The 55762-nt window shown below is 71.0% G+C and carries 55 protein-coding genes (1 of these 55 cut by a window edge); 31 read left to right on the top strand and 24 right to left on the bottom strand.

Features of this window, described 5'->3' with window-relative positions:
- The 5 genes from LXN57_RS05135 to rsrA form a co-directional block, all read left to right on the top strand.
- Nucleotides 1-416, top strand: partial view of an SOS response-associated peptidase gene (locus tag LXN57_RS05135; protein ID WP_251796814.1) — the 3' portion only. Its footprint begins 283 nt before the window's first position; the window shows 416 of its 699 coding nt (coding positions 284-699); its start codon lies off the left edge, out of view; the stop codon is at nucleotides 414-416.
- Between the two features lie 383 nt (nucleotides 417-799).
- Entirely contained in the window at nucleotides 800-1195 is a 396-nt protein-coding gene (locus tag LXN57_RS05130; protein WP_251796813.1) for a WhiB family transcriptional regulator, read from the top strand.
- Between the two features lie 174 nt (nucleotides 1196-1369).
- Complete coding sequence (locus LXN57_RS05125; protein ID WP_251796811.1) at nucleotides 1370-1957, top strand: alpha/beta hydrolase family protein; 588 nt, start codon at nucleotides 1370-1372, stop codon at nucleotides 1955-1957.
- A gap of 91 nt (nucleotides 1958-2048) precedes the next feature.
- A complete protein-coding gene (locus tag LXN57_RS05120; protein ID WP_285904592.1) occupies nucleotides 2049-2846 on the top strand; it encodes a sigma-70 family RNA polymerase sigma factor in 798 nt (265 codons plus the stop codon).
- Nucleotides 2847-2852: 6 nt separating this feature from the next.
- Complete coding sequence (gene rsrA, locus LXN57_RS05115) at nucleotides 2853-3140, top strand: mycothiol system anti-sigma-R factor (RefSeq protein WP_251796809.1); 288 nt, start codon at nucleotides 2853-2855, stop codon at nucleotides 3138-3140.
- 47 nt (nucleotides 3141-3187) lie between these two features.
- Here rsrA and LXN57_RS48560 read toward each other — a convergent pair whose 3' ends face one another.
- Entirely contained in the window at nucleotides 3188-3262 is a 75-nt protein-coding gene (locus LXN57_RS48560) for a 50S ribosomal protein bL37 (protein WP_369752275.1), read from the bottom strand.
- 131 nt (nucleotides 3263-3393) lie between these two features.
- Here LXN57_RS48560 and LXN57_RS05110 point away from each other — a divergent pair, with 131 nt between their 5' ends.
- A complete protein-coding gene (locus LXN57_RS05110) occupies nucleotides 3394-3612 on the top strand; it encodes a biotin/lipoyl-binding carrier protein (protein ID WP_221375742.1) in 219 nt (72 codons plus the stop codon).
- Between the two features lie 4 nt (nucleotides 3613-3616).
- On the opposite strand, the gene LXN57_RS05105 is transcribed toward LXN57_RS05110, so the two are convergent.
- Nucleotides 3617-5137, bottom strand: a complete 1521-nt coding sequence (locus LXN57_RS05105) for a tetratricopeptide repeat protein (protein ID WP_438872832.1) — start codon at nucleotides 5135-5137, stop codon at nucleotides 3617-3619.
- Between the two features lie 165 nt (nucleotides 5138-5302).
- On the opposite strand from LXN57_RS05105, the gene LXN57_RS05100 reads away from it, so the two are divergent.
- The 5 genes from LXN57_RS05100 to LXN57_RS05080 all read left to right on the top strand — a co-directional run bounded on the left by LXN57_RS05100 (nucleotide 5303) and on the right by LXN57_RS05080 (nucleotide 11629).
- Nucleotides 5303-6340, top strand: coding sequence for an SIS domain-containing protein (locus tag LXN57_RS05100; RefSeq protein ID WP_251796956.1), 1038 nt, complete (start codon nucleotides 5303-5305; stop codon nucleotides 6338-6340).
- A gap of 65 nt (nucleotides 6341-6405) precedes the next feature.
- Nucleotides 6406-7956 carry a PAS domain-containing sensor histidine kinase gene (locus tag LXN57_RS05095; RefSeq protein ID WP_251796808.1) on the top strand — a complete coding sequence of 517 codons (1551 nt, stop codon included), beginning with the start codon at nucleotides 6406-6408 and terminating at the stop codon, nucleotides 7954-7956.
- 319 nt (nucleotides 7957-8275) lie between these two features.
- The gene (locus tag LXN57_RS05090) at nucleotides 8276-9970 is read left to right on the top strand and encodes a nitrite/sulfite reductase (RefSeq protein WP_251796807.1); all 1695 of its coding nucleotides are present in this window, start codon (nucleotides 8276-8278) and stop codon (nucleotides 9968-9970) included.
- Between the two features lie 151 nt (nucleotides 9971-10121).
- Nucleotides 10122-10889 carry a phosphoadenylyl-sulfate reductase gene (locus tag LXN57_RS05085; RefSeq protein ID WP_251796806.1) on the top strand — a complete coding sequence of 256 codons (768 nt, stop codon included), beginning with the start codon at nucleotides 10122-10124 and terminating at the stop codon, nucleotides 10887-10889.
- Complete coding sequence (locus LXN57_RS05080; RefSeq protein WP_251796805.1) at nucleotides 10871-11629, top strand: sirohydrochlorin chelatase; 759 nt, start codon at nucleotides 10871-10873, stop codon at nucleotides 11627-11629. The genes LXN57_RS05085 and LXN57_RS05080 overlap by 19 nt, the downstream gene beginning before the upstream one ends.
- Nucleotides 11630-11946: 317 nt before the next feature.
- Here the strand turns inward: LXN57_RS05080 and LXN57_RS05075 are convergent, their stop codons facing one another.
- Nucleotides 11947-12201, bottom strand: a complete 255-nt coding sequence (locus LXN57_RS05075; protein ID WP_221375748.1) for a WhiB family transcriptional regulator — start codon at nucleotides 12199-12201, stop codon at nucleotides 11947-11949.
- 402 nt (nucleotides 12202-12603) lie between these two features.
- A complete protein-coding gene (locus LXN57_RS05070; protein ID WP_251796804.1) occupies nucleotides 12604-13554 on the bottom strand; it encodes a diacylglycerol/lipid kinase family protein in 951 nt (316 codons plus the stop codon).
- Nucleotides 13555-13606: 52 nt separating this feature from the next.
- Between LXN57_RS05070 and LXN57_RS05065 the strand changes: the two genes are divergently transcribed.
- Entirely contained in the window at nucleotides 13607-14002 is a 396-nt protein-coding gene (locus tag LXN57_RS05065) for a hypothetical protein (RefSeq protein ID WP_251796803.1), read from the top strand.
- 38 nt (nucleotides 14003-14040) lie between these two features.
- Nucleotides 14041-14733 (top strand): FadR/GntR family transcriptional regulator, encoded by a 693-nt coding sequence (locus tag LXN57_RS05060; protein ID WP_251796802.1) that lies wholly within the window; start codon nucleotides 14041-14043, stop codon nucleotides 14731-14733.
- A 7-nt stretch (nucleotides 14734-14740) separates the two neighbouring features.
- Here the strand turns inward: LXN57_RS05060 and LXN57_RS05055 are convergent, their stop codons facing one another.
- Both LXN57_RS05055 and sodN read right to left on the bottom strand, forming a co-directional pair.
- Nucleotides 14741-15100: a trypco2 family protein gene (locus LXN57_RS05055; protein ID WP_221376011.1), complete on the bottom strand. Its 360-nt coding sequence runs from the start codon at nucleotides 15098-15100 to the stop codon at nucleotides 14741-14743.
- A gap of 143 nt (nucleotides 15101-15243) precedes the next feature.
- Complete coding sequence (sodN, locus tag LXN57_RS05050) at nucleotides 15244-15648, bottom strand: superoxide dismutase, Ni (RefSeq protein ID WP_251796801.1); 405 nt, start codon at nucleotides 15646-15648, stop codon at nucleotides 15244-15246.
- A gap of 86 nt (nucleotides 15649-15734) precedes the next feature.
- Between sodN and LXN57_RS05045 the strand changes: the two genes are divergently transcribed.
- The 3 genes from LXN57_RS05045 (at nucleotide 15735) to LXN57_RS05035 (ending at nucleotide 18580) form a co-directional block, all read left to right on the top strand.
- Nucleotides 15735-16043, top strand: a complete 309-nt coding sequence (locus LXN57_RS05045; RefSeq protein WP_285904591.1) for a S26 family signal peptidase — start codon at nucleotides 15735-15737, stop codon at nucleotides 16041-16043.
- A gap of 142 nt (nucleotides 16044-16185) precedes the next feature.
- The gene (locus tag LXN57_RS05040) at nucleotides 16186-17424 is read left to right on the top strand and encodes an NAD(P)-dependent malic enzyme (RefSeq protein ID WP_251796799.1); all 1239 of its coding nucleotides are present in this window, start codon (nucleotides 16186-16188) and stop codon (nucleotides 17422-17424) included.
- A gap of 205 nt (nucleotides 17425-17629) precedes the next feature.
- On the top strand, nucleotides 17630-18580 hold the full coding sequence (locus LXN57_RS05035; protein ID WP_251796798.1) for a zinc-binding dehydrogenase: 951 nt from the start codon (nucleotides 17630-17632) through the stop codon (nucleotides 18578-18580).
- 43 nt (nucleotides 18581-18623) lie between these two features.
- On the opposite strand, the gene LXN57_RS05030 is transcribed toward LXN57_RS05035, so the two are convergent.
- On the bottom strand, nucleotides 18624-19322 hold the full coding sequence (locus LXN57_RS05030) for an alpha/beta hydrolase family protein (protein WP_251796797.1): 699 nt from the start codon (nucleotides 19320-19322) through the stop codon (nucleotides 18624-18626).
- A gap of 504 nt (nucleotides 19323-19826) precedes the next feature.
- On the opposite strand from LXN57_RS05030, the gene LXN57_RS05025 reads away from it, so the two are divergent.
- The gene (locus LXN57_RS05025) at nucleotides 19827-19991 is read left to right on the top strand and encodes a hypothetical protein (protein ID WP_221375757.1); all 165 of its coding nucleotides are present in this window, start codon (nucleotides 19827-19829) and stop codon (nucleotides 19989-19991) included.
- 1 nt (nucleotide 19992) lies between these two features.
- Here the strand turns inward: LXN57_RS05025 and LXN57_RS05020 are convergent, their stop codons facing one another.
- The 8 genes from LXN57_RS05020 to LXN57_RS04985 form a co-directional block, all read right to left on the bottom strand.
- Complete coding sequence (locus LXN57_RS05020; protein WP_251796796.1) at nucleotides 19993-21108, bottom strand: acetate/propionate family kinase; 1116 nt, start codon at nucleotides 21106-21108, stop codon at nucleotides 19993-19995.
- Nucleotides 21105-23177 carry a phosphate acetyltransferase gene (pta, locus tag LXN57_RS05015; protein WP_251796795.1) on the bottom strand — a complete coding sequence of 691 codons (2073 nt, stop codon included), beginning with the start codon at nucleotides 23175-23177 and terminating at the stop codon, nucleotides 21105-21107. Before pta ends, LXN57_RS05020 begins: the two co-directional genes overlap by 4 nt.
- 238 nt (nucleotides 23178-23415) lie before the next feature.
- The gene (locus LXN57_RS05010) at nucleotides 23416-24150 is read right to left on the bottom strand and encodes an AAA family ATPase (protein WP_251796794.1); all 735 of its coding nucleotides are present in this window, start codon (nucleotides 24148-24150) and stop codon (nucleotides 23416-23418) included.
- The gene (locus LXN57_RS05005) at nucleotides 24140-24316 is read right to left on the bottom strand and encodes a DUF6104 family protein (protein WP_251796793.1); all 177 of its coding nucleotides are present in this window, start codon (nucleotides 24314-24316) and stop codon (nucleotides 24140-24142) included. Before LXN57_RS05005 ends, LXN57_RS05010 begins: the two co-directional genes overlap by 11 nt.
- A 56-nt stretch (nucleotides 24317-24372) precedes the next feature.
- A complete protein-coding gene (locus LXN57_RS05000) occupies nucleotides 24373-28110 on the bottom strand; it encodes a multifunctional oxoglutarate decarboxylase/oxoglutarate dehydrogenase thiamine pyrophosphate-binding subunit/dihydrolipoyllysine-residue succinyltransferase subunit (protein ID WP_251796792.1) in 3738 nt (1245 codons plus the stop codon).
- 99 nt (nucleotides 28111-28209) lie between these two features.
- Entirely contained in the window at nucleotides 28210-29034 is an 825-nt protein-coding gene (locus tag LXN57_RS04995; protein WP_251796791.1) for an ABC transporter permease subunit, read from the bottom strand.
- Nucleotides 29031-29951 carry an ABC transporter ATP-binding protein gene (locus tag LXN57_RS04990; protein ID WP_251796790.1) on the bottom strand — a complete coding sequence of 307 codons (921 nt, stop codon included), beginning with the start codon at nucleotides 29949-29951 and terminating at the stop codon, nucleotides 29031-29033. Before LXN57_RS04990 ends, LXN57_RS04995 begins: the two co-directional genes overlap by 4 nt.
- Before the next feature lie 41 nt (nucleotides 29952-29992).
- Nucleotides 29993-30649, bottom strand: a complete 657-nt coding sequence (locus LXN57_RS04985; protein ID WP_251796789.1) for a hypothetical protein — start codon at nucleotides 30647-30649, stop codon at nucleotides 29993-29995.
- A 139-nt stretch (nucleotides 30650-30788) separates the two neighbouring features.
- Between LXN57_RS04985 and LXN57_RS04980 the strand changes: the two genes are divergently transcribed.
- The 8 genes from LXN57_RS04980 to LXN57_RS04945 all read left to right on the top strand — a co-directional run bounded on the left by LXN57_RS04980 (nucleotide 30789) and on the right by LXN57_RS04945 (nucleotide 40505).
- Nucleotides 30789-31553: a GNAT family N-acetyltransferase gene (locus LXN57_RS04980; RefSeq protein WP_251796788.1), complete on the top strand. Its 765-nt coding sequence runs from the start codon at nucleotides 30789-30791 to the stop codon at nucleotides 31551-31553.
- A complete protein-coding gene (locus LXN57_RS04975; RefSeq protein WP_251796787.1) occupies nucleotides 31550-32320 on the top strand; it encodes a lysophospholipid acyltransferase family protein in 771 nt (256 codons plus the stop codon). The genes LXN57_RS04980 and LXN57_RS04975 overlap by 4 nt, the downstream gene beginning before the upstream one ends.
- Before the next feature lie 121 nt (nucleotides 32321-32441).
- Entirely contained in the window at nucleotides 32442-33155 is a 714-nt protein-coding gene (locus LXN57_RS04970) for a response regulator transcription factor (protein ID WP_250001996.1), read from the top strand.
- Between the two features lie 7 nt (nucleotides 33156-33162).
- Nucleotides 33163-34749: a sensor histidine kinase gene (locus LXN57_RS04965; protein ID WP_251796786.1), complete on the top strand. Its 1587-nt coding sequence runs from the start codon at nucleotides 33163-33165 to the stop codon at nucleotides 34747-34749.
- A 39-nt stretch (nucleotides 34750-34788) separates the two neighbouring features.
- A complete protein-coding gene (locus LXN57_RS04960) occupies nucleotides 34789-36366 on the top strand; it encodes a S1C family serine protease (protein WP_251796785.1) in 1578 nt (525 codons plus the stop codon).
- 192 nt (nucleotides 36367-36558) lie between these two features.
- On the top strand, nucleotides 36559-39741 hold the full coding sequence (locus LXN57_RS04955; RefSeq protein WP_251796784.1) for a cyclic nucleotide-binding protein: 3183 nt from the start codon (nucleotides 36559-36561) through the stop codon (nucleotides 39739-39741).
- A gap of 47 nt (nucleotides 39742-39788) precedes the next feature.
- Nucleotides 39789-40004 carry a hypothetical protein gene (locus LXN57_RS04950; RefSeq protein WP_184955172.1) on the top strand — a complete coding sequence of 72 codons (216 nt, stop codon included), beginning with the start codon at nucleotides 39789-39791 and terminating at the stop codon, nucleotides 40002-40004.
- An 18-nt stretch (nucleotides 40005-40022) separates the two neighbouring features.
- Complete coding sequence (locus LXN57_RS04945) at nucleotides 40023-40505, top strand: hypothetical protein (protein ID WP_251796783.1); 483 nt, start codon at nucleotides 40023-40025, stop codon at nucleotides 40503-40505.
- Nucleotides 40506-40507: 2 nt separating this feature from the next.
- On the opposite strand, the gene LXN57_RS04940 is transcribed toward LXN57_RS04945, so the two are convergent.
- Nucleotides 40508-40657, bottom strand: a complete 150-nt coding sequence (locus LXN57_RS04940) for a hypothetical protein (RefSeq protein WP_251796782.1) — start codon at nucleotides 40655-40657, stop codon at nucleotides 40508-40510.
- A gap of 351 nt (nucleotides 40658-41008) precedes the next feature.
- On the opposite strand from LXN57_RS04940, the gene LXN57_RS04935 reads away from it, so the two are divergent.
- The 4 genes from LXN57_RS04935 (at nucleotide 41009) to rocD (ending at nucleotide 44752) form a co-directional block, all read left to right on the top strand.
- Complete coding sequence (locus LXN57_RS04935) at nucleotides 41009-41617, top strand: ATP-dependent Clp protease proteolytic subunit (protein WP_221375774.1); 609 nt, start codon at nucleotides 41009-41011, stop codon at nucleotides 41615-41617.
- 162 nt (nucleotides 41618-41779) lie between these two features.
- Nucleotides 41780-42460 carry a hypothetical protein gene (locus LXN57_RS04930; protein ID WP_251796781.1) on the top strand — a complete coding sequence of 227 codons (681 nt, stop codon included), beginning with the start codon at nucleotides 41780-41782 and terminating at the stop codon, nucleotides 42458-42460.
- A 256-nt stretch (nucleotides 42461-42716) separates the two neighbouring features.
- Nucleotides 42717-43523 carry a dimethylargininase gene (gene ddaH / locus LXN57_RS04925; protein ID WP_251796780.1) on the top strand — a complete coding sequence of 269 codons (807 nt, stop codon included), beginning with the start codon at nucleotides 42717-42719 and terminating at the stop codon, nucleotides 43521-43523.
- On the top strand, nucleotides 43520-44752 hold the full coding sequence (gene rocD, locus LXN57_RS04920; protein ID WP_251796779.1) for an ornithine--oxo-acid transaminase: 1233 nt from the start codon (nucleotides 43520-43522) through the stop codon (nucleotides 44750-44752). Before ddaH ends, rocD begins: the two co-directional genes overlap by 4 nt.
- Nucleotides 44753-44795: 43 nt before the next feature.
- On the opposite strand, the gene LXN57_RS04915 is transcribed toward rocD, so the two are convergent.
- Nucleotides 44796-45947: an FHA domain-containing protein gene (locus tag LXN57_RS04915; RefSeq protein ID WP_251796778.1), complete on the bottom strand. Its 1152-nt coding sequence runs from the start codon at nucleotides 45945-45947 to the stop codon at nucleotides 44796-44798.
- 191 nt (nucleotides 45948-46138) lie between these two features.
- Here LXN57_RS04915 and LXN57_RS04910 point away from each other — a divergent pair, with 191 nt between their 5' ends.
- Complete coding sequence (locus tag LXN57_RS04910) at nucleotides 46139-46951, top strand: hypothetical protein (RefSeq protein ID WP_251796777.1); 813 nt, start codon at nucleotides 46139-46141, stop codon at nucleotides 46949-46951.
- Nucleotides 46952-46987: 36 nt separating this feature from the next.
- On the opposite strand, the gene LXN57_RS04905 is transcribed toward LXN57_RS04910, so the two are convergent.
- The 4 genes from LXN57_RS04905 to LXN57_RS04890 all read right to left on the bottom strand — a co-directional run bounded on the left by LXN57_RS04905 (nucleotide 46988) and on the right by LXN57_RS04890 (nucleotide 50736).
- Nucleotides 46988-48049, bottom strand: a complete 1062-nt coding sequence (locus LXN57_RS04905; protein WP_251796776.1) for a 1-acyl-sn-glycerol-3-phosphate acyltransferase — start codon at nucleotides 48047-48049, stop codon at nucleotides 46988-46990.
- On the bottom strand, nucleotides 48049-48903 hold the full coding sequence (locus tag LXN57_RS04900) for a patatin-like phospholipase family protein (protein ID WP_251796775.1): 855 nt from the start codon (nucleotides 48901-48903) through the stop codon (nucleotides 48049-48051). The genes LXN57_RS04905 and LXN57_RS04900 overlap by 1 nt, the downstream gene beginning before the upstream one ends.
- A 33-nt stretch (nucleotides 48904-48936) precedes the next feature.
- Nucleotides 48937-49191: a TetR/AcrR family transcriptional regulator C-terminal ligand-binding domain-containing protein gene (locus LXN57_RS04895; RefSeq protein ID WP_251796774.1), complete on the bottom strand. Its 255-nt coding sequence runs from the start codon at nucleotides 49189-49191 to the stop codon at nucleotides 48937-48939.
- A gap of 168 nt (nucleotides 49192-49359) precedes the next feature.
- The gene (locus LXN57_RS04890) at nucleotides 49360-50736 is read right to left on the bottom strand and encodes a glycosyl hydrolase family 18 protein (RefSeq protein ID WP_251796954.1); all 1377 of its coding nucleotides are present in this window, start codon (nucleotides 50734-50736) and stop codon (nucleotides 49360-49362) included.
- A 152-nt stretch (nucleotides 50737-50888) separates the two neighbouring features.
- On the opposite strand from LXN57_RS04890, the gene LXN57_RS04885 reads away from it, so the two are divergent.
- Nucleotides 50889-51698, top strand: coding sequence for an Fpg/Nei family DNA glycosylase (locus LXN57_RS04885; protein ID WP_251796773.1), 810 nt, complete (start codon nucleotides 50889-50891; stop codon nucleotides 51696-51698).
- On the opposite strand, the gene LXN57_RS04880 is transcribed toward LXN57_RS04885, so the two are convergent.
- The 3 genes from LXN57_RS04880 to LXN57_RS04870 form a co-directional block, all read right to left on the bottom strand.
- Nucleotides 51679-52833, bottom strand: a complete 1155-nt coding sequence (locus LXN57_RS04880) for a polysaccharide deacetylase family protein (RefSeq protein WP_251796772.1) — start codon at nucleotides 52831-52833, stop codon at nucleotides 51679-51681. The genes LXN57_RS04885 and LXN57_RS04880 overlap by 20 nt on opposite strands.
- 254 nt (nucleotides 52834-53087) lie before the next feature.
- Nucleotides 53088-54458 (bottom strand): FAD-dependent oxidoreductase, encoded by a 1371-nt coding sequence (locus LXN57_RS04875; RefSeq protein WP_285904590.1) that lies wholly within the window; start codon nucleotides 54456-54458, stop codon nucleotides 53088-53090.
- Between the two features lie 9 nt (nucleotides 54459-54467).
- Nucleotides 54468-55631 carry a carboxylate-amine ligase gene (locus tag LXN57_RS04870; protein ID WP_251796771.1) on the bottom strand — a complete coding sequence of 388 codons (1164 nt, stop codon included), beginning with the start codon at nucleotides 55629-55631 and terminating at the stop codon, nucleotides 54468-54470.
- Nucleotides 55632-55762: the final 131 nt, after the last annotated feature.

Here is a 55762-nt window from a genome sequence, read left to right as displayed (position 1 = left end):
GCCGCTGCCTGGTGCCGGCCGACGGCTGGTTCGAATGGGTCCGCGACGGCAAGCAGCGTCAGGCGTACTACATGACACCGGCCGACGGGGCGCCGCTGGCGTTCGCCGGCCTCTGGTCGTCGTGGGGGCCCGACGGCGTGCTGACCTGCAGCGTGTTGACGACGGCGGCGCTCGGCGGCCTGGCCCGGGTGCACGACCGCATGCCGCTGATCCTGCCCCGTGACCGCTGGCCCGAGTGGCTGGCCGGTGGCGGCGAGCCGGACGGCCTGCTGCAGCCGCTCACGCCGGCCGAGCTGGACGCCATCGAGGTGCGACCGGTTCGCCCCGACGTCGGCAACGTCCGCAACAACGGCCCGCACCTGCTCGAGCCGCCCCCGCCGCTCGACCCGGCGCCGGCCCCCGCAACCCTCTTCTGACCGTCCGGGTCCAGCCTTCCGGACGCCTGCCGACCGGGGCAGCGGGGCGATGTGGGCTCTGCTAGTTTCCACGCGCCTGCTGTGAGCGCGCCGGGTTGATTGCGGACCGGACGACGGCGCCGGCTCCGGCGGTTCGTGGCTTGCGGCTGGGGTGTCCGCGAGCGGCGGGCGTTTGCTGTCAATTCGCTGAACGACGCATGATCAACGTTTGCGTTTGCCCGAAGTTGTCCGCATTTCTCATTGGCAACTTTGTTTCAAGATAGATAAGCCCCTTGTTCTGATCTCCTACCCTGCGATACAAAACTGCGCCGGAGTGGTGCTGGTTCGTACGGTGCGAGCCGGTCCGCCACATGCAGTACCGGTCCCACGGGGGAGGTGGGCTGATGACACGGGCTCGTATGCCGCGTCCACATGAGGTAGCCATCGCGCGACGTGATCCACGGTTGCTCGAGGCCATCGAGGAGCGGCGCACGGACGAGGCTTGGCGGACCCGCGGCGCATGCCGCACGGTCGATCCGGAGACGTTCTTCCCGGCGCCGAACGAACCGTCCGAAAGTGCTGTCTCGCTCTGCGGCACCTGCACGGTGCAAGGGCCGTGCCTGGCCTGGGCGTTGCAGGTGGGTGACTGCCACGGCGTCTGGGGTGGCACGACGCCGCGCGAACGCCGGGCGATGCTCGTGGCCTGGCGCGAACGCGTCGGCCCGGGCGGCGAGACGGTCGACGACGACACCGACGAGGAAGACCGCCGGTTGCTCAGCCTCACGCCGGTCAGCCGCTGATCGGTCGACCGTCCTCCGCAGCGTCGCGGAGCGCATCGGTCGAGCTGATGAATCCGGCGTAGCCGGTCGTTGCCGGGCGCACACGTCGATCTTCGCTGTGCGCGCTCGGCGCAGCCGCGAAGTGCGCCGGGCGGCCGCGCGGGCTGGTTTCATGACCGTGTGGAAGAGCTTGAGATGGACACGCCGCGCGGGCCGGCCCGGGTCCGGATGACCCGGCCCTCGGGTGCGGTGGCGAGCGTCCTCGTGCTGGGGCACGGCGCCGGCGGTGGAGTCGACGCGCCCGACCTGACGGCTGTGCACGACGCGGCGGTGGCGAGCGGCGTCCAGGTGGTGCTGGTCACCCAGCCCTATCGGGTGGCCGGGCGGCGGGCGCCGGCGCCCGCGGGACATCTGGATGAGGCCTGGATCGCCGTGGTGCGGGCTCTCGGCGTACGCGAGGAGCCGTTGATCGTGGGTGGGCGGTCGAGTGGCGCGCGGGTGGCCTGCCGGACAGCATCCGGACTGGGGGCGGCCGGCGTTCTCGCACTGGCCTTTCCGCTGCACCCACCGGGCAAGCCCGAGCGCAGCCGCGCGAGCGAGTTGCCTTCGGACGTGCCCACGCTCGTGCTGAACGGGGACCGGGACGCCTTCGGGGTGCCCGTCGGTTCCGGGCCGGTCGAGGTGCTGGTGCGCCCGGGAGCCACCCATGACCTGCGAAAAGACGTCAAGGGCACCGCAGAGCTGGCAGTGGCCTGGATGCGTGCGCACGGGTGGGCCGGCTGAAGGAATGCAAGTTGCGCCTTCGTGGTTGTAGCCCCCGGGAGCTGGAACGGTTGCAGCCCCCGGAGCTGGAACGTCGGAAGGGGTTTGACAGGTGCGAGCCGGAACAGAGTTCCTGGAGCGCGGCGGCCGGGAGGTCGATCGGGTGCGGAATCTTTTGGGTTCCCCCGAGTGGCCCGCAGCCGAGCAGCCCGTCACGCCATCGGTGAGTGTCAGCACACCGGCGGTTTTCCAGGCCGCAGAAGGGGCACTACCCGTATCCTCGGCGGGGCGGTCGAGGGGAGAGCTCAGGGTGGCCCAGACAGAACGGACCGAGGAGCGCAGAGCGCGCTTCGAGCGGGACGCGTTGCCTTTTGTGGACCAGCTGTACGCGGCTGGCCTGCGAATGACGCGTAACCCGGCCGACGCCGAGGACCTGGTGCAGGAGACGTACTTGAAGGCGTTCTCCGCTTTCCATCAGTTCGAGGAAGGCACCAACCTCAAGGCGTGGCTGTACCGCATTCTCACGAACACCTATATCAACTCGTATCGGCGCAAGCAGCGTCAGCCGGTGCAGGCTCCCACCGAGGAGATCACCGACTGGCAGCTCGCCGCGTCCGAGTCGCACACGTCCGCCGGCCTGCGGTCGGCCGAGACCGAGGCGCTCGACCGGCTGCCCGACAGTGACATCAAGGAAGCCCTGCAGGCTCTGCCCGAGGACTTCCGCCTGGCCGTCTACCTCGCTGATGTCGAGGGTTTCTCGTACAAGGAGATCGCCGACATCATGAGCACGCCGATCGGCACCGTCATGTCCCGTCTGCACCGCGGTCGGCGCAACCTGCGCAAGACCCTGGAGCAGTACGCCGCCGACCGGGGCATCACCCGGACCGCTTCGGAACCGCAGGAGGCGTGACGCGTCATGAGCGGGCTGAACGGTGAGGATCACGAGACCGACTGCGGCATCGTGATCAGCGAGGTCTACCTCTATCTCGACCTGGAGTGCAGTGAGGACCGCCGGTCGCTGATCCAGAAGCATCTGGACGACTGCGACGGGTGCCTGCGCGAGTACGGCATCGAGCACGAGGTGAAGGCGCTGGTGTCCCGCTCCTGCGGTGACGAGAAGGCGCCGCGCGAGCTGCGCGAGCGGCTGCGCGTCAAGCTCGACCAGCTCGAGGTGCAGGTGGAAACCCGGGAGTTCCTCCTGTAAGTCGGCACAACAAGAAGGGCCCCGCACTGCGGGGCCCTTCTTGCATGTCAGCTGTTGGGACGCTTGCCGTGGTTCGCGCTGCTCTTCTTGCGAGCCTTCTTCTTACGGGCCTTCTTCGCCATCGGTGACTCCTTGTTCGTGCTGTATTCCCGCGCCGATGGTAGTCGGCGCTTCCGCGCGCGCCGGACTCACCCGAGGGGAATCCGTGGTTTGATGACGGCGACCGACAGCGACGTCAAAGGAGGTTTCATCGATGGCCGACGAGATCCGGGCCGAGATGGTGGCCAACGTGTGGAAGGTCGTCGCCTCCACCGGCGATACCGTCGCCGAGGGGGACACCCTGGTGATCCTCGAGTCGATGAAGATGGAGATCCCGGTCGTCGCCGAGAACGAGGGCACGGTGGCCGAGCTGGCCGTGCACGAGGGCGACGTCGTCCAGGAGGGCGACCTGATCGCCATCATCCAGGCCTGACGGCTCAGCCGCGGCGCCAGCGCAGCAGCAGCCGGCTGCGCCCGCGCTGGCGCGGCACGGCAGCCGGAGTCCGCGTCATCGCCGTCGCGAGCTGACGCGTGGACTCATCGAGGCTCGGGGCGGCCAGCGCCAGTTCGGCGAACGACCGCGCCCCGGGCCGGGACGCCACCTCGGTGAGCCGGGTGGTGACCACCCCGGCCACGTCGGCCCGTGCCGAGGGGTCGACCCAGGCCGCCACGATCAGGGCGAACAGCGCCGCCTCGGTCACCCGGTCGAGGCCGCCGTCGGCCAGTTCCAGCAGCATCCGCCGCCGTTCCGAGTCGAGCCAGGCCTCCTCGGAGCGGTGGTGCAGCAGACCCAGGCACGCCCAGATCTCGGGTGCGGCCACGTCGGCCGGCGGGTGGGCCAGCAGCGCCAGCAGCTCGGCCGGGGACACCAGGATCAGCGGGACGGCCGCGTCGTAGGCGGCCGGCGGGTGCGCCCACGACAGTGCGGCGACATGGCGCAGGCGGCGGACTGCCTCGGCCGAGGGCTCGTCGGGCACCGGCGCGACCCCGCGGGGCAGGGGCGCGGTTGCGGGGGCGCCGCTCAGCCAGGACAGGTCGCGGCAGCAGTCGGCCAGGTCGGTGTGCTCGTGCGACTCGTCGGGGTGGTCGCGGATGTAGTCGGCCAGCCGGACCAGGTGCATGAGGTCGCCGTCGGCCCGATGGCGCAGCCGGTGCGCGGTGTGGACGGCGCAGTCGTACTCGGGGTCGCGCTCGAGGGCGCGGTCGACCCAGCTCAGGGCATCCTCGAGGCGGTCGTTGTCGGCCAGGGTGCCGGCGATGTCGGCGTACACCGAGAGGTCGTCGGGGTCGTGCGCGACAGCGCGGCGCAGGGCCGCGAGCGCCTCGGGCAGCTTTCCGGAGCTGCGGTAGGCGTACCCGAGCCAGATCTCGCCGAGCTTGGACGGACGGACCCGGGCGCCGCGGGAGGCCCAGTCGACGGCCAGCTCGTGCTCGCCGACGCGGCGGGCCAGCGCGGAGCCGGCGCCGAGCAGCATCGCGTGCTCGGGATGGGCGGCCAGCGCGTGCCGGACGACGGACAGGTAGGGACGCAGGGTGGGCGGGGCCGGCTCAGCGACCCGGGTGCAGAGCCGCATGAGCACCTGGGCGAGCAGGCCGGGCTCGATGCGGACGCCGAGCGCGGGCTCGGCCACCCAGGGCACCCCGGCCCAGTCGGCGGCGGGAGCCTGACCGCTGGCCGCGGCGAGCAGGGGCAGACCGTCCTCGGGGCGGCCGGCCGCGGCCAGCAGGTGGGCACGGGCGGCCAGCTTGCCCGGCGACGTGTGCGGGCCGGCGCGGAACAGATCGAGACCGCCGCCGGGACGTGCGGCGAGACGGCCGAGAACTTCGTGCACTTCGGGCAGGGTGGGGGCGTGGGCGAGCGCGCCGGCCAGATGATCGGCGGCCTTTTCCGGCTCGTCTGTCGCCAGGGCCGATCTCGCCTGTTCGAGAGCGCGGTCGGCGGCGCGGCGTAATTCCACGATGCAAGACAGTAGGGGAAAGAAAGGTATATGTCAGCAGGGCGATCTGTTGCGCATTAGTGCTCGAAACATTGACTCTGTAAGCTTAATCTTGCAAGACTGCGCAGCAATCGCGCGTGCAGATGCTCTTCAGGGGAGGAACCCGTGACACAGCGAGGCCAGGGGATGGCCGCGGACATCGCGGAACAACCGGGTGGATTCGCCCGGCTGCTCGACACCGAGCACACCGGCCTCATCGCCGAGGTTGCCGCCGAGGTAGCCCGCCGGCGGCCGCGCAACGTGGTCTTCGTGGCCCGGGGCACCTCCGACCACGCCGCGCTCTACGGGGCCTACCTGAGCGAGATCCGGCTGGGCCTGCCGGTGGCCAGTGCCTCGCCGAGCGCGATCACGCTCTTCGGGGCCCGTCCCGACTTCACCGGCTCGCTGGTCGTCGGGGTCAGCCAGAGCGGCGGCTCGCCCGACCTGACCGGCGTGCTGCAGGTGGCCCGCGAGACCGGCGGCCTGACCCTCGCGGTCACCAACAACCCGGAATCGCCGCTGGCCCGTGCGGCCGAGCTGTCGATCGACGTGGCGGCCGGTCATGAGCGGGCGGTCGCGGCCACCAAGACGTACACCGCGGAACTTCTCGCCCTTCTGCTGCTGGTCGAGGGCATCCGCGCCGGGGACGGCGTGCTGCCGGCCGAGGAGCGCTCCGCCCTCGACAAGCTGCCCCAGTTGGCCGAGGACGCGCTGGCCGACCGGACGGCCGACGATCTGGCCCAGCGCTACCGGTTCGCCTCCCGCATGGTCACGACCGGGCGGGGGTACGCCTACCCGACCGCCCGCGAGGCCGCGCTGAAGCTCATGGAGACGTCGTACCTGCCGGCGCTCGCGTTCTCGGGCGCCGACCTGCTGCACGGCCCGCTGGCCATGACCGACCCCGACGTGCCGGTGCTGGCCGTCGTGGGCGACGGTCCGGGCGGGCAGTCGATGCGCGACGTGGTGACCCGGCTCGGCGAGCGGCGGGCCGACGTGGTGACGATCGGTGCGACCGACGTGCCGGGCGCAGCGGGCCGCCTCTCCGTTCCGGCGGTGACCGACGAGCGGTACAGCGCGCTGCTCGACATCCTGCCGTTGCAGAAGCTGGCGCTCTCCCTGGCGCTGGCCCGCGGCGAGGATCCGGACGCGCCGCGGGGGCTCAAGAAGGTCACGAGCACCCTCTGACACCTTTCCCGCAATCCGGCGGACGCCTCGGCTGATCGGTAACACCGGCGTGGCACGCTTGGGCCGTGTCAACGTTGCGTGATCTGGCCGAGGAGCACACCGGCCTCAAGCCGGCCGACATCGACCACCTGCACCGGCTGGCCGGCGACTGGCAGCTGCTGTCCGACCTCTCCTTCGCCGACCTGCTGATGTGGGTGCCGGTGAAGGGGGAGGACGGGCAGCCGCGCGAGTACCTGTGCGTGGCCCAGGTGCGCCCGACGACCGCCCCGACGGCCTACCAGGACGACCAGGTCGGCAAGATCGTGGGCGGTCCGGAGGTGGCCCACCTCGACATCGCGTTCGCCCAGGAGCGGATCTGGCGCGAGGGCGACCCGGTCTGGTACGGCGACACCCCGGCCCGGCACGAGGCCATCCCCGTACGCCTGCGCGACCCCGACGACCACGAAGAGGGCTTCAGCGAGGTCATCGCCGTGATCGGCCGCGACACCAACCTGTCCACCGCGCGGACCCCGAGCCAGCTCGAGCTCAACTATCTGACCACCGCCGACGACCTGGCCCAGATGGTCTGCGACGGCACGTTCCCGCCGCCCCGGCACCCGGGCGAGACCACCTCGGCCCCGCGGGTCGGCGACGGCCTGGTCCGGCTCGACGCGGGCGGCAAGGTCACGTACGCCAGCCCGAACGCCCAGTCGGCCTACCGGCGGCTCGGCTTCAACGCCCACCTGGTCGGCGAGGAGCTGTCGGCGCTCACCAGCCGGCTCGCTGCCGATCCGCTGGAGGGCAACGACGCGTCCGAGCGCATCCTCTCGGCCCTGCGCGGCGAGTCCCCGCCCCGGCAGGAGATGGAGGCCCGCGGCGCGACTGTGCTGATCCGGGCGCTGCCGCTGCTGCCGGCCGGGGTGCCGATCGGCGCGCTGGTGCTGGTGCGCGACGTGACCGAGGTGCGCCGCCGCGACCGCGCGCTGATGACCAAGGACGCGACGATCCGCGAGATCCACCACCGGGTCAAGAACAACCTGCAGACCGTGGCCGCGCTGCTGCGCCTGCAGGCCCGCCGGGTCGACGCGCCCGAGGCCAAGCTGGCCCTGCAGGAATCGGTGCGCCGGGTCGCGTCGATCGCGCTGGTGCACGAGACCCTGTCGATGTCGAGCGACGAGGCGGTCGACTTCGACAGCATCGTCGACCGGGTGGCCACCGCCGCCACCGAGGTCGCGGCGACCAGCATCCCGGTCCGGATGCGGCGCGAGGGCACGTTCGGCGTGCTGCCCGCCGAGATCGCCACCTCGCTGGTCATGGTGCTGAACGAGCTGCTGATCAACGCGGTCGAGCATGGCTTCCCGGCCCCCGAGGACGACGACGACCCGGCTCCGCCCCCGCCCGGTGAGTTCGGCGAGGTGGTGGTCTCGGCCCATCGGTTCCGCAAGCAGTTGCACGTCACGGTGGCCGACAACGGGCAGGGCCTGCCCGACGACTTCCGGGCCGAGGACACCCACCGCCTCGGCCTGCAGATCGTGCGGGCGCTGGCCACCGGCGAGCTACGCGGCAGCATCGAGCTGCGCAAGCGGTCCGGCGGCGGCACCGAGGCGGTGCTCGTAGTGCCCCTGGGAAAACGCTGAATTGTTAACGCAGCGTTTGCGGGGTGCTACGTACCACACTCCCGGAATCTGGACCAGCCTGGCCCAGAAGGCCGCGGCGTGAGAGGCTTGCCCACATGACCGCTGCTCTGGACCGCCGCTTCGTGGCTCGCCGCCACGTTGATTACGGCCGTGTCCGCAGCGCGATGTGTCCGGCTTCCTGACGCCGTCCGAATTATTTTTCGGGCGCGCGAGACGCGCCGGCCACTCCTGACACTGATGTCGCGAGCCTCGTTGAGGTCTCTGGAGATGCGTGCCGTGAGCGTCTGAACGCGCCCACGATTCCCGGAGGACCGCCGACATGGCGCCCAGCAGCACCCCCGCTACGCCGACCGCCCGCCCCCGCAAGGCGCGCGGCGAGGGCCAGTGGGCGCTCGGACACCGCGAGCCGCTGAACCCCAACGAGCGGATCAAGAAGGACGACAACCCGCTCAACGTCCGCGACCGCATCGAGAACATCTACGCCCACACCGGCTTCGCCTCGATCGACCCGCAGGACCTGCGCGGCCGGTTCCGCTGGTGGGGGCTCTACACCCAGCGCAAGGCCGGGATCGACGGCGGCCGCACGGCGGTGCTCGAGCCGCACGAGCTCGAGGACGAGTACTTCATGCTGCGCGTCCGCATCGACGGCGGCGCGCTGAGCGTGGCCCAGCTGCGCACGATCGCGCAGATCTCCCAGGAATTCGGCCGCGACTCGGCCGACATCACCGACCGGCAGAACATCCAGCTGCACTGGATCCGCATCGAGGACATGCCCGAGATCTGGCGCCGGCTCGAGGCCGTGGGCCTGGAGACCACCGAGGCCTGCGGCGACTGCCCGCGCGTCGTGCTCGGCTCGCCGGTGGCCGGGGTGTCGGTCGACGAGGTGCTCGACGGGACGCCGGCGATCGACGAGATCATCAAGCGCTACATCGGCGACCCGCGCTACTCGAACCTGCCGCGCAAGTTCAAGTCGCAGATCTCCTGGCTGGCCGACGGTCCGTACGAGACCAACGACATCTCGTTCGTCGGCGTCAACCACCCGCAGCACGGCCCCGGCTTCGACCTCTGGATCGGCGGGGGACTCTCCACCAACCCGCGGCTGGCCGAGCGGCTGGGCGTCTGGGTGCCGATCGACGAGATCCCGGACGTCTGGGAGGGCGTGGTCGGGATCTTCCGCGACTACGGCTACCGCCGGCTGCGCAACCGGGCCCGGCTGAAGTTCCTGCTCGCCGACTGGGGTGTCGCCAAGTTCCGCGAGGTGCTCGAGAAGGAGTACCTGGAGCGCGCGCTGATCGACGGCCCGGCACCCGACCTGCCGGCCAAGCCGATCGACCACATCGGCGTGCACAAGCAGATCGACGGCCGCAACTACGTCGGCGCGGCGCCGGTGGTGGGCCGGTCCTCCGGCGTCCAGCTGGGCAAGCTCGCCGACCTGGTCGAGGCGCACGGCTCCGACCGGGTGCGTCTCACCGCGTACCAGAAGCTTCTGGTCCTTGACGTGGCCGACGAGCAGGTCGAGCCGCTGATCGCCGGGATGCGCGCGATCGGCCTCGAGGCCCGGCCGTCGGCCTGGCGGCGCGGCACGATGGCCTGCACCGGCATCGAGTACTGCAAGCTCGCGATCGTCGAGACCAAGGCCCGCGGCGAGGAGCTGGTGGCCCGGCTCGAGGAGCGGCTCAAGGACTTCGACGCCGAGATCTCGATCCACATCAACGGCTGCCCCAACGCCTGCGCCCGCACCCAGGTCGCCGACATCGGCCTCAAGGGCCAGCTGGTGATGAACGCGCACGGCGAGCAGGTCGAGGGCTTCCAGGTGCACCTGGGCGGTGGGCTCGGCATGGCCCAGGGCCAGACGTCCGGCTTCGGGCGCAAGCTGCGCGGGCTCAAGGCCACGGCGGAAGAGCTTCCCGCGTACGTCGAGAAGCTCGCCCGCCACTACCTGGACGGACGCACGTCGAAGGACGAGACGTTCGCCGACTGGGTCGTGCGCGCCGACGAGGAGCTCCTCAAATGAGTGACGCCCGGTCCGCCCCGCTGTACTGCCCGTACTGCGGCGAAGAGGACCTGTTCCCCAACGAGGCATCGCACGGCGCGTGGGAGTGCCACTCCTGCGCCCGCGTTTTCACGGTCAAGTTCAACGGGCTGCTTTCCAAGGGAGTAAACCGATGACAGTCGTGGCCGCAACCTCTCTGAATCTGGTCAACCTCGGCGGCGCGGCCCCGGTGACCCAGGATCCGACCCGCCGCTCCCGCGACGAGCTCGAGGCGCTGGCCCGCAAGGCCGGCCGTGAGCTCGAGGGCGCCCCGGCCGAGGTGATCGCCAAGTGGGCGACCGACACCTTCGGCGACCGGTTCTGCGTCACCAGTTCGATGGCCGACGCCGTGGTCGCGCACCTCTTCTCCCGGGTCTCGCCGGGCGTCGACGTGGTCTTCCTCGACACCGGTCTGCACTTCCCCGAGACGCTCAAGGTGCGCGACATCGTGGCCGCCACCATGGACGTGAACGTCCGCTCCATCCGTCCCCGCCGGACGGTCGGCCAGCAGGACGGCGAGTACGGGCCACGGCTGTTCGCCCGCAGCCCCGACGAGTGCTGCTTCCTGCGCAAGGTCGAGCCGCTGGAGCGCGCGCTGAGCGACTACGACTCGTGGGCCACCGGCCTGCGCCGTGACGAGTCGCCGACCCGGGCCAACACGCCGGTGGTGACGTTCGACCCGAAGAAGGGCAAGGTCAAGGTCAACCCGATCGCGGCCTGGACCCAGGCCGACGTCGACCGCTACATCGCCCGGTGGAACGTGCCGGTCAACGAGCTCTTCAAGAAGGGGTACGGCTCGATCGGCTGCTGGCCGTGCACCCGGCGCACGAAGGCGGGCGAGGACCCGCGGGCGGGCCGTTGGGCCATGTTCGAGAAGACCGAATGCGGCCTTCACGTCTAGCGCCGGTGGCGCCGGGGTCCCGCATGGCTCCGGCCCCCGCCGTCGTCCTGGTCGCTCACGGCAGCCGTGACCCGCGGGCCGCGGCCGCCACGGAAGCGCTGGCCCGGGCCGTGCGTCGTGCTCATCCCTCGTGGGACGTGCACGCGTCGTACCTCGACCACGCCGGCCCGCGCCCGCTCGACGTGCTGGCCGCCCTGCCGGGAGGCCGGGCCGTGCTGGTGCCGCTGCTGCTGACGGCGGCCTATCACGGCAAGGTCGACGTCCCGGCGGTCCTCGACGACGCGGCCTCGCTGCCGGTCGACGTGACGCTGGCCGACGTCCTGGGCCCGTCCGAGTCGCTGATCGACGGCGTGCTGCGCCGCCTGCCCGCCACCGATCTGGACGCGGTCGTGCTGGCCGCGGCCGGCACGCGGGACGCGGCCGCCCGGGAAACGATCATGTGGGCCGCGGACGCTCTCAGCGCCCGCCTGAGCGTCCCGTGCATCGCCGCCTATGCCTCGGCCTCCCCGCCGGACCCGGGGGCGGCTGTGCGTCACCTGCGGGCCTCAGGCGCTTCCAGGGTCGGTCTGGCCGCCTATTTCCTGGCCCCGGGCTTCCTGTACGACCTGGCCGTGCGCTCCGCCCGGGAGGCCGGCGCGGTCTGCGCGGCCGAGCCGCTCGGCGACGCCCCGGAACTCGTCCGGCTGGTGGCGTCCCGCGTGCTGGCCGCGACCGGCCGCTCGTTGCCCGCCGCCGCCTGAGTCGTGGCGCCTGCCGTGTTTCCCGCCACGCGCCGTACGCATGTGGGGTTTGGCGACGCACCGTTACCAACCGTCGTGTGCCGGGCGCGCTCCGCAGAGGACTGACCGACCGTGAGGGGAATGTGGACCATTCGTCGCGGCTCGCAATTTCGAGATCATTTCGCGGATTCTCGATGAAACCCAACGTGATCGCATTAGCGCGTTCGGCGAACCTCTCGGGAAGCTCTCAGGATTCGGCGCGCTCAGTAATCGGGCGGAAACAGCAAGACGCCCCGGTGCCGATCGGCCCGGGGCGCAAATGCTGTGAGGGGATTGATTCAGGCGGTAGGAGCGCCGACCCGGAGGCCGCCGCGACGCTTGACTGCGCGCCGCTCGTCTTCGCTCATCCCGCCCCAGACGCCGGCGTCCTGTCCCGATTCGAGTGCCCAGGTAAGGCAGTCCGAAGTCACGGGACACCGCCGGCACACGGCCTTGGCCTGCTCGACCTGCAGGAGCGCGGGGCCGGACGTCCCGATCGGGAAGAACAGCTCCGGGTCCTCGTCGCGGCAGATCGCATCGTGACGCCAGTCCATGGCGGCAACACTCCTTGTTTCTGGCTGGGGTAATGAATCGCGTTACTGCTTTACCTATGCGTGCGCGATGGCGGCTGACGTCTGAGTGCCCGTCTGCTCGCCGTGCGTAGCAAGCTTTTGTGTTACTGGTGCTGCTCGGCGCTTCTGGATAAGAAACGCGCGCAACCAGCAACCGGTTACTTCTTATCGCTTGTGAATGCTTTCACGAACTCGTGCGATGTCAAGGGTAGCGCCCGAAGTTTCTCCGGCCGGGTGAGCTGCCTCACGCCCTCTATGTCCGGTTCTGAGGCATGCGCCAGAGCCGGTTGACCAACGCTCCTATCAATGTAGTACGGTCCCCGCCCCGATGCCGACCTTTTGACCGTGTTTCTGTAACGGATCGTGAGGTTGACTACCCGGCGGTCAGCAGATCACACGTAGCGCTTCGGGAACGGACACAAAGTGCACCTTCTGGCGCTCGCCCAGATAGTCGCCGTCCAGCTGGAACGGCTGCGGGCGGGAAGCGACGACGGTGAACTCGTCCAGGTCGTGCAGATGCAGCACATGCTTGCCGTGCGGATCACCCTTGCGGGTCGCCAACTGGGCCAGCGTGCGCGTCGTGCCGCTGATGGCCAGCCCGCGCTGGGCCATCACATCGAGACCGCGGTCGAACGACGCGCCCGGGTTCGGATTGATCGCCCGGTCGCCGACATAGGTCCAGGGGGCGGTGTTCTGGATGATGACGGTGCCCAGATCGGGTTCGGCCGGCTCGCCGGGACGCTCGATCGACAACGGCGGCGCCTTGCGGTCCTCCCCGGCGAGGATCTGGCCGGCGATCGAGCGGAAGTAGAGACCCGGCGTGGAGGTACGGCCCCGCAGGCGGGCCTGCTCGACCCGGCGCACCACGGCCGCGTCCAGGCCCATGCCGGCGGCGAAGGTGAAGTAGCGGTCGTCGGCGCGGCCCAGGCCGATCACCCGGTGCCGCCCGTCGCGCAGACCCTCGAGGATCACGCTGACGCCCTCGACCCAGTCGCGCGGCAGCCCCAGCGCGCGGGCGAAGACGTTGGTCGATCCACCGGGGACCACGGCGAGCGCCGGCAGCACCTGGGAGCGAGGGCCGGTCAGCCCGCTCAGCACGGCCTCGGCGGTCATCAGGCCGTTCACCGCCTCGTTGACCGTGCCGTCGCCGCCCAGGGTGACGACCACGTCGACCCCGCTCTCGGCAGCGGCGCGGGCCAGCGTGGCCGCGTGGCCCCGGCGGGTCGTGTATTCCACCGACAGCTCGACCGCGCTGCGCAGGGCCCTGACCAGGACGTCTCGGCTGCGCTCGCTGGTGGTCGTAGCCTTGGGGTTGACCAGCAGTAGCGCTCGCATGCGCGGCACAATACCCAAGAGGCGCCCGAAACACTGTCGGTATGGTGCACCAGTGACCGGTGAGAAGTCAGTCGTTGACAAGCCCTCGACGCTGGTGTGGGCGGTGCGACTGCTCTACCTGGAGTGCGCCGCGCTGGCCGGCCTCACGATTTACCTCATCGTCCTCGATCTGACGAGGCCGTCGGTCAACGTCGGGATGGCCGTGGCGTTGACCGTCTTCGCTGCCCTCGGCGTGGCGGCCGTCTTCGTCGTCGCGCGCGCTCTCGGGCGTCGGCAGCGCGGCGCTCGCGGCCCCGCCATCGTCGTGCAGCTCTTCACCATCGCCGCCGGTGGGTTCCTGCTTCAGGTCGGCCCGTCCTGGCTGGGCCTCGTGCTGATGGCGCTCGGTGTGCTCGTGGGCCTGCTGATCGTGCTGCCGCCCAGCACGAGAGCGTTAGGCATCGATTAATTGCCCTGATTCGGCGGACCAGGGCCTACCCTGAGGGTGTGACCGGATCAACGGTGCGCCCGCCCGCGTACCAGCTGCTGGCCGACGAGTTACGGGCGGACATCACCTCAGGACGGCTTCAGCCCGGCGAACGTCTGCCGCCGGAGCCTGAGCTGTGCGTCAAAACCGGCGTCAGCCGCAGCACCGTGCGGGAGGCCTTGCGCCTGCTGGCCAGCCAGCACCTGATCGTCACGACCCGCGGCGTCACCGGGGGCAGCTTCGTCGCCCACCCCGACGCCGAACAGCTTGCTGACGCTCTCACCACCGGTTTCACGCTGCTGTCGAACTCGGCCGGCGTGGGCCTGACCGACCTGGTCGAGCTGCGCCGTGCGCTCGAGGTGCCGGCGGCCGGCCTGGCCGCGGTGCGGCGCGACGACGAGCACCTGGCCGAGGTGCGCGGCGCGTTCTTCGACCCCGCGGTCGACGACCTCGAGACGATGCTGGCCGCGCACGCCGCCTTCCACACAGCCGTGGCCAAGGCGACGATGAACCCGCTCTTCGAGCTGGTGGTGCGCCCGCTCTACCACGCGAGTTTCGGCGAGGACATCATCGAGAACCTGCCGCCCGGCTACTGGCGCCAGATCGACGCCGACCACCGGCTGATCCTGGATTGCCTGATCATGCGGGACGCGGAGTCGGCGACCCGGGCCGCGGCGCAGCATCTCGACTACATCGCCGCGGTGCTGCACTGAGGTCGTTCTAGGCTCCTGTGCGCCTGGTCACGAGGCGGATGGTGGCGCGCTGCCCGGTGGCCTCGGCCGCGGCCGAGGTGGTGAGGGCCGTCAGCACCTTCCACGCGAAGGACGACTCGGCCGGCAACTTCGCGCCCCGTACGGTCGTCACGGTGACCTCGACGGTCAGGGCGTCCTCGGTCACCGCGAACCGGCAGTCGAGCTCGGCGCCGCGGGTCGCGATCGCCAGCAGCATCGCGCAGGCCTCGTCGACCGCGATGCGCAGGTCCTCGATCTCGTCGAGGGCGAAGTGCAGCCGCGCCGCCAGACCGGCCGTCGCCGTGCGGAGGACCCCCAGATAACCGCCGTCGGCGGGCACGGTCAGCATCACGACGTCGTCGCCGATAGCCGGGTCCGGATGTCTGTCCGTCACCTGAGTCACCGTTCCTCCTCCTGCCGCGGGAGACTTTAGTCGCTGAACAGACACGGCCGGTACGCCCGGTGGGCGTACCGGCCGTGCTGGTTTCTTGCTCAGGCCTGCTTGGTCTCCCAGAAGATCTTCGAGATCTCCTCGATCTTGCCGAGGAGCTGGTCGCCGACCGCCGGGTCGAGCGAGCCCTTGGCGCCGGCGGCGCCGGCCAGCTTGGTGGCCTCGTTGAACAGCTGGTGCAGGTTGGGGTACTTCTCGAAGTGCGGGGGCTTGAAGTAGTCGGTCCACAGCACCCACAGGTGGTGCTTGACCAGCTCGGCCCGCTGCTCCTTGATGATGATGGCGCGCGTGCGGAACTCGGGGTCGGTGTTCGCCTGGTACTTCTCAGCGATGGCCTTGACCGACTCGGCCTCGATCCGGGCCTGCGCCGGGTCGTAGACGCCACACGGAAGGTCGCAGTGGGCGGTGACCACGGTTCGAGGCGTGAGGAAACGCGGAAGTCGCATCAGGACTCCTCCATATGAGTTTGCGATGATCCGTGGTTGACACTACCCCTTACAACCCCGCGGTAACGCGACGGAGGACTGATGCCGTGAGATGGCAACTACCACTGTTCGCGGTACTCGTCCGAGGGCCGTCCATGGCGCCGACCCTGCGCGACGGCGACGCCCTGCTGGTGCGCCGGGGCGGCCGGGTCCGCGCGGGTGACGTGGTGGTCGCCCGGTTCCGTACGCGGTCCGACCTGCTGGTCGTCAAGCGCACGGTAAGGCCCCAGGACGGCGGGTGGTGGCTACAGGGCGACAACCAGCTGATCGAGGACGACAGCCGGGCGTACGGGGTGGCGGATGTCATCGGCCCGGTGTTATTCCGCTACTACCCGCGGCTCGGTCGGCTAGGTTAAGGTCGCAGCACCGCGGCGCACACTCGCGCTTCGCGGTTGCTGTTTCCCGGGTGATCCCCGCATCGCGTTCCGGTCCGGCGCCCTACTCGCCGTCGCGACCGTCTCGCCGACCCCACGTCCCGATGCCGGTTGGAGCCCCCGCATGTCCTACTTCAGTTTCGAACTCGATCCCGCCCTGGCCGCCGATCCCGTCTTCGATCTGCACAAACGCGGCAAGATGGAGATCAGCCTGACCGTGCCGCTGGCCAGCCGCGACCACCTCTCCCTGGCCTACACCCCGGGTGTCGCCCGGGTCTGCGAGGCCATCGCCGACGACGAGTCGCTCTACTCCGACTACACGTGGACGGCCAACACCGTCGCCGTGGTCACCGACGGTTCGGCCGTGCTCGGGCTGGGCAACATCGGTCCCAAGGCCGCCATGCCGGTCATGGAGGGCAAGTCGATCCTGTTCAAGCAGTTCGGCGGCGTCGACTCCATCCCGATCTGCCTCGACACCCAGGACGTCGAGGGCATCGTCGCCGCGGTCAAGGCGATGGCGCCGTCGTTCGGCGGCATCAACCTCGAGGACATCAGCGCTCCGCGCTGCTTCGAGATCGAGCGCCGGCTCGACGCGGAACTCGACATCCCGGTCTTCCACGACGACCAGCACGGCACCGCGGTGGTCACCCTGGCGGCGCTGCGCAACGCGGCCAAGCTGCTCGGCCGCCGCCTGGGCGACCTGCGCGTGGTCATCAGCGGGGCCGGCGCGGCCGGGGTCGCGATCACCCGGATGCTCATCGCGGCCGGGGTCGAGGGCGCCAACGTCATCGTCTGCGACTCGCGCGGCATCATCCACGCCGACCGGGGCGACCTCACCCCGACCAAGGCGGACCTGGCCGCGACGACCAACTTCTCCGGTCGTACGGGGGGAGTCGCGGAGGCCCTGATCGGCGCCGACGTGCTGGTCGGCGTGTCCGGCGGCCAGATCGACGAGAGCGCGGTGGCCGGCATGGCCCCCGGCGGCATCATCTTCGCGATGGCCAACCCGACCCCCGAGGTGCACCCCTCGATCGCCCACAGGTACGCGGCGATCGTGGCCACCGGCCGCAGCGACTTCCCCAACCAGATCAACAACGTGCTGGCCTTCCCCGGCATCTTCCGCGGGGCCCTCGACGTCCGGGCGACGACGATCACCGAGCGCATGAAGGTGGCCGCGGCCGACGCGATCGCCGACGTGGTCTCGGACGAGCTGACCGCCGACGCGATCGTGCCGTCGCCGCTCGACCCGCGCGTCGCCCCGGCCGTCGCCGCCGCGGTGGCCGCCGCCGCCGAGGCCGACGGAGTGGCCCGCCGCTCGGCGCCGGTCGCCCCGGCCCAGCGCTCGGCGGCGCTGCCCAGCTAGATCCGCTTTCTCGACCGGCCCGGGGGCGCATCGCGCAACCGGGCCGGTTTGTGTCCGGCTGGCCCGAACAGAGCCCACCCTCCCTGGGGGAGCCCCCGCCGGTCATTTTCGCGCAGCGGCGCTTGATCGTGTCGATGGCCTGTGGACAACGCGCGAATGTGGAAAACCGGCGGGTGATCGTCAGTGGCCACTATGGTCTGTGGCTATGCGCGCCGCCTACGCCATAGCAGCTGACATGACCGATCCCCGCTCCGCCTTGCGCGTGGCCGACCTGCCCGAGACCACGCCGCCCGAGGGCTGGGTGACGGTCGACGTGCGGGCCGGTTCGCTCAACCAGCACGACATCTGGTCGCTGCGCGGCGTGGGACTGCGCGCCGACCGGTTGCCGATGGTGCTCGGGTGTGACGCCGCCGGTGTCGACCAAAACGGTAACGAAGTTGTCGTCTACCCGGTGGTGGCCGACGAGACTGACCCGCGCGGGTTGTCGCTGCTGTCCGAGCGGTTTCCCGGCACGCTGGCCGAGCGGGTCTCCGTACCGCCGGAGAATCTGATTCCGAAGCCGGCCGGTCTGTCGTTCCTCGACGCGGCCTGCCTGCCCACGGCCTGGCTGACCGCCTTCCACATGCTGACCACGCGCGGCCGGGTCGAGTACGCCTCGTCGGTGCTGGTGCAAGGGGCCGGCGGCGGGGTGGCGACGGCCGCGGTCGCGCTCGCGGTCGCGATGGGCAAGCGGGTGTACGCCACCAGCCGCGACCCGGGCAAGCGGGAGCGGATCGCCGAGCTGGGCGCGACGGCGGTCGAGCCGGGGGCCCGGCTGCCCGAGCGGGTGGATGTCGTCATCGAGTCGGTGGGCGCGCCCACCTTCGACCACTCGATGAAGTGCAGCGCTCCGGGCGCCCGCATCGTGGTGTGCGGCGCGACCGGCGGCCACCTCGCCACCGTCGACCTGCGCCGCCTGTTCGCGATGCGGCTCGACGTGCTCGGCAGCACGATGGGCACCGCCCCCGAGCTGGCCGCCCTGCTCGACTTCCTGATCGAGAAGGACGTGCGCCCGGTCATCGACTCCACCTACGGTTTCAGCGCCATCGCCGACGCCTTCGCGCGCCTCGAGTCGGGCGAGATCTTCGGGAAGGTGGCGATCGACTTCCTGCACTGAACCGCGGTCGGCGCTGCGGCGCCCGAGCGTTCGGGCGTGTGGATCAGCCGAGGCGATCCTGCAAAGTGGCCAGGCCTCCGCGGACAGCGTCGGGCTTGAGGCGGTCGCGGGCGGACTCGTCGCCGTAGAGGGCCCAGCGCCAGAAGTCGGTGCTGGTCGTGGCGATCACGTCCAGCGAGCGGCCGGAGGCTACGTGACCGCCGTCGGTGACGGTCAGGAAGGCCTTGGGCCACTGGACGGCGCTGTAGGCGGCCTGGCCGTCGGCGTACGCGACCGTGGCGTCCCTGCGTCCGTGCACGAAGAGCAAGGGAGCATCGGGGCCGATGAAGGGCTGGGGGAGGATCTGCCGGCCGGCCAGGACGACCCCGGCCCGCAGACGTTCGTCGCGGGTGCCGCTGAACAAGCCGATCGTGGTCACTCCGCCCGCGGAATGGCCGGCGGCAGCGATCCGGGAGTCGTCGACGGTGGCGCCCAGCTCGGCCAGCGTCTCGGTGATCACGTAGCTGGCGTCGGCGGGCTGGTTGATCACGTCGAGCACGTTGAACTCGGCGGCCGAGGCTGAGGTGTGGGGATAGGCGGGGGCCGCCACGACGAAGCCGGCCCGGGCCCATGCGGTCACCAGTTCGCGGTAGTGGGACGGCTTCCCGCCCAGGCCGTGGCTGAAGAGGATCAGCGGGAACGGGCCCTCGCCCTTCGGCAGCCAGACCGTTGTGGGCAGGGGACGGTCGGCGCCGCGGCTCAACCGGAGCGTGCGGGTCTCTACGGCGAATGCCTGCCGTGGTGCGGCTCCCGGCAGGGGCGCGGCGCTTTCGGTTCCGGGCGCTGCCGGTGAGGAGGGCGCCGGGGGCGGAACGCTGGCGGCGGGGGGCAGTGTCGTTGTCGGAGCGGGTGCCGACGGCGGTTCGCTCGAACAGGCAGCGAGCGACGCTGACAACGCCACGGCGGTGAGGAACAGGGCGAGGGGACGGCGATGCACCCGTCCCATTGTGCGTCGGCTTCCTGCGAGGTTCCGGAGGAGGCCCAGGGCGGCGTCCCGAACGGCGAGGGCGGAGACGCGAAACGCTACGACCGGAGGAGCGCGCACGGCGGCCAGAGGATTCGCGAGGGTAAGCGGAAAGCGCGCGGGCGGGAAGCGGGCGGACGGCGCTCCCACGTTCGGGTGAAATCGCCGTACGCATCGCGTTTGTCCTGCTAAGAGGCTCGGGCGGGGCGGCTGGGCGGGCATCGTTTCGCTATGGTCTTGGCCATGTCTGACAACAGCGTCGACCCGAGCGGCAACACCGAAGCGTTCCGGGCCTTCACTCACAGCACCCCGCAGGAGCCGGCGACGGCCTCGAAGACCCCGCTGATCATCGGCGGTGTCGTGGTCGCCGTCGTCCTGGTCGCCCTGATCGCCTGGCTGGCTCTCTGAGTCAACGGGGGAGAGACAACGCCGTCCGGGACTGGTCGGCGATCTCCAACTCCTCGTCGGTGGGGATCACACAGACGGGGATGCGAGCGCCGGGCGGAGAGATGATTTCCTCTCGGCGCTCGTTTCTGTCCGGGTCGATCTCGATGCCCAGCGGCTCCAGCCCGGCCAGTGCGGCAGTCCGCACCGCGGGCGCGTTCTCGCCCACGCCCGCCGTGAAGGTGATCGCGTCGACCCGGCCCAGCACGGCCAGGTAGGCGCCGACGTATTCGCGGATGCGGCGGCAGTAGACGTCGAACGCCAGCGTGGCGTCGGCGTCGCCCGCGGCGCGGCGCTCGAGCACCGTACGCAGGTCGTTCGCCCCGGTCAGCCCGAGCAGGCCGGCGTGCCGGGTCAGCGAGGTCTCGATCTCGTCCAGCGGCAGGCCGGCCACCCGGTGCAGGTGGAAGATCACTGTCGGGTCGATATCGCCGCTGCGGGTGCCCATGACCAGGCCGGGCAGCGGCGACATGCCCATCGAGGTGGCCACGCTGCGCCCGCCCTCGACCGCGCACGCGCTGGCTCCGTTGCCCAGGTGCAGGGTGATCACGTTGGTAGACGCCGGGTCGCGGCCCAGCACGTGGGCGGTGCGGCGGGAGACGTACGCGTGGGAGGTGCCGTGGAAACCGTAGCGCCGGATCTGCCAGCGCTCGGCCAGCTCGCGGGAGATGGCCCAGGTGACGCCCTCGGGCGGGATCGTGGCGTGGAACGCCGTGTCGAAGACGGCCACCTGGGGCACGTCGGGCAGCAGCTTGCGGGCCACCTCGATGCCGGTCAGCGCGGCCGGGTTGTGCAGCGGGGCCAGCGGCACCAGCGCCTCGACCTGGGCGACGACCTGGTCGTTGATGACGGTGGGCCCGGTGAAGTCGGGGCCGCCGTGCACCACCCGGTGGCCGACCGCGGCCAGGCCGGTCAGGTCGGCCTCGTCCATGATTCCCTGCAGGGCGGCCCGGTGGTCGGGCACCTCGCCGCCACTCTCGCCGATGCGCTCGACCAGGCCCTTGGCGACGGTCGAGGCGCCGTCGAAGAGCCGGTACTTCACCGACGACGAGCCGCTGTTGAGCACGAGCACCCGGCTCATCGCGCCGCCGCCTGAATCGCCGTGATCGCCACTGTGTTCACGATGTCCTTCACCGTGGCCCCGCGGGACAGGTCGTTGACCGGACGCCGCAGACCCTGCATGACCGGGCCCACGGCGACCGCGCCGGCCGACCGCTGCACCGCCTTGTAGGTGTTGTTGCCCGTGTTGAGGTCGGGGAAGATCAGGACCGTCGCCTGACCGGCCACGTCGCTGCCGGGCAGCTTGGTCGCCGCCACCGCGGGATCGACGGCGGCGTCGTACTGGATCGGGCCCTCGACCGGCAGGTCGGGCCGCCGCTCGCGGACGAGCGCGGTGGCGGCGGCGACCTTCTCGACGTCGGCCCCCGCGCCGGAGCTGCCGGTCGAGTAGGAGAGCATCGCCACCCGCGGCTCGATGCCGAAGGCCGCGGCGGTGAGCGCCGACGAGAGCGCGATGTCGGCCAGCTGGGCCGCGTCGGGGTCGGGGTTGACCGCGCAGTCGCCGTAGACCAGCACCCGGTCGGCCAGCAGCATGAAGAACACACTGGACGCCACGGACACGTCCGGCACCGTCTTGATGATCTCGAAGGCGGGCCGGATGGTGGCCGCCGTCGTGTGGTTGGCCCCCGAGACCATGCCGTCGGCCAGCCCCTGGGCCACCATCAGCGTGCCGAAGTAGTTGACGTCGCGGACCACGTCGTAGGCCAGATCGAGCGAGACGCCCCGCTTCCTGCGCAGCTCGGCGTACCGCTCGGCGAAGCCGTCGCGCAACTCGCTGGCGGCCGGGTCGACCAGTCGGGCGGCCCCGATTTCGACGCCCAGCTCGCGGGCCCGGCGGTTGATCTCGCCGGGGTCGCCGAGCAGTGTGAGGTCGGCGACGCCCCGCCGCAGCAGGGTCTCGGTGGCCCGCAGGATGCGCTCGTCGGTGCCCTCCGGCAGCACCAGGTGGCGGCGCTCGGCGCGGGCGCGGTCGATCAGGTCGTTCTCGAACATCAGCGGTGTGACCCGGCTGGAGCGGGCGACGTCGAGCACCCGGGCCAGCTCGGCGGTGTCGACATGCTCCTCGAAGGCGCCCAGCGCGGCCTCGACCTTGCGCGGCGTGCCAGTGCCGAGGCGCGCCTGGATGTGCGAGGCGGCCGCGATCGTGTGATAGCTGTCGGTGCCGACGACCAGCATCGCGAGACCGGTGTTGAGGCGCTCGATCACCCGGACGACCCGCGGGTCGGGCGGCTCGCCCAGCGTCACCACCAGGCCGGACAGGGTCACGTTGCCCGCGGAGTGCGCGGCGCTCGCGGCGAGCAGCAGGTCGGCGCGGTCGCCCGGGGTGATCATCAACGCGCCGTCGGTCAGGTGGTCGAGCACGGTCGGCACGTGGGCGGCGCCGACGACGTAGTCGAGCACGTCGCGGTCGAGCGCGCCCTCGCCACCGGACACGACCGTGGCGTCCAGGGCCTCGGCCACCTCGGCCACCGTGGGCGCGGCGATGGCGGCAACGGAGGGGATCGACCACATCGGCACCGGCAGACCGGCGTCGGGCGTCGAACCCCCGGAGACCCGGTTGGCGATCACGGCGACCACGGTGGCGTCTAGGTCGACGAGCGAGTGGTAGGCGCTGCGGGCGGCGGCCGCCAGCGATTCCGCCCCGCGGCCCTCGCCGCTGATCACGGGCACCACGACACTGCCGAACTCGGTGGCCAGGCGGGCGTTGAAGCCCAGCTCGCGCGGTATCTCGTCGCGCTCCTTGGCCCCGCCGGCCGTGAAGTCGCTGCCGATCACCACCACGGACCCGGCCTGACGCTCGACCTCGCGGTAGCGCTCGACGATCCGGGAGATCAGCTCTTCCCACTTGCCGTCGGCGACCAGCGCGCTCGCCTCGGCCATGGTGATGCCGTAGGACTCCGCATAGGGCACGACCACCGGATAGCGCTTGGTCAGCAGCGTGAGCAGCGAATCGTCGCCGTCGCCGGAGACCAGCGGCCGGAACACCCCGATCCGCGCGACCTGCCGCGACAGCAGTTCGACCAGCCCGAGCGCAACCGTGCCCTTGCCGACCCCCGGACCCAGACCAGCCACATAGACGCTTCGTGCCACGGCTTCAACCTACCCGCCGCCGGATGCCGCGACCGGGCCGAAAGTCCCAACTGTGGATGACGGAAGCCCCACTGGCGAAAATCAAGATCAACGGCTCGATGTCGTAGCGGGGTGGTGGGTTGCAGACCGTCGCTCCCGCCGAGGGCCCGGGCGGGCCGAGCAGGCGCTGGCGCGCCAGAACGCTCGACCCACCCGGGCGACGTGCGTAAGTGGTTGCGCTGACCCCAGGAACGAGCTGTCAGACGCCGAGGTGGCGCAGGAAGGTCTGTGGGGAGTCGAGGAAGCCGCGCCAGTTGGCCACGATGTCGAGATCGGCCCATTCGGTGCGGCGGATGCCGTGCGGGCCCAGCTCGAGGATCGTGGCGCCGGGCAGGGCGGTGAGCAGCGGCGAGTGTGTGGCCACGACGACCTGGGACCCGTCGGCGCGCAGATCGTCCAGGCGGCTGAGCAGCCCCAGCGTGGAGGTGAAGGACAGCGGCGCCTCGGGCTCGTCCATGAGGTAGAACCCGTACCTCCGGAACTTGCGTTCCAGAAGTTCGAGGAATCCCTCACCGTGGCTCTGCTCGTGCAGACCCCGGTCGGGGTTGTCGCCGGGCAGGCTCTCCAGATAGGTGTACAGGCCGTGCGTGGTCTCGGCGCGCAGGAAGTAGGCGTCGACCCGGCGGCCGGGCGTGCGGATCACCCGCAAGGCCGAGCCCAGCGGCGACTCGGTGACCCGGGTGGAGTGCATCGCCCCGCGGGAGCCACCCTCCGGGTTCAGGCCGTGGGCCGCCGCCAGCGCCTCGACCAGGGTCGACTTGCCGGATCCGTTCTCGCCGACCAGGAAGGTAACCCCGGCCGGGATGTTCAGGCCGTGCTCGAGCACCGCCCGTACGGCGGGAATGCGAGCCCACCAGGCCGAGCGGTCGATCTCGGCTTCGGCGTCCAGCTCGACCCGCCGGATCGGGCGTGACCCGTCGGTCCTACTCCTCATCCTCGTCGTCGCGGGCGAGCCACGTCGCGAAGCGTTCGATCGGCGTCTCGAACTCGGGGTTCTGGTCGACGAAGGTCCGCAGCTGGGCGCCCAGCCACTCCAGCGTCACGGTTTCCTCGCCACGCCGGTCGACGAGTTCCTCGATGCCACGGTCGGTGAAATACATGACCGGATAGTAAAAGGGGGCGCCCCGCCGCAGCGGAGCGCCCCCTTCCCGCGAGATTACGGACGCGGAAGCGCGGCCTCGATCAGGGCGGCCTGCTCGGCCTCGTGCATCTTGGCCGAGCCCACCGCCGGGGCGGCCGCGGCCGGACGCGAGATGCGCCGCAGCCGGACACCCTCGAGGTGCTCGAGCAGGTTGAGCGCGACGAACGACCAGGCGCCCTGGTTGGCCGGCTCCTCCTGCACCCAGACGAAGTCCTCCGCGTTGGGGAACTGGGCCAGGACCGCCTTGAGCTCGTTCACCGGGAGCGGGTAGATCTGCTCCATCCGCACGATCGCGGTGTCGGTGATGCCCCGCTCGGCGCGGGCCTGGAACAGGTCGTAGTAGACCTTGCCCGAGCAGAGCAGGACCCGCTTGACGTTGCCCGCCTCGAGCGGCGTGCCCTTGATGCCCGCGTCGCCGATCACCGGCTGGAACGTGCCCTCGGTGAAGTCGGCTACCGAGGACACCGCGAGCTTGTGGCGCAGCAGCGACTTCGGCGAGAAGACGACCAGCGGCTTGCGCTTGGCCGACAGGGCCTGGCGGCGCAGCAGGTGGAAGTAGTTGGCCGGGGTGGTCGGGTTGGCCACCCGCATGTTGTCCTGCGCGCACAGCTGCAGGAAGCGCTCGGGACGGCCGGAGGAGTGGTCGGGACCCTGGCCCTCCTGGCCGTGCGGGAGCAGCAGCACCAGCGAGGACTGCTGGCCCCACTTCACCTCGCCGGACGACACGAACTCGTCCACCACCGTCTGGGCGCCGTTGACGAAGTCGCCGAACTGCGCCTCCCACAGCACGAGCGCCTCGGGGTTCTCGACCGAGTAGCCGTACTCGAAGCCCATGGCCGCGTACTCGCTGAGCAGCGAGTCGTGGACGAAGAAGCGGGCCGTGCCGGTGGCCAGCGTCGACAGCGGGAGGAAGTCCTTACCCGTCTTGGCGTCGACGACCGAGGCGTGCCGGGAGACGAAGGTGCCCCGGCGCGAGTCCTGACCGGCGAGGCGGACGGTGACGCCCTGCTGGAGCAGCGAGCCGAAGGCCACCAACTCGCCGAAGCCCCAGTCGATGCCGCCGTCGCGGGACATCTTGGCCCGGCGTTCGAGCAGCTGCTGCACCCGCTTGTGCGGGGTGAAGCCCTCGGGCAGCTCGACGTGGGCCTGGCCGACCGCGTGCACCGCGGCCGCGTCGACCTTGGTCTCGACCTCGGGCTCGGGCTCCTCGGAGATGACCCGGGGACGCGGCGGCGTGCCGGCCGAGTCGCGGGTCGCCTTGAAGACCTTCTCGAGCTGGGACTGGTAGTCGCGCAGCTGTTCCTGGGCGTCGTCCACGGTGATGTCACCGCGGCCGATCAGCTCCTCGGTGTAGAGCTTCCGCACCGAGCGCTTCTGGTCGATGATCTCGTACATCCGGGGGTTGGTCATCGACGGGTCGTCGCCCTCGTTGTGACCGCGGCGGCGGTAGCAGATCATGTCGATCACGACGTCCTTGTTGAACGCCTGGCGGTACTCGAAGGCCAGCTTCGCGACCCGCACGACGGCCTCGGGGTCGTCGCCGTTCACGTGGAAGATCGGCGCCTGGATCATGCGGGCCACGTCGGTCGAGTACATCGACGAGCGGCTGTATTCGGGGGCGGTGGTGAAGCCGACCTGGTTGTTGACGATCACGTGGACCGTGCCGCCGGTGCGGTAGCCGCGCAGCTGCGAGAGGTTGAGCGTCTCGGCGACCACGCCCTGCCCGGCGAACGCAGCATCGCCGTGCACCAGCAGCGGGAGCACGGTGTAGCCGTGCAGACCCAGGTCGAGCCTGTCCTGCTTGGCGCGGACGATGCCCTCGAGCACGGGGTCGACGGCCTCGAGGTGGGACGGGTTGGCCACCACGCTGACCGTGGTCGCGTGCTCGCCGTCGGGCGTCGTGTACTTGCCGGTCTGGCCCAGGTGGTACTTGACGTCGCCGGAGCCGTGGGCCGACTTCGGGTCCATCTGACCCTCGAACTCGTAGAAGATCTTTTCGTACGGCTTGGCGACGATGTTCGCGAGCACGTTGAGCCGGCCGCGGTGGGCCATGCCGATGACCATCTCGTCCAGCCCGGCCTCGGCCGACGACTCGAGCACGGCGTCGAGCAGCGGGATCAGCGACTCGCCGCCCTCGAGCGAGAACCGCTTCTGGCCGACGAACTTGGTCTGCAGGAACGTCTCGAAGGCCTCGGCGGCGTTCAGCCGGTTGAGGATGTGCTTCTGCTCGTCCGAGTCGGGCTTCGTGTACTTGATCTCGATGCGGTCCTGGATCCAGCGCCGCTCCTCGGGGCCCTGGATGTGCATGTACTCGATGCCGACGCGGCGGCAGTACGTGTCGCGCAGGACGCCCAGCACCTCGCGCAGCTTCATCCGCTGCTTGCCGGCGAAGCCGCCGACCGGGAACGTACGGTCGAGGTCCCACAGCGTGAGGCCATGCTGCAGCACGTCGAGGTCGGGGTGGCGGCGGATCTCGAACTCGAGCGGGTCGGTGTCGGCCATCAGGTGGCCGCGCACGCGGTAGGCGTGGATCAGCTCGACGACCCGGGCCGCCTTGTCGATCTGGCCCTCGCTGGTGCGGGCGACGTCGCGCACCCAGCGGACCGGCTCGTACGGGATGCGCAGCGAGGTGAAGATCTCGTCGTAGAAGTCGTGCTCGCCGAGCAGGAACTCGTGCATCGCCTTGAGGAACTCGCCGGACTGCGCGCCCTGGATGACCCGGTGGTCGTAGGTGCTGGTCAGCGTGGTGACCTTGCTGATGCCGTGCTCGGACAGGGTCTCGTCGCTCATGCCGGAATAGGGCGCGGGGTACTCCATCGCGCCGACCCCGATGATCGCGCTCTGACCGGCCATGAGGCGCGGGATGGAGTGCACCGTGCCGATGCCGCCCGGGTTGGTGAGCGAGATCGTCGTGCCCGCGTAGTCGTCCATGGTCAGCTCGTTGCGGCGGGCGCGGCGGACCACGTCCTCGTACGCCTGCCAGAACTTGCGGAAGTCCATCGTCTCGCAGTTCTTGATCGACGGCACGACGAGCGCGCGCGAGCCGTCCTTCTTGGCGAGGTCGATGGCGATGCCGAGGTTGATGTGTTCGGGCTGCACCAGTGCCGGCTTGCCGTCCACCTCGGCGAACGAGTTGTTCATCTCGCGGTGCTGCACGACCGCGCGGACCAGCGCCCAGCCGATCAGGTGGGTGAAGCTGACCTTGCCACCCCGCCCGCGGGCGAGGTGGTTGTTGATCACGATGCGGTTGTCGACCATGAGCTTCGCCGGGACCGCCCGCACCGAGGTGGCCGTCGGCACCTCGAGCGAGGCGTCCATGTTCTGCACGATGCGCGCAGCGACGCCGCGCAGCGTGGTGACCTTGGCGCCCTCGGGAGCCTTCCCGTTCGGGGACGCGGCGGGCTTGGCGGCCGGGGCCGGCTTGGCCGCGGGCGTCGCCGGCTTGGCCGGTTCGGGCTTGGCGGCAGGCTTGGCAGCGGGAACAGTCGGCTTGACCGGTGCGACCGTGGCCGCCGCCGGGGCGTCCGTGCCGGCCCGGGCGGCCGAGGCGGTCGCGTTGGCCGCCTTGGCCTCGTCCGGCGTCACGATCGAACCCGTGGCCATCGCGGGCTTGTAATCGGCGAAGAAGTCGTGCCAGGCCGGGTCGACGCTGGTGGGGTCGGCCAGGTAACGCTGGTACATCTCGTCGACGATCCACTCGTTGGGACCGAAATCCGCGAGTGGGTTCTCGTGCGAAGTCTGCTGGGTCGACACTTCCGTGTTCGCCTCTTTCACCTTTTGATCGGCGTCACATGGGACGAAAAGATTCGTCGTCCAGGCTACGCCGTGTGTGAGAGAAGACTCCTGCCGCACTCAGCTGATGTCGCGCCGCTTGGTCAGCCAGGTGCCCAGGAACCCCGTCACTGCCGCGTACCCGATCAGCACGACGGCCCCGACCCACCGTGGCGGCGTGCCGGGCAGATCGGTCCCCGAGATCATCAGCTGCGACGCGCTCGTCGGCACCAGCACCTGGAGGTTGTTGATCCACTCGGCGACGTACTCGCTGAGCAGCAGGAAGATCAACCCGATGGCCGAGGTGCCGACCACGTACGTGATGGCCAGGATCAACGTGGCCGCGATCTGGCTGCGGATGAGCACGCCGGCGCCGACCCCGAGGATCGCCCAGAGCACGAAGGCCAGCGCGTTCAGCCCGATCGCGCGCCACACGGCGGGCTCGCCGAGCTGACTCGGCAGGTTGAGCGCGTTCATGATCGGCGGCACCACGATGAGATTGAGCACCGTGGTGAACAACCACACGATCAGGCCGATGATGACGGCGGCGCCGAACTTGGCCAGGATGACCGATTCGCGGCGCGGCGTCGTCAGGAACGTGGTGGTCGCCGTGAGGTGGAAGAACTCACTGGTGACGATGATGGCCGACAGCAACAGCACGATCAGCACACCCATGTACTGGCCGCTGGTGTACAGGTTGGTGGCCACGTTGATCGGCTGGAGCGAGGCCTCGAGCTGCGCGCTCTGGGTGTCGGTCACCCCGGAGTCCGGCGGCGGCGCCGTGATGTTGGCGTTCGCCCAGTTCAGGAGCACGCTGGCCGCGTACAGGGGAACCAGGACGATGGCCATGATCCACCACAGCGAGGTGGTGCGGACCTTGAAGAGCTCGGCGTTGACCAGACTCATCGGATGCCCGCCTTTCCGGCCGTGAGCTGCAGGAAGACCTGTTCGAGGTCGCCGCGTTCGGTGGACAGCTCGTGCAGTTCGACGCGCGCGGTGAAGGCGGCGTGCCCGATCGCGGCGGCCTCGGCGCCGTGCACCAGCAGGCTGCCGTCGGAGCCCGGGGTCACGGTCGCGTTGATCTCGGAGAGCGCGGCCGTCAGCTCGTCGGCCTGCGGGGTGCGCACCCGCACCTGCACGCCGCCGCTGAGGTCGCCCAGCACCTCGTCGACCGGGCCCTGGCGGATCAGCTTGCCGGCCGCGACGATGACCACGTCGTCCGCCAGGAGCTGCATCTCGCCCAGCAGGTGGCTCGAGACCAGCACCGTACGGCCCTGGGAGGCGAGCGCCTTGAGCAGGTCACGCATCCAGCGGATGCCCTCGGGGTCGAGGCCGTTGGCCGGCTCGTCGAGGATCAGCACCCGGGGATCGCCGAGCATGGCCGCGGCGATGCCGAGCCGCTGCCGCATGCCCAGCGAGTAGCCCTTGAACTTGCGGTTGGCGGCGGGGGTCAGGCCGACCATCTCGAGCGCCTCGTCGGCCCGGGAGTCGGGCAGGCCGGCGGCGCGGCAGATCATGCGCAGGTGGTTGCGGCCGGTGCGGCCGCGGTGGGCGCTGGACGCCTCGAGCACCGCGCCGACCTCGCGCACCGGGTCGGGCAGGTCGATGTATTTCTGACTGCCGAAGGTGGCCGTGCCGGCGGTCGGCGTGACCAGACCGAGCAGCATGCGCAGCGTGGTCGTCTTGCCCGCGCCGTTGGGCCCGAGGAAGCCGGTGACCCGGCCGGACCGGACCTTGAACGAGAGGTCGTCCACGGCTCGCAGCTTCTTGTACTGCTTTGTCAGGTGATCGACCACGATCTCGTCGGTGCCGGGCGCGCTCATCGACGCAGCTCCTCCCCCGTTTCGGTGAAGGGCACAACCTACTAGATCGTGGCGATCCACGTGGCCCGGGCCGCGGCGATTCGCGATCCGTCCGGCCCGAAGATCGCCGAGAGCACCATCGCCTTGCGCCCCGAGAACTCGGTCGCCTCGCCGACGACCGCGCACGTGGACCCCGGTTCGGGCAGGGCCTCGGCGATCACCGCGATGCGGCCGAGCACGTAGGTGCGGCCGTTCTGCATCGCCGTCCAGCCTCCGGGACAGTCGAGCGCGGCCCAGACCACCGGCAGGTTCACCTCGTCCGGAACGGTCCAGGGCGCGGCCGTACGCCCGTCCGGCAGCGAGCCGGGAAAGATGCGCAATCCGTCCGGCCGTTCCGGGCCGCACACGTAACAGGTGGGGAAGGGGTGGTGGGTGAAACCGGCGAACCCCGCTGCCGCCCGCTCCGCCTCCGGCAGCGCGACCGAGGCAGCGTACGAAATCGGCCCCGCCGCCTCCGTGACCGTCGCCACCAGCGTCTCCCCGTCGTGCACCGAGCCGTCGGCGAAGGTCAGTTCCGTCTCGAGCGGGGGCGGCACGCGCAGGGTGACCTCGAAGGCCGGCCCGCCGAGCCCCGCCCCCGCGGCGACGGCGAAAGCCCCGGCCGACCATCCGCCGTTGCCGGTCGCCGGCGGCCCGTTGAAACGCCTCTCGATAACCATCCGACCGCCCCGCCCGCCGCCCGTGAAAGGTCTAAAGGCATCCATGCCTTGAAGGCTCGCACAAGCCGTTCATTTCACGGCCATGAATCGCCTGCTGGCGCGACATTCCATCGGCAGCTGCCGCCCTTACACACAACACATGGCTGTTCTGCTGACTGCCGCCGCCCCCACCGGGACCAGCGGCTACTCCCTGCTCATCGCCGAGGACCAGAGTCAGGTCGCCGCCGCGCAACGGCTGCGCCACGAGGTCTTCGCCGGTGAACTCGGCGCCACGCTGTCCGGCGCCACCCCCGACGGACGCGACGCCGACGACTTCGACGACTTCTGCGACCACCTGCTCGTGCGCGACGACGCGACCGGCGCCGTGGTCGGCACCTACCGGATGCTTCCCCCCAAGGCCGCCGAGCGGGCCGGCCGGCGCTACGGCGACGGCGAGTTCGACCTGAGCCCGCTGCGCCCGCTGCGCGACCAGCTGGTCGAGACCGGGCGCTCCTGCGTGCACCCCGACCACCGCAGCGGCTCGGTGATCAACCTGATGTGGGCCGGCATCGCCCGCTACATGCACCTGAACAACCTGCGCTGGCTCGGTGGCTGCGCCTCGGTGCCGCTGGACGACGGCGGCGTGACCGCGGCCGGCGTCTGGGCCCGGGTGCAGGCCAAGCACCTGGCCCCGCCCGCCCTGCGGGTCACGCCGCGCCGCTCCTGGCTGGCCGCCACCGAACTCGTGGGCGACCCCCGGACCCAGCCTCCGGCCCTGCTCAAGGGCTATCTGCGGCTGGGCAGCTGGATCTGCGGGGAGCCCGCCTACGACCCCGACTTCAACTGCGCCGACTTCTACGTGCTGTTCTCGATGGACCGGCTGGACCCGCGGTACCGCCGCCACTTCCTGGGCGCGACCCGATGATCGCCGCGCTCTGGCAGCCGGTCTCCGGATGCGGCCCGCACTGCCGGGATTCGGCCGGCCGGCACGCCTTCCCGGGGGTCGCCACCCTGCGCATGATTCTGCTGGCGGTGGTGCTCGTCGGGGGACTGCTGCTGGCGCCTCTGCTGCGCGGTCTGGCCCTGCGCGGCGTGGCCCGCGCGATGCTGGCGGTCCTGGGCATCCGGCTCGTGCGCCGCGGTCCGGCACTGAAGCCGGGCAGCCTGCTGGTGGCCAACCACGTGTCCTGGCTCGACATTCTCGTGCTGACGGCGGTCTCGCCGGTGCGCCTGGTGGCCAAGGGTGAGGTCGGCGCGTGGCCGGGCATCGGGTCGCTGGCCGGGCTGTCCGGCGCCATCTTCATCGACCGCTCGCGGCCGAAGGCGCTGCCCGCGACGGTCGCCGAGGTGGCCGCGGCGCTGCGTTCGGGCCGCACGGTCGCGGCCTTCCCCGAGGGCACGACCTTCTGCGGTACGAGCCAGGGCCGCTTCCGCCCGGCGTTGTTCCAGGCCGCGGTGGACGCGGGCGCTCCCGTGGTGCCGGCCTCCATCCGCTACGACTCGACCGCGGCCGCCTTCATCGGCGACGACACCCTGGTCGATTCGGTCCGCCGGGTGGCCGCGCTACGGTCGCTGACGGTGACCCTGGTGACCGCGCCCGCGCTGCGCCCCGAGCCCGGCGCCGACCGGCGGCTGCTCGCCCGCGCCGCCCAGGCCTCGATGGGGGTCGCCGGCTACCGCCTGGCCGCCTGACCCCCGTCCAACCACCCCGCCCGCCGCCCTTGGCCCGGCTGAAGGCTCTGCCGACGGGCTTACAGAAAACTTTCAGGCAGCGTGCAGGCAAGGGACAGCGCGCTGATAAACAATGGGTCTCATGGCCGCTCAGACCCAGCCCAAGCAGAGCGAGGCGAAACTGCTCGTCGTCGAGGACGACGCGAACATCCTCGAGCTGCTCTCCGCCAGCCTCCGCTTCGCCGGCTTCGACGTGAGCACCGCGACGAGCGGCAGCGCGGCGGTCAGCGCCGCGAAGAACGCCACTCCCGACCTCGTCGTCCTCGACGTGATGTTGCCCGACCTCGACGGTTTCGAGGTCATCCGGCTCATGCGCGAGGGCGGCCAGCGCACCCCCGTGGTCTTCCTGACCGCCCGCGACGGCACCGACGACAAGATCCGGGGCCTGACCCTGGGCGGCGACGACTACGTCACCAAGCCGTTCAGCCTCGAGGAGCTCACCGCCCGCATCCGGGCAGTGCTGCGCCGCACGACCCAGGGCGACGAAGAGCCGTCCCGCCTGGTCTTCGCCGACCTCGAACTCGACGAGGAGACGCACGAGGTCTACCGCGCGGGCCAGCGCGTCCAGCTCTCGCCGACCGAGTTCAAGCTGCTGCGCTACCTCATGCTCAACGCCAACCGGGTGCTCTCCAAGGCGCAGATCCTCGACCACGTGTGGAAGTACGACTTCCGCGGCGACGACAACATCGTCGAGTCCTACATCTCGTACCTTCGCCGCAAGGTCGACAATGTCCAGCCGCGTCTGATCCACACCCTCCGCGGGGTCGGCTACGTGCTGCGCAAACCGGCGGTCTGAGCCGGCCGTGACTTCGACGCTCACCGAGCGGGTTCGCAACTCGATCCCGCCGCAACCCAGCCTGCGCAAGGTCTCGCTGCGCATCAAGCTGGTGGCGTCGGTCCTGGTCCTGGTTTTCGCGGCGCTCACCGCCATCAGCGCGGCCAGCACGTACGCGCTGCACAACTATCTGCTCGACCGGCTCGACACCTCGCTGAGCATCTACGCCGAGACGATCGCCAAGGCGCGCTACGGCTCGAAGATCCCGGTGCCGGGCGACTTCTACGTCTCCACCTCCTCGGTCTGGGGCGTCCGCTCCGACCAGCCGGTGGTGGGCGACAACACCCTCAAGCCGGAAGACCTGCCGCCGCTGGTCAAGGGCCTCGACGAGGTCAACGCCGTGCTGGGCGAGCCCTACACGGTGCGCTCGCCCAGTGGCAAGGTGCACTGGCGCGTGGTGGTCGTGGTCGACGAGAACACCCAGGTCATCCAGGTCGCCGAGAAGCTCTCGGTGATCGGCCTGGCGGTCAACCAGATGGTCTGGGTCGACCTGCTCGTCGGCGTCGGCGTGCTGATCGCGCTGGCCTCGATCGGGGCCGCCATCGTGCGTCAGAGCCTGGTCCCGCTGCTGCAGATCGAACGTACGGCGGCGGCCATCGCGGCCGGCGACCTCACCCAGCGTGTCCCCGACCCCGAAGCGCACGACGGCGAGCCCAGGACGGAACTGGGCCGCCTGGCCAAGGCGCTCAACGCCATGCTGGCCCAGATCGAGGCGGCCTTCAGCGCGCGTGCCCAGAGCGAGTCGGCCGCTCGTGAGGCCGAGTCGGCAGCGGTCGAGGCGGCGGACGCGGCGTTGCTCTCCGAGGCCCGGGCGGTGCGCTCCGAGGGCAAGATGCGGCAGTTCGTGGCGGACGCCTCGCACGAGCTGCGGACGCCGCTGACGACCATCCGCGGCTTCGCCGAGCTCTACCGCCAGGGCGCCGTCACCGACCCCGAGGACGTAGCCCGCCTGGTGCGCCGCATCGAGGACGAGGCCGCCCGCATGGGCCTGCTCGTCGAGGACCTGCTGCTGCTGGCCCGGCTCGACCGCGAGCGCCCGCTCAACCTGGGCCCGGTCGAGCTGCCCGTGCTCGCCCTCGACGCGGTGCAGGCGGCCGAGGCCATGGCGCCCGAGCGCACGATCGAACTCGAGGTGCGCGACCAGCCCGACCAGCTCGTGGCCCGGGGCGACGACGCCCGGCTGCGCCAGGTGATCGGCAACCTCATGACCAACGCGCTGGTGCACACCCCGCCCGACGCGACGGTCACCCTGCGGCTGTACGCCGAGCCCGGTGACCGCGCGGTGGTCGAGGTGTCCGACACCGGGCCGGGCCTCAGCGAGAAGCAGCGCGCGCACGTCTTCGAGCGGTTCTACCGCGCCGACGAGGCCCGCACCCGGCACACCGACCGCGCTGCCACCGGCACCGGCCTGGGACTGGCCATCGTGGCGGCCATTGTCAGGTCGCACCAAGGAACCGTCGAGGTGATCAGCGAACCCGGACAGGGAGCCACGTTCCGGGTCACTTTGCCTACGCTAAATCCCGACAAAGGGTTTTCAGAAAACATCCAGGGCTAGCACAGGTCGGTACGAGCCGGACGGGGCAAGGTGGGGGACATGAACGAGAACGAGACCGACCCGCGACCCGCGGACGCCTCATCCGAGAGCAGCAGCCCGCAGCGGGGACAGTCTGAGGAGCCGACCGCCGCCCAGCCGGCGGTCCCGCAGGCCCCGCAGCCCGCCCCGCCGCAGGCTCCTCACTGGGGGCCGCCGATGCCGAACGCCCCGCAGTCCGGCGTTCCGCAGTCCGCAGCACCGCAGTCCGCAGCACCGCAGTCCGCAGCACCGCAGACGGGCGCGCCCCAGTGGCAGCAGTCCCACTGGCAGCAGCACGCCGGCTATCAGCAGCCCGGCTACGGCCAGCAGCAGCCGCACCCCGGCTTCCACCAGCAGCCCTACGGCCAGCAGCCCGGCTATGCCACCGGCGCCGCCTGGTCCGCTCCCGGGGCGACGCAGACCCAGACGCTCCCCGGCGTCGAGGGCCAGGCCTGGCCTTCCGGCTCCGAAGGGCAGCCGATCTGGGCCACCCCCGTCGACCAGCAGCAGCCCCGGGGCAACGGCCGCGGCCGCAAGGTCTTCGTGGCCGGCGCCGCCGCGGTGCTGATCGCGCTGGGCGCGGGTGGTGTCGGCGCCGCCACGGCGCTGGCCTTCGACGACGACGGCACTTCCCCGTCGGTGCAGACGGGCAACTCGTCGGTCACCCGTGTGGTCGACCGCTCGTCGCTCGCCCAGATCGCTTCGGCCGTGCAAGACAGCGTCGTCTCGATCACCACCGGCAACGGTGAGGGTTCGGGCGTCGTCATCTCGACCGACGGTTACGTCGTCACCAACAACCACGTGGTGGCCACCGCTCAGGGCGACAAGGTCACCGTGATCTTCGCGGACGGCAAGAAGGCGGACGCCGCCATCGTCGGCACCGACCCGCGCACCGACCTGGCCGTCGTCAAGACCTCCGGCCTGTCCGACCTCAAGGCGGCCACGTTCGGCAGCAGCGCCAAGATGCAGGTCGGCGACACGGTGCTGGCGATCGGCAGCCCGCTGGGCCTCGAGGGTTCGGTCACCGCCGGCATCATCAGCGCGAAGGACCGCACCATCCAGTCCAGCGGCGAGGGTGAGCAGCAGAGCCCGTTCGGCAACAACCAGCAGCAGCAACAGGGCTCGTCCACCACGATGTCGGGCCTGCTGCAGACGGACGCGCCGATCAACCCCGGCAACTCCGGTGGCGCCCTGGTCAACACGAACGGCGAGGTCATCGGCATCAACTCGGCCATCGCCACGTCGGGCAGCACCGGCAACATCGGCCTGGGCTTCGCCATCCCGAGCGACAAGGCCAAGCAGGTGGCCGACGACCTGATGGCCGGCAAGAAGGTCAGCCACCCGGCGCTGGGCGTCAGCGTGACCCCGGCCGAGAACGGCGGAGCGCTGGTCAGCAGCGTCACTCCCGGCAGCGCGGCTGCCTCGGCCGGCCTCCAGCAGGGCGACGTGATCACCTCGGCCGACGGCAAGACCATCGGCGATTCCGACGACCTGGTCGCGGCGGTCCAGTCCGGCACGGTCGGCCAGAAGATGACCCTCGACTACACCCGTGACGGCGAGAAGAAGCAGATCACGGTGACCCTGGCCGAGGCCAAGTAGAGCTTTTCCCTCCGCTGCGGCGGGTGGTGCGACAAGGGGGTTGTCGCACCACCCGCCGTACGTTTGTCCGGCGTCATTCTCCAAAAACCCAACAAAACGGGGCAAATCACTGCGGGGGACTCGCCATCCAGCTTCCCGAGCGCCTAATCTGCCATTCGCATCGGCGCTCCCCCCGGCACTGAGAGGCACCAGTTGACGTACGTCGAGACCCGGATGAATGTCTGGGAGGCGCTGGCTGGTCGCGCCCCGGGTGAACCGTCCGGCCCGGCGGATCCCGGGCTCTGGGGCGCGGTCGTCGACCGGCTCAATCCGACGAGCGCGCGGCCCGTCCTGCGCGCCGGCGTCGAGTACGTGCAACTCATCGACGCCCGTGGCGGCGACTACGTCATGCTGCGCTCGCCCGACGACGGCGAACGCGCCAGCTACCTGCGACTCACCCCCGAGGAGTGGGAGCTCGCCCTGCTCATGGACGGCGAGCACACGGTGGCCCGGCTGGTGGCCGAGTTCGCCCGCATCGCCGGCCGTCTCGCCCCCGACCAGGTGCGCCGCGTGGTCGCCGACCTGGCCGGCAACCGCATGCTCGACGAGCTGCCGATGGACGCCTTCCGCCCGCTGGAGGAGCTGGCCCGCCGCCCGTTGCAGGAACGCGTCGGCAACTCGCTGCTGGCCGCCGCCCGCGGCCGCCGCATGCTCCTGGTCGACGTCGACGGCCTGGTCACCGCGCTCTACCGGGCCGGTGGCCGGCTGTTCTTCAACAAGGCGGCCGCCATCGTCACCGCCGTGCTCGCCGTGGCCGGCTTCGGCCTGTTCCTGGCGACCTGGTCGCGGGGGAGCCGCTCGCTGTTCCTCACCGGCGACTCGTACGTGGTCGGCGCCCTCACCCTCGTGCTGCTCAACCTGGTCGTGGTCGGCGTGCGCGAGTGGGCCCGGGCCATGGCGGCCAAACACTCCGGACGTGAGGTGCCGGCCGCCGGTTTTCTCGTCTGGTTCGGACTGCCCTCGCTCTTCGTCGACACCAGCGACGTCTGGATGGCCGGACGCCGCGCCCGCATTCTGGTCTCGGCGGCCGGGCCGCTGAGCGCGCTGTTCCTCGGCGGTCTGGCCCAGCTGGCCGGCCTGGCCCTGCCCGCGGCGGCCGACCTGGCCTTCAAGCTGGCCTTCCTCTGCTACCTGAGCGCGTTCGTCCACCTCAGCCCGCTGCTGCCGCTCGACGGGCAGTACCTGCTGATGAACTGGCTCGAGGTGCCGCAGGTGCGCAACCGGGCGCTGGCCTGGGTCAGTGGCCGGCTGCGGGGCCGCCCGCCACGCTGGGGCGCGCTGGACCGTGAGGGCCGGCTGATCGCCCTCTACGGCTTCGTGGCCGTCTGCTGGGTCGCCGTCGCCCTCAACGTGGCCGTCCGCCTCTGGGAGGACAGGCTCTCGGGCCTGGCCACCGGCCTGTGGCACGACGGCCCGCTCGGCGTCCTGCTGCTGCTGGTCATCGTGCTCGGCCTGGCCGCCCCGATTGTGTACTTCCTGCTCGGCCGGTTGACCCGGTGGTGGGCGACCTCGCGGCTGCGCCGGGCCGAGAACGACCGCGAGGCCGACAGCCCGCGCCGCCTGGCCGCGCTCCGCGCCTCGGAGCTGGGTGGCCTGCCCGAACCGGCGCTACAGGGCCTGGCCTCCCGGGCGCGCTGGGTGCACCCGCCGACCGGTCGCCAGATCGTCAACGCCGGCGGCGCTCAGCAGGCCGTCTTCGTCGTCGTCGAGGGCGCCCTCGAGGCGCGCCGGCCCGGCGACCCGCCCGGCACGATCCGCCACCACGTCGGCCCCGGCGGCGTCGTCGGCCTGGTCAACGCGATCACCGGCCGGTCCACCCAGCTCGACTGGCACACCGCCGGCACCACGCTGCTGTCGATTCCCACCGCGACCGTGGCCACCGTGGTCGGGCCGCTGCCCGGCCCGCCGCCGCACGACCGGGTCGAAGCCGAGGCCCTCTTCGCCGACACCCCCGCGCTGGCCGGGCTCGCGGCCGACCAGCGGCTCGCCCTGATCGCCTCCGCCCATCCGGTCGACCTCGACCCCGGCGCGCCGGTCATCCTGCCCGGCCCCACCCACGCCGTGGTCGTCGAGTCCGGCGTGATCGCGCTGCCCGACGGCGTCGAGCTGCGCCGGGGAACGCTGGTCGGCCCGGTCGGCGACGGCAGCCCCGGCATGGTCGCGCAGACCATCACGCCCGTACGGCTGTGGGTCGTGCCCGACGCCTCCGACCTGCCGCCGCTGGTCGGCGCCACCCACCGCCCCGGCTCGCCCATGCCGGTCGTGACAGCAAGGGGTGCGCTGCGGCCCGGATCGCCCGGCGGTGGCTCGTACCCGCCGCTCAACCTGCCGCCCGGCCCGCCCGACGGCGGTGGCAACCCCGAGGCCGACAAGCGCTTCGAGCGCGGCCTCGTCTGGCTCACGGTCGTGGTGCTGACCACAGCGCTCTTCCTCACCGGCCTGTCGTTCCGCCCCGGCCCGGCCTGGGCCGAGATGCCGGCCGACCGGGTGCTCCTCTCGGTCGACGAGGGCCTGGTCACGGCCACCCTCGACGGCTCGCCGCAGAACCTCGACGGCGGTGCGCGGCGCTACCTCGACCAGGGCGAGACGATCGAGGTCTCGTCCCGGGCCACGGCCACGCTGACCTTCCCGGGCGGTGCGACCACGCTGCTGTGCGCGAACACCCGGATCGGCGTCGGCACCCTCGCCACCGGCGGTGGCCGCGATCAGAGTCCCAAGGCCACGATCTCGCTCCAGTCCGGACGGGTGCTCGCCGGCACGGGCAGCACCAGCGGCGCCTACAAGCCGCTGACGCTGACCGTCGACCGCAGCGGCGGCCAGGTCACCAACAGCGGCGCCGCCTGGTATTCGGTGGAGCCGGCGGCGCTCACCGTCTCGCGCGGCACGGTCCAGGTCGACGGCGCGCCCAGCGCGGCCACCGGCGGTCAGCTCGCGTGCGCCGACGGCGTGCCGGTCGAAGCGCCCGCCTCGAGCAGCCCCGAACCGGAGGAGAGCTTCGAGCCCTTACCGTCCGATCCGGCATCGATCAATCCGTCGATCGCCCCGAGCACGACACCCCCGACAAGCGATACGGTAGTCACACCGTCACAGACCGCTGATCCGAACGACGACGACGAGCCGACCGCCGAGCCGACCCGCACGTTCACCCGGCCGGCGACCACCCCGCCGCCCGCCACCACCCGGCCCACCACGGCGCCGACGACGCGCCCGCCGGCGACGACTGTCCCCACCACCAGTCCCCCCGCCACCACGCCGCCGCCGCCCACGACGCCCCCACCGCCGGAGGAGACGGAGGCTCCGAGCAACCCGCAGGCGAGCCCGACCGCCGAGGACTGACGTGGGCGGGGCGCTGTCGCGGCGCCCCCTCGACGTCAGGAGGTTCGATGCTCTGCTGGTTCTGCGCCGAGTCGGCCCGGGCGAGCTGCCGCTTCTGCGGCCGCGGCGTCTGCGCCGAACACGCCCGGTTCGGTCCCTATCTGCTGCAGGTCAGCCGGTCCGAGACGAGGCGGCGGGCGGAGGCGCTGGTGGTCGACGACGCGGTGCAGTGCGGCACCTGCCGGCCACGACCACACGCAGTGGCGATGCCGGAACTGGACTGAGCACCGTACCGTCAGTGCATGGTTCGACACGACGGCGAGAACAACCTGGGTGTGTGGTCGGAATTCGGCTCGGTGGCCGGCATGGTCGCCGGCCGCACCGCGGAGGGCGTCACCGACGGCGTGACCGGCGACGTGCAGACCGGTTTCGGTGACCGCCCCGACCTCGACGGCCTGCCCGACATCACGGTCGGCGCCACGATCGCCCAGGCCGCGGTCGAGCTGGCCCCGCCCGAGGGCTACGACAACCGGGTGGACGCCGACGGCGACGGCACCGACGACGACGCCACCTATCTGGGCCGCCCCGACGGCGGCGTCGACATCCTGGTCGACGTGAACGGCGACGGCGAGGTCGACTTCGTCGGCGCCGACGTCGACCTCGACAACCGGGTCGACTTCGCCGACTACGACAAGGACCGCGACGGCGTCTTCGAGAAGCGCATGTTCGACGACAACGGCGACGGCTTCCTCGACCGCGCCGAGTTCCTGCCCGGCGACAGCTGACCTCACGCCGCCCAGTCGACCGGCGTGACGCTCCCGCTCAGCCAGTCCCGCCGCAGGATCCCGTACCCGATGGTGTCGTGCAGCCGGCCGTCACTGCCGGGCCAGGCCTCGCGGTAGTGCGCCTCCTTGACGAAACCGCAGGCCCGGAACACCGCGCACCCGGCCCGGGCGGCTGGCTTGCCCTCGTAGGACTCAACCAGGGATCGAAGGTCACCCGGTTCTCCGTGGCCGTCCTCACGTAGAGGGTGGTGAGGGCGGACGTGATCAGGAGTACGGCGCGGCGTCGCTCGGGCTGTCGGGGGTGGGAACGAGAATGGTCACGGTTGGTACCGGTGAGGCCCTGGGATACCACCTGTCGGGCGTGGCGCCAGGCCCAGTTCCGCCGTCAGCGGATTCGCCTACAGGGGAATCGCTGGGAGGTCGGGGCCGGTCTGGGGAGACTGGGGTACGTCGAATGGCCGGTCGGGTGACAGGTCCCGCGGCGGATGCGAGAGGGTGTTGTCATGAGTGTTGACGAGTTGACGATGCGGGGCGGCGGCGCATCCTTCGATGACCAGGTGTTCGAGCGGCTGCTCCGGGAGCGGATCATCTTTCTCGGCAGTGAGGTCAACGACGAGGTGACCAACCGCATCTGCGCCCAGATGCTGCTGCTGGCCTCGGCCGACAGCGAGAGGGACATCGCGCTCTACATCAACTCGCCCGGCGGCTCGATCAGCGCCGGCATGGCGGTGTACGACACGATGCAGTACATCAAGAACGACGTGGCCACGATCGCGATGGGCATGGCCGCCTCCATGGGGCAGTTCCTGCTCTGCGCGGGCACGCCCGGCAAGCGGTACGCGCTGCCGCACGCGCGGATCATGATGCATCAGCTGTCCGGCGGCATCGGCGGCACCGCGGCCGACATCGCCATCCAGGCGGAGAGCATGTTGCACATCAAGAACGTGATGAACGAGCGGATCGCCTTCCACTCGGGCCACACGCCCGAGGAGATCGAGGCCGACTCCGACCGTGACCGCTGGTTCACCGCCGAGCAGGCCCGCGACTACGGGCTGGTCGACCACGTGATCAGCAAGGCCAACCAGGTCACGAACACGACCTCGCTGGTCTGAGCCACGTCTGAGCAACGCCTGAGCAACGTTCGAGCGTGTCGTGGGAACGCTCTGAGCAGCTGAAACAACGGTCGTGCGGCGGGTGCCGCACGGCCGTTGTGTCGTTTTCGGCGGTTCGGGGTACACCAAAGCATCCCCCGAATCTGTCAAGGAGGTGCTGACGTGAGGCTCCCGACGTTCTCCCGCCAGTCCACGAGCGATACCTCGGAGACGCCCGAGCGACCGGCCGCAACCGGCACGGTCACCCGGCCGGACGAGGACAACACCACCGAGGTGCGTCCCGCTCCGACCCCGGTGCGCGCCCGTCGCGACGAGCCCGACACGCTGACCGACCTACCGCCCGCACCCAAGCACGCGAGCCGCACCGACACGCCGCCCCCGCCTCCGGCCGCCACGACGACGGCCCGGCCGGCGACGGCCCACCCGGCGCCGGCCACGACGACGGGCGGCCCGGCCACGACGACGACGGCCCGACCGACCGGATCGGCCGCCGTCGACCACCCGGTCGCCACCGGCCCCAAGCCGCGGGCCAGCCTGCTCGCCACCCTCGGCCTGATCCTCGCGGTGGCCTCGGTGCTGCTCGTGCTCTCGGGCCCCCTGATGGGCTACGGCCTCGGCGTCGCCGGTCTGGCCCTGGTGCTGTCGCTCAGCGGCATCCACGCCACGGGCAAGCGTCACGTGGCCGGCAAGACCGACGCCCTGCTCGGAATGATCCTCTCGCTGGGCGCGATCGTGCTCGGCGTGCTCGCGCTGACCGGTGCGCTGAGCTGGCTGGGCACCGACGCCCAGCCGGTGAACACGGTTCGCGAGTGGCTTGACGCACGGTTTATCGACCGCTTCTGACGGGTATCTGACATTCGCCGACGGCGATGCGCCGGAAGCAAGGATCGGAACCGGGACTGACGCTGATCAGTCCCGCCCCGGAAACGCCCGGCGGTGCGCCGGCAACACTTGATCTCGCGGGTGGCCTGGTTCAGGCCACCCGCGAGGTGTGTTTGCAACGAATCTCCGCCGAGGACCCCGAGCACGCAATGATCGAAAGCAGCTTGCAGGGTTGAACTGAGGCCTGCGACGGGGTCGCCCGCCTAGCGTTTCAGCCATGACGACCACGGCTTCGCCGCGCCGCTACCTCATGTGCCGGCCCACCCACTTCGCGGTGACCTACCGCATCAATCCGTGGATGGATCCCACGGCGCCCTACGACAACGCGCTCGCCGTCCAGCAGTGGGAGAACCTGCGGCAGACGTACCTCGACCTGGGTCACACGGTCGAGCTGATCGAGCCGCTGCCGGGGCTGCCCGACATGGTCTTCTCCGCGAACGGCGCCACGGTGGTCGACGGTCGTGTGCTGGCCGTGCAGTTCCGCGACGCCGAGCGGGCCGACGAAGCCCCGGCGTACGCGGCCTGGTTCCGCGAGCACGGCTTCGAGGTGACCGAGCCGAAGCACACCAACGAGGGCGAGGGCGACATCCTGCTCGCCGGCGACGTGCTGCTGGCCGGCACCGGCTTCCGCACGGCGCACGCCTCGCACGCCGAGACGCAGGAGGTGCTGCGTCGCCCGGTGATCACGCTGCAACTGGTCGACCCATCCCTGTACCACCTCGACACCGCGCTCTGCGTGCTCGACGACACCAACGTGGCGTACCTGCCGGCCGCCTTCTCGCCCGGTTCCCAGGCCGTGCTCAAGCAGCTCTACCCGCACGCGGTGATCGCCGACGAGCAGGACGCCGCGGTGCTCGGCCTCAACGCGGTCAGCGACGGCCGTACGGTGGTCCTGCCGGTTCAGGCCACCCACCTGGCCGCCGAACTGCGGGCCGCGGGCTACCAGACCGTCGGGGTCGACGTCTCCGAGCTGCGCAAGGCCGGCGGCGGACCCAAGTGCTGCACGCTGGAGGTGCGATCGTGACGACCGTCGAGAACCGGACACCGGCCGAGCTGGCCGAGGCCGAGCGCTACACCGCCCACAACTACCACCCGCTGCCCGTCGTGATCACCGAGGGCGAGGGCGCCTGGGTCACCGACGTCGACGGCCGCCGCTACCTCGACTTCCTGGCCGGCTACTCGGCGCTGAACTTCGGGCACCGGCACCCCGGGCTGATCGCCGCCGCGCACGCGCAGCTCGACCGGATCACGCTGACCAGCCGGGCGTTCGTGCACGACCAGTTCGCCGAGTTCTGCCGCTCGCTGGCCGAGCTCTGCGGCAAGGAGCTCGTGCTGCCGATGAACACCGGGGCCGAAGCCGTGGAGACCGCGATCAAGGTCGCCCGCAAGTGGGGTTACCAGGTCAAGGGCGTGCCGGACGGCCAGGCCGAGATCATTGTGGCCGCCGACAACTTCCACGGGCGCACGACCACGATCGTCAGCTTCTCGACCGACCCCGACGCGAAGGCCGACTTCGGCCCGTACACCCCGGGTTTCACCATCGTTCCGTACGGCGATGAGGCCGCGTTGCGCGAGGCGGTCACCCCCAACACGGTCGCCGTGCTGATGGAGCCGATCCAGGGTGAGGCCGGCGTGCTCGTGCCCCCGGCCGGCTACTTCGCCGCGGTGCGGGCGCTCTGCGACGAGCACAACGTGCTGCTGGTGGCCGACGAGATCCAGTCGGGTCTGGGTCGCACCGGCCGCACGTTCGCCATCGAGCACGAGGGTGTCGTCCCCGACATGTACGTGCTGGGCAAGGCGCTGGGCGGCGGCATCGTGCCGGTCTCGGCCGTGGCCGCCAACCGTGACGTGCTGGGTGTCCTCAAGCCGGGCGAGCACGGCTCGACGTTCGGCGGCAACCCGCTGGCCTGCGCGGTCGGCGGCGAGGTGGTGCGCCTGCTGGCCACCGGCGAGTTCCAGCGGCGCTCCGCCGAGCTGGGCGAGCACCTGCACGCCCGGCTGAACGCGCTGATCGGCCACGGTGTGATCGCGGTGCGCGGGCGTGGGCTCTGGGCCGGCGTCGACATCGACCCCACGCTGCTCACCGGCCGTCAGGCGTGCGAGCGGCTCGCCGAGCGCGGCGTGCTCGCCAAGGACACGCACGGCTCGACGATCCGCCTGGCGCCGCCGCTGGTCGTGACCGCGGAAGAGATCGACCACGCCGTCGACCAGCTGGCAGCACTTCTCCGCGGCGATCGCGGAGAAGCGCAGTAAAACAGTTTCTCCGCGATCGCCTGGTAGAGCCGGCGATCCTGAACTAGCCTCGCTCAAACTTTCGGAGGGCCATCGTCGGCGCCTCGGCCATCACCGATTCGGGTTGGACGACGCCGCCGGTGGCCCACATCTTGGACCGGCCCACCTGGACGCCGGCGTAGAGCTCGACCACGTCCTCGGCGGCCAGGGTGCGGCTCTCCTGACGGTGCAGGGCGACCCGCTCGTCGTCGTTGACCGTGCCGCCGGGGCGCACACCGCTGCCGTTGGTGCTGATGTCCTGCACCGTCAGGTTGCCGTCGGTGCGCAGGGTGAACTGCACGTGCCCACGGCTGATCCACTTGCGGGCGTCGTCGGTCAGCCACTGGCCGAGCATGACGCCCCGGCCGCCCTCGGGCGCCCGGCCGACCACGACCGGCTCGTCGGTCGAGACCACGAACCGGCGGCGGACGACGCCGTCGATGCGGACCGAGAGAACCTCGACCGCCGCCCGGGGGCCCGCGTCCCGCAGCTGGGCGCCGTGCCGGGGACAGCTGGGCACGCCGCCGCGCAGCGACGGCGGCGGCTGGGAGACCGGGCTGGTGTAGGTGCGCATGTCGGCGAACGGGCTGTCCGGGTCGCCGCCGGAGCCGAAGCTCGTGCAGTTGGGCTCGGGGCAGCTCCAGACCCGGGCCAGCAGGCGCTCACCCAGCGGGGAACGCTCGGCCGCCTGCGGAGGCTCGCCCCGGCCGACGCGGGCCATCAGCACCGTACTGCCGCCCTCGCCGGCGACCGCGGCCAGCAGGCGGCCGGGCTCGTCGACCCAGGGGTGCCGCTCGCTGGTGCCGCGGGTGCGGGTGAGCACCGGCAGCCCGAGCAGCTCGGCCACCTCGAAGACGCGGTCGTCGAGCTGGGGCACGACCTCGACCTTGCCGTCGTCGGCCCAGCGGCGGATGACCATGCGCTCGTTCGAGGTGAGATCGGTGTCCGAGAGCAGGCCGCGCGGGGCCACCACGAAGACCGGCACGTTCTCTTCCGAGAGTCGCTTGCCGAGGGCGTCGACGACGAGACCGAGGCGCACCGAGCTGGCCGGGCGGCCGCCGTCGAGGTCGGCGTAACGCACGATCTCCGACAGGTCGACCACTGCGCGGGCGAGCGCCGGATCGGTGGTGAGGCGCACCTCGATGGCGTCGAGGACCTTGCTGACCTCGAATCTCACGAGTCCTCCCGGATGGTCGGCGGGTGTCTGTGCAACGGCAATCATGCCGTGTGCGCTGCGGAGGCGGTCATCACACCCCTCAGTGACGGTCCGGTTGTCCGTCGTGTCCGTTTGCCTTTCCCGGCTATCGGGAATTGACGGGGGTCACAGAGCCGGCCCATCGACGGGCCGGCCGGGCTGAAGGGACGGACATGCGGACACCACGGCTCGCGGAGCTGGGAATCGCGACGATGGCGACAGCCGCGCTGGCGCTGGCCGGCTGCGACTCCACTTCTCCGTCCGGCTCGGCCTCGGCGCCGGCGTCGGCGCCGGCCACGGGGTCGGCATCGGCTTCGGTGAGTGCGGCCGACCCGGCGGCGGTCGAGGCGCTCACGAAGGCGACCTCGCAGCTCGGCACGACCAGCTTCAAGATGACCGCCACGTCGGGGTCCGGCTTCAAGCTGACCGGCGCGGTCGACCCGGCGCAGGGTGTGGGCGAGGCCGATCTCAAGGCGACCGGGCCCAACGCCGAGCTCAGCATCAAGACCCTGCTGACCGGTCAGGACCTCTACCTTCAGGTGCCCGGTTTCACCAAGGCCGGCACGTGGACCCATGTCGACGTCGCGCGCCTGCCCGAGGGGGCCAACGTGGGCCTGCGCCCCGGCCAGCTCGACCCGGTGAACACGTCGAAACTGCTGAGTTCGGCCACTGACGTACGGTCGACCGGCGCCAACGCGTACGCCGGGACGCTCGATCTGACCAAGGCCGTCGGCCTGGCCGGCGTCTCGCAGGTCACCATCGACGAGTCGGGCGCGCAGGCCGAGAAGGTGCCGTTCACCGCGACCACCGACGACCAGGGCCGGCTGTCCGAGCTGACCATCGAGATCCCGGCCGTCAACGGTCAGGCCGCGCAGCCCCTGAAGGTGCTCTACAGCGACTACGGCGCTCCCGTGAGCGTCACCAAGCCGGCTGCCACCGAGGTGACCGAGGCGCCCGACAGCCTCTACAACTCTCTCGGCAGCTGATCCCGGCTCTCCCAGCGATCCTCGGCGGCGGGCGTCTCAGACGTCCGCCGCCGATCTGCGCGCGGTCCAGTCGGTGCTCAACGGGCGGAACGCGGGGTGGTGCTCCTCGATCCACGAGTCGATCCGCGCCCACCAGTCGTACAGCCAGGCGACCCGCTCCTCCTCGCCGGCGGGGATCTCGTCGGGCGGGACGCTCCAGAACTTCATCACCAGCCGCTTGTCCATCGGCAGCTCCTGCCAGACGTCGGTGACGGTCACCATCCGGTCGAGCCCGGTGTGGGCCACGAAGACGACCCCGGCGTCGGGCGCCGCGTCGATCGCCGCGAACAGCCCGCCCGGCTTGGGCGGCAGCAGGTGCCGCAGATTTTCGGCCCGCTCGGCGGCGTCGGCCAGGCCGCGCGCCTTGAGCCGGGCGATGGCGCTGGTGCGGCGGCGCGGCGTGAAGTTCCCGCCCTCGGGAAAGATCACGAAGGCGTCGTTGTCGTCGAGGCCGGTGGCCGTCTCGCCGATCTGCTGCTCGAGGGTGCTCGTGCCGGTGCGACCGGGCGAGATGAACCTGTTCGGCAGCCGGTTGAGCAGCACGTCGACGGCCGGGTCCCATTGCAGCGTGGCCTTGAGGACGATCCGCGGCTCGCGCTGGAACCAGTTGGTCAGCGCATGGATCAGGACGAACGAGTCGCCCGGCCCGGCGTGCCGGCTCACCACGATCTCGGGCCGGCCCGGCAGCGCCGTGTCGGGGTCGGTGCCGACCACGTCGACGGTCAGGTGCAGGGCCCACTTCGCGATCCAGAACAGCAGCGCCAAGAAGCGGCCGGTCACCACGTAGTGGGCGCGTTGGAAGCGGGGGCTGCGAATCTTGAAGCCGAAGCCGGACGCGACCCACAGCGCCGCGAGCACGACCAGTGCCATCGCGTCCCACAGCAGATACAGGACGGCCAGCAGCACGAGCCGGGGCACCCGCAGGTGGCCGGGGACCATCGGCGATGCCAGCAGAGCCAGCACCAGCCAGATCGGCAACGTGGTGAGCAGCGCAATGGCCAGCACCACGACGGCGGGGGCGATGACCAGGCGGCGGACCCAGATCGGCGGCAGCGGCATCAGGGCACGTCCGGCCCGGGCAGCGGCAGGACGTTGGCGGCCAGGTAGCGACGGGACGCGGTGTAGGCGCGGCTGATACGACGGCCTACCGCAGCCATGTCGCGGTAGGCCCAGGGGCTGTCGTCGCGGCCCTCGCCGCCGCCGGTGGGAAGAACGTGCACCCGTACATCGTCGGGCAGGGCCGCAAGCTCGCGGGCGAAGCGATGCCGCCGGGCGATCTCGAAGGCCACCTGGGCCACCTCCCACGGCCGGCGGGGAACGGCGAGCGGACGCTCCACCCGGCCCACCTGCAGGACGAAGATCAGCTTGGCGCCGAGCCGCACCGCCTCGCCGATCGGGATCGAGTTGACGATCCCACCGTCCACGAAGTGTTCGCCGGCGATCTCCATCGGCGGCAGCAGACCGGGCACGGCCGACGAGGCCAGCACGGCGTCGACCAGCGGACCGCTGTCGAACCAGTGCTCGGCCGCCCGCTCGATGCTGGCCGCGCAGCAGTGGAACGGAACCTTCAGGTCGGCGAAGGTCGAGCCCTCACCCAGTTCACTCTCGAGCAGACGGCGCAGCGGCAGCGGCGAGTGCAGGTGGGTGCGGGCGGCGAAGCGGCGCAACTGCCGCCCGATCGAATCGCCGTAGACGGTGGCCGCCTCGGGCGAGGTCCACAGCCGTACGAGCCGATCCGTGACAGCCTCGTTCGGATCGGACGCCACGAGGGCGCCGTTCACCGCGCCGATCGAGGTGCCGACCACCACGTCCGGCCGGAACCCGGCACGGAACAGGGCACGCAGCATGCCCACCTCGACGGCGCCGAGCACGCCGCCACCGCCGAGCACGAACGCGATCGGGCTATTGACCATGGCTTCATGGTGTCATCACCGGCGCCCCGGCCGTCACGGCCGGGTCAGCAGCGGCAGCCAGATGTCGTCCACGATCCCGGTGATCACCTCGTCCGGCACCGGGCGCATCGTCATGAGCATCTCGTGCCGCAGCAGGTCGAACGGCAGGCTGACGACCCGCGCCGGGCGCGGCCGGTCGGGGACCTCGCCGCGCCGGTCGCCGCCGGTACAGCCCGACCATAGGCCGCCCGGAACCGGCTCGGCCCGGCTGCGCCTCCCCCAGGCTCGCTCGGCCTGGAGGACGACCATCGCTGTTCGGGCTTTGAGCGCAACCGCTCACGCAGGTCGCCCGGGTGGGTCGAGCGTCCTGGGCGCGCCAGCGCCCTGCTCGTCCCGCCCGGGCCCTCGGCGGGAGCAGCGAACCGCACCCACCACCCCGCTACGACATCTGGCTCTTGACCCTGTCGCTTCTGATGCCTACGACAGCGACTTCAAATACACCCCGTTCTGGTTCTGGAATTCGTAGTTGTAGAACTTGTCCCAGTTGATCGACCAGGTCATCAGCCCGCGGAAGTCCGGGTTCGTGCCGCTGCGCGGGCTGTACGAGCCGCAGTTCGTGCCCCGCACCAGGCAGCCCACTGCCTGCTGCACCGCCGCCGGCGCGACGTAACCGTTGCCGGCGCTCACGGATGACGGAGCGCCGAACGCGACCTGGTCCTCGCGCAGCGCCGGGAACACGTTCGCGGTGTTGCCCGCCACCGGGAAGCCGGCCAGCAGCATGTCGGTCATGGCGATGTGGAAGTCCGCGCCGCCCATCGAGTGGTACTGGTTGTCCAGGCCCATGATGGAGCCGGAGTTGTAGTCCTGGACGTGCAGCACCGTGAGGTCGTTGCGCAACGCGTGGATCACCGGCAGGTACGAACCGGCGCGCGGGTCCTGGCCGCCCCACGGGCCTGAGCCGTAGTACTGGTAGCCGAGTTGCACGAAGAACGTCTCGGGAGCCATCGTGAGCACGAAGTTCGCGCCGTACCGGGCCTTGAGGCTCCGCAGCGCCGAGATCAGGTTGACGATGACCGGCGTGGTCGGGTTCTTGAAGTCGGTGTCGCCCGTGTTCAGCGACAGCGAGTGGCCCTCGAAGTCGACGTCGACGCCGTCCAGGCCGTACCTGTCGATGATCGCGCTGACCGAGCTGACGAACTTGTCGCGCGCGGCGGTCGTGGTCAGCTGCACCTGGCCGTTCTGGCCGCCGATCGACAGCAGCACCTTCTTGCCGGCGGTGCGTTTGGCCCGGATGGCCGCGATGAACTGGGCCTCGGTCTCGACCCCCGGGCACTCCGCGGCCGGGCAGAGGCTGAACCGGATGTCACCCGACGTGGCCGTGGTCGGCTCGCCGAAGGCCAGGTTGACGATGTCCCAGTTGTTCGGCACGTCGGCCATGCGCAGGTAGCCGGAGCCGTTGGCGAAGCTGGCGTGCAGGTAGCCGATCAGCGCACGCTTCGGCAGGTTCGTCGCCGGCGGCGGAGTGGTCGGTGGCGGAGTGGTTGGTGGCGGCGTCGTGGCGGGCGGGGTGGTAGTCGGGGGCGGCGTCGTCGGGGGCGTGGTGCCACCGCAGACCCCGTTGTCGATCCAGACGTCCCACTGCCCGCTGTGGGTGGACGGCGACTCGTTCTGCGTCCACCACTTGGCCGTGTAGTTGTGGCCGTTCTGCGAGGCGCTGTTGTCCTTGACGTAGACGGCGCTCGAGCTCCACGCCGGCGCGCAGGCGGCGGCTGCGCTGGCGCTGGAAGCGAGGTACACAGTGCCGCCACCAGCCGCAAGCACCGCGGCCATGGCGAAGATCATCGATCGGCGCATAGCCAAGTATGAATACTGTTAAGTTTATTTGTAAATAGCCCGCCGACCGCCGGATGCTGTGCTGCGTGCCGCCTGTGCTCGGGTCAACTCGGACAAGCCGCTCGCAAGCTCGAATGGCGTGAATTCGGTGCGGCTGGGTACCGTTGGCGACCGTGCCAGAGGGACACACCATTCATCGGCTGGCGGGGCGGCATCGCGAGCTCTTCGCGGGGGAGCGGCTCCGGGTCAGCAGCCCGCAGGGGCGGTTCGCGGGCGGCGCCGCGGAGGTTGACGGGCGGCGGCTGGTCGACACCGAGGCGTACGGGAAACACTTGTTGCACCACTATGAGGGTGACCTCAGTGTGCACGTGCATCTCGGGCTGTACGGGAAGTTTGCCGACGGGCCGTTGCCGGTGCCCGAGCCGGTGGGGCAGGTGCGCATGCTAATCGTCGGGGATTCGCACTGGCTCGAACTGCGGGGGCCCGCCGCCTGCGAGGTGTTCGATCCGGCGCAGGCTCAGATGTTGCGGGATCGGCTGGGCGCCGACCCGCTGCGGGATGATGCCGACTCGCGGGTGGCGGGGGAGCGGGTGCGGGCCAGCGCCAAGGCGGTCTTCGCGCTGCTGCTCGACCAGTCGATCGTCGCCGGCTGCGGGCTGATCTATGCCAACGAGGTCTTGTTCCGGGCGGGGCTGGCGCCGACGACGCCGGGGCGGGCGATCAGCGCGGAGTGCTGGGACGAGATCTGGACCGACCTGCGCGCGCTCATGAAAGAGGGCGTGGTGCGGGGGCGGATCGACACCGTGCACACCCAGCACACGCCGGAGGCCATGCAGCGGGCGCCGCGGGTCGACCGGCACGGCGGCGAGGTCTATGTCTACCGCCGGCCGGGGCAGCCCTGCCTGGTCTGCGGCACTGCGGTGGCGCGCGGGCCGTTGGCCGGGCGCAACCTCTACTGGTGTCCTAGCTGTCAGCCGGGATAGCGGGCGCCTCCGCTGAGGGCGGCAGCGCGCTCGCGGCCGGGCCGGCCGGGTCGATCTCGGGGATGCCCAGCTTGAAGTTCTCGGACAGATAGGGCAGAAGCTTTTCGTACGCGGCGATGGTGGCAGGCTGGTTGAAGTCGTGTGACAGCACGATGGCGCCGGGCCTCACCTGCTCGCGTACGCTGCCGACAACCCGCGCGATGTGCTGGGCCTCGGTCTCCTTCTCGGGGTGCTCCCAGTCGCGCGGGTCGACCTCCCAGTAGATCGACGTCATGCCGCCGGTGCCGGCCACGCTGACCAGACGGTCGGTGAAGTTGCCGCCGGGGGCGCGGAAGAACGGGATCGGCGCGCCCGGCACGGCCGACTGGATCGCGGCGTTCGTCCGGTCGAGGTCGGCCTTGATCTGGGCCGGCTTGTCCTTACCGATTGTCAGGCTGTGGTCCCACGTGTGGTTGCACAGCGTGTGCCCGGCAGCGGCGATCTCGCGAACGATGCCGGGGTGCCGCTGGACCTGCACGCCGACCAGGCAGAACGTGGCCTTGACCTGGTACTTGCCGAGCAGGGCGAGGATCCGGGGCGTCTGCACCGGGTCGGGGCCGTCGTCGAAGGTGAGCGCGACGACCTCGCTGCCGGTGGTGCGCAGCGACCGGCCCGGACCAGCCGTCGGCTCTTCCTTCTTCTGCCCGGCGGCTTCGGTCGCTTCCCGCGTGGGGACCGCCGGTGACTTCGCGGGCGCGCTCGGCTTGGGCTCGGCCTTCTCGGGGGCGTCCTCCTCGGCCGGTGCGGAGTCCTTCTCGTCGCTCGACTCCTCGGCCGGCGGCGGGGCGACCGGGCGCGGGGTCTTCTTCTCGGTCTGCACGCCGGCCACCGCCTGGGCGGCCGCGTTCACCGCGTCGAAGCTGTCGCGGCGCTGTTCGGCCGGCATGGCCAGCAGCAGCGCGCCGATCGCGACCAGCGAGGCGAGCAGGGCGCCCTGCCGGGTGCGGCCCATGAGCAGCCAGTTCTCGATGGGCAGGGTGCCGGGGGCGCGGTGGCTGCCGGCGGTCGGCGGGCGGCCGGCCGGTGGGCTCACGGCGGCGTGCCGCCCGCCGCGGACCGGGCGCGAGTGGCGCGCGGCGCGGGGTACGGAAGGCACGTCGGCGAGCGTGGTGACGGCGACGCGCGGCCCGCTCCGGACACTGACGTCGGCCAGGGATTCGGGTCGCCGGTGCCGCCCGGAGGAGGGCTCCGCCGAAGCGTGGCCCTGCGTCGGAATCCGGGGCGTTTGCGGCGACATGCTGCATGCCTACCGTGCCCCATGATCATGCGCGAGACCATATCGGTGGTCGCCGTGCTACCGAGAGCGATAACTGCTGGCAGCGCTCCGTAACCCTCGAACCACAAATACGGTCAAAGGCTGGCGTGTACCGCCTCGGTGGCCTTTCGGGCAGCGATCAGCACCGGGTCCCACACCGGCGCGAAGGGCGGCGCGTAGCTGAGGTCGAGCGCCGTCATCTCCTCGACCGTCATCCGGTTCCAGGTGGCGACGGCGAGGGCATCGATCCGCTTCGCTGCCTCCGCCCGGCCGACGATCTGGGCGCCGAGCAGCAGGCCGGTGCGGCGCTCGGCGATCAGCTTGACCGTCATCAGCTCGGCGCCGGGGTAATAGCCGGCCCGGCTGGTCGAGTCGATGGTGGCCGTGACGAAGGAGTAGCCGGCCGCCCGGGCCTCCTTCGAGGTCAGGCCGGTGCGGGCCACCTCGAGGTCGCAGACCTTGGTGACCGCAGTTCCGATGACACCGGGGAACGTCGCGTACCCGCCGCCGATGTTGATGCCGGCCACCCGGCCCTGTTTGTTGGCGTGGGTGCCCAGCGGCACGTGCACGGGCCGGCCGGTGAGCAGGTGACGGGTCTCGACACAGTCGCCGGCGGCCCAGACGCCCTCGAGCCCCTCGACCCGCATGCGCAGATCGGTGCGTACGCCCTCGGTCGGGCCCAGCGGAAGGCCGGCCGCCCGGGCCAGCGCGGTGTTCGGGCGTACGCCCAGACCCAGCACCACGACGTCGGCCGGCAGCATGCCGTCCGGCGTCGCCACCGCCCGCACCCGGCCGTCCTCGGTCTGCAGGCCCTCGACGTGCGTGTCGGTGACGACCTCGATGCCGAGGCCGCGGATCGCCTTCTGCACCAGCGCGCCCATGTCGGGGTCGACGGTCTTGCCCATCGGCTGCGGCGACTTCTCGAGCAGCGTGACGGTCAGCCCGCGCAGCACCATCGCCTCGGCCATCTCGACGCCGATGTAGCCGCCGCCGATGACCACGGCCCGCCGCGGCTGCGGTTCCCGGTCGAGCCAGGCGTGGATGGCCTCGCCGTCGCCGAGCGTCTGCACGCCGAAAACGCCCGCGTCGCGCACCCGTGCCCACTCGGGCGTGAACGGCGTCGCGCCGGCGGCGTACATCAGGTGGTCGAAGGGCTCCCGCACCTCGCCGCCACCGTCGAGGTCGTGGACGAGCACCTCGCGCCGGTCGAGATCGATGCCGACAACCTCGTGCCGCAGCCGCACGTCGATGCCGGCCCGGCGGTGCTCGTCGGGCGTGCGGGCGATGAGTTTGTCGGCGTCGTCGACGGCGCCGCCGATCCAGTACGGGATGCCGCAGGCCGAGTACGAGGTGTAGTGCCCCCGCTCGAACACGACTATGGACAGGTCGCCGCGGCTCAGGCGCTTGCGGGCCTGAGAGGCGGCCGACATTCCGGCGGCGTCCCCGCCGATGACGACGAGTTTCACGCCGCCAGCCTACTTTTCCGGCCGCCCCCCGCGGGTGAGCCGGGCGAACCGGTCGACGACATCGGCCACCGAGCCGCCCTGGGCCAGGATCGCCCGCTGGCGGGCGGCGCCGGTGCCGTGCGCGCGCAGCCGCCCCATCAGCGTGGTGGCCGTCTCGAGGTCGCCGTGGCGTTCGAGTTCGGGGCGCACGTAGTCGAACAGCTGGCGCATCAGTTTCCAGGCCGGCCGAGGCTCCCGGGTAGCCATGTCGATGTTCAGGCCTTCGAGGCCGTCGTGCGCGGCCCGCCAGTGCGCGGCCGTCAGCAGGGGGTGCGGCACGTCGGGCGCGGGCACGCCCGCGCGCACCTCTTTCACGAGGGTGGCGACCAGCGCCCGGGCCAGGGCGGCGAGCAGCACCGCGTCGTCGGCGGTGGGCATGACGTCGCCCATGCGGATCTCGACCGTGGGGTAGCGCGCGGACAGCCGGGCGTACCAGTAGAGCATGCCCTCGTCGAGCATGGCGCCGCTCGCCTCGAGGTCGGCGATCATCGTCTCGTAGTCCTGGAACGAGCGCAGGTAGGGCGCGGGGCCCACGGTGGGCCAGCGCTCCCAGAGCATGAAGCGCCAGCTCGCGTAGCTGGTGTCCCGGCCCTTGAACAGCGGCGAGTTGACCGTGGCGGCCTGGAAGATCGGCAGCCACGGACGCAGATGGTTGAGCACCTGCACGCCGGTCTCGTCGTCGGGGATGCTGACGTGCACGTGGGTGCCGCACATGCCGGCGCCGGGGGAGAGGTCGCCGAAGCGCTCCCGCATGCGGTGGTAGCGGGGGTTGTCGACGACCCGGATGTGCCCGCCGGTGGCCGGGCCGGTGCCGATCGCCAGCAGTCGCGCACCGGCTGCCTCGGCCGCGTCGGCCACCGTGGCGCGCAGTTCGCGCAGGGCCTTGGCGAGGGCGTCGAGCTCGAGCTGGGGCGGGCTGGCCACCTCGATCTGACTGCGCATGAACTCGTGCTGCACCGAGTCGCGCGTCTCGGCCGGCAGCTGGTCGAAGACCTCTTCGACTGCTTCGACCGCCCGCGGCTCGACGGCGTCCACCAGGAGGTATTCCTCCTCGACGCCCAGCGTGTGCAGATCGTCCGACTCGGCTCTCTCGGCCAGTTCCGGGTCGATGACGATCGAGTCCGAGTTGTCCATGGGCGGCATTTACCCGGTATTTGTCCCACAGAAACTGTTCCCTCCCGGCCGGGCCGCGGTATCCAGTGCCGTCGATGGCTGCGCCCGTGTGCGCAGGGGGCGGGCCTTTTAAGGATGTTTAAGGTCCGGCC

It is taken from the genome of Paractinoplanes hotanensis (genome assembly GCF_023717965.1).
Classification (GTDB): domain Bacteria; phylum Actinomycetota; class Actinomycetes; order Mycobacteriales; family Micromonosporaceae; genus Actinoplanes; species Actinoplanes polyasparticus.
Note: the sequence above shows the minus strand (reverse complement) of the source record. Positions and strands in the feature narration are given on the sequence as shown.

What these genes read in the sequence shown, in the direction of transcription:
- LXN57_RS05130 (WP_251796813.1), top strand. Translation starts at nt 800, where the DNA reads ATGACACGGGCTCGTATGCCGCGTCCACATGAGGTAGCCATCGCGCGA.
- LXN57_RS05125 (WP_251796811.1), top strand. Translation starts at nt 1,370, where the DNA reads ATGGACACGCCGCGCGGGCCGGCCCGGGTCCGGATGACCCGGCCCTCG.
- rsrA (WP_251796809.1), top strand. Translation starts at nt 2,853, where the DNA reads ATGAGCGGGCTGAACGGTGAGGATCACGAGACCGACTGCGGCATCGTG.
- LXN57_RS05110 (WP_221375742.1), top strand. Translation starts at nt 3,394, where the DNA reads ATGGCCGACGAGATCCGGGCCGAGATGGTGGCCAACGTGTGGAAGGTC.
- LXN57_RS05100 (WP_251796956.1), top strand. Translation starts at nt 5,303, where the DNA reads ATGGCCGCGGACATCGCGGAACAACCGGGTGGATTCGCCCGGCTGCTC.
- LXN57_RS05090 (WP_251796807.1), top strand. Translation starts at nt 8,276, where the DNA reads ATGGCGCCCAGCAGCACCCCCGCTACGCCGACCGCCCGCCCCCGCAAG.
- LXN57_RS05085 (WP_251796806.1), top strand. Translation starts at nt 10,122, where the DNA reads ATGACAGTCGTGGCCGCAACCTCTCTGAATCTGGTCAACCTCGGCGGC.
- LXN57_RS05080 (WP_251796805.1), top strand. Translation starts at nt 10,871, where the DNA reads ATGCGGCCTTCACGTCTAGCGCCGGTGGCGCCGGGGTCCCGCATGGCT.
- LXN57_RS05075 (WP_221375748.1), bottom strand. Translation starts at nt 12,201, where the DNA reads ATGGACTGGCGTCACGATGCGATCTGCCGCGACGAGGACCCGGAGCTG.
- LXN57_RS05070 (WP_251796804.1), bottom strand. Translation starts at nt 13,554, where the DNA reads ATGCGAGCGCTACTGCTGGTCAACCCCAAGGCTACGACCACCAGCGAG.
- LXN57_RS05055 (WP_221376011.1), bottom strand. Translation starts at nt 15,100, where the DNA reads ATGCTGACCGTGCCCGCCGACGGCGGTTATCTGGGGGTCCTCCGCACG.
- sodN (WP_251796801.1), bottom strand. Translation starts at nt 15,648, where the DNA reads ATGCGACTTCCGCGTTTCCTCACGCCTCGAACCGTGGTCACCGCCCAC.
- LXN57_RS05040 (WP_251796799.1), top strand. Translation starts at nt 16,186, where the DNA reads ATGTCCTACTTCAGTTTCGAACTCGATCCCGCCCTGGCCGCCGATCCC.
- LXN57_RS05035 (WP_251796798.1), top strand. Translation starts at nt 17,630, where the DNA reads ATGCGCGCCGCCTACGCCATAGCAGCTGACATGACCGATCCCCGCTCC.
- LXN57_RS05025 (WP_221375757.1), top strand. Translation starts at nt 19,827, where the DNA reads ATGTCTGACAACAGCGTCGACCCGAGCGGCAACACCGAAGCGTTCCGG.
- LXN57_RS05020 (WP_251796796.1), bottom strand. Translation starts at nt 21,108, where the DNA reads ATGAGCCGGGTGCTCGTGCTCAACAGCGGCTCGTCGTCGGTGAAGTAC.
- LXN57_RS05010 (WP_251796794.1), bottom strand. Translation starts at nt 24,150, where the DNA reads ATGAGGAGTAGGACCGACGGGTCACGCCCGATCCGGCGGGTCGAGCTG.
- LXN57_RS05005 (WP_251796793.1), bottom strand. Translation starts at nt 24,316, where the DNA reads ATGTATTTCACCGACCGTGGCATCGAGGAACTCGTCGACCGGCGTGGC.
- LXN57_RS04995 (WP_251796791.1), bottom strand. Translation starts at nt 29,034, where the DNA reads ATGAGTCTGGTCAACGCCGAGCTCTTCAAGGTCCGCACCACCTCGCTG.
- LXN57_RS04990 (WP_251796790.1), bottom strand. Translation starts at nt 29,951, where the DNA reads ATGAGCGCGCCCGGCACCGACGAGATCGTGGTCGATCACCTGACAAAG.
- LXN57_RS04985 (WP_251796789.1), bottom strand. Translation starts at nt 30,649, where the DNA reads ATGGTTATCGAGAGGCGTTTCAACGGGCCGCCGGCGACCGGCAACGGC.
- LXN57_RS04980 (WP_251796788.1), top strand. Translation starts at nt 30,789, where the DNA reads ATGGCTGTTCTGCTGACTGCCGCCGCCCCCACCGGGACCAGCGGCTAC.
- LXN57_RS04975 (WP_251796787.1), top strand. Translation starts at nt 31,550, where the DNA reads ATGATCGCCGCGCTCTGGCAGCCGGTCTCCGGATGCGGCCCGCACTGC.
- LXN57_RS04970 (WP_250001996.1), top strand. Translation starts at nt 32,442, where the DNA reads ATGGCCGCTCAGACCCAGCCCAAGCAGAGCGAGGCGAAACTGCTCGTC.
- LXN57_RS04960 (WP_251796785.1), top strand. Translation starts at nt 34,789, where the DNA reads ATGAACGAGAACGAGACCGACCCGCGACCCGCGGACGCCTCATCCGAG.
- LXN57_RS04950 (WP_184955172.1), top strand. Translation starts at nt 39,789, where the DNA reads ATGCTCTGCTGGTTCTGCGCCGAGTCGGCCCGGGCGAGCTGCCGCTTC.
- LXN57_RS04945 (WP_251796783.1), top strand. Translation starts at nt 40,023, where the DNA reads ATGGTTCGACACGACGGCGAGAACAACCTGGGTGTGTGGTCGGAATTC.
- LXN57_RS04935 (WP_221375774.1), top strand. Translation starts at nt 41,009, where the DNA reads ATGAGTGTTGACGAGTTGACGATGCGGGGCGGCGGCGCATCCTTCGAT.
- ddaH (WP_251796780.1), top strand. Translation starts at nt 42,717, where the DNA reads ATGACGACCACGGCTTCGCCGCGCCGCTACCTCATGTGCCGGCCCACC.
- LXN57_RS04910 (WP_251796777.1), top strand. Translation starts at nt 46,139, where the DNA reads ATGCGGACACCACGGCTCGCGGAGCTGGGAATCGCGACGATGGCGACA.
- LXN57_RS04905 (WP_251796776.1), bottom strand. Translation starts at nt 48,049, where the DNA reads ATGCCGCTGCCGCCGATCTGGGTCCGCCGCCTGGTCATCGCCCCCGCC.
- LXN57_RS04900 (WP_251796775.1), bottom strand. Translation starts at nt 48,903, where the DNA reads ATGGTCAATAGCCCGATCGCGTTCGTGCTCGGCGGTGGCGGCGTGCTC.
- LXN57_RS04895 (WP_251796774.1), bottom strand. Translation starts at nt 49,191, where the DNA reads ATGGTCGTCCTCCAGGCCGAGCGAGCCTGGGGGAGGCGCAGCCGGGCC.
- LXN57_RS04890 (WP_251796954.1), bottom strand. Translation starts at nt 50,736, where the DNA reads ATGCGCCGATCGATGATCTTCGCCATGGCCGCGGTGCTTGCGGCTGGT.
- LXN57_RS04870 (WP_251796771.1), bottom strand. Translation starts at nt 55,631, where the DNA reads ATGGACAACTCGGACTCGATCGTCATCGACCCGGAACTGGCCGAGAGA.